We start from the raw sequence: 57,671 nt of genomic DNA, 5'->3' as shown, positions 1-57,671 counted from the left end.
GCATCAGCTCGGGTACCAGGGCGACGGCGTTGCCCGAGCGGACCAGCGCCAGGTGGGTCTGGAGGTCGGCGGTGGAGAAGCGCACGTCCGGCTCGAACCCCGCCACCCGGCAGGTCTGCTCGGCGAAGTGGCGCGACGCGGCGCCGTACGGCTCCATCACCCAGCTCAGCCCGGCCGCGTCGGCCAGCGACGTGACCGGGTCGAACGCGGCGTCGCGGGGGACCGCGAGGCGGATCCGGTCGCGCGTCAGCGGGACCCGGTCGAGGCCGGGGTGGTGGGGTGCCGCGTGGCCGGGGTACTCCTCGGCGACGACCAGGTCGAAGTCGCGGGCCCACGTGCCGCGCAGCGCCGTCTCCGGCTCGTGCTGGGTGAGGGTGACCCGCAGCCGCGGGTGGCGCTCGGCGAGCAGGGTGAGGGTGCGGGGCATGAGCGCGAGCGCCGCCGACTGGAAGACGGCGACGTCGACGGTGCCGATCACGGCCTCCTCGGCCACGGCGAGGTCGGTGCGGGCCTGCTCCAGCTGGTCGAGGATCGTCGCGGTGCGGGCGCTGAGCAACTCCGCCTGCGGGGTAAGCTGCACGCCGCGCCCCGTGCGCTGCAGGAGCGGTACGCCCACCTCGCGCTCGAGCTGGGAGAGCTGCTGGGAGACCGACGAGGGGCTCTGGTGCAGCGCCTCGGCGACCGCGCTCAGGGTGCCGCGCAGCTCGACCTCGCGCAGCAACCGCAGACGGCGTACGTCGAACACCGCTCCTCCTTTAAGTATTTGTGAACGATGAGGTTCATCAAACATCACTTTATCTGACGGCACCTGCGGGCGCAGACTGGTGACGAGGCCGTACGGCACCCGGCCGGGGCCACACCTGCACGGAGGCAGTCCCATGAGCACCACGCCCGTCCACGAGCCCCTCTCCGCGCTGGCCGACGAGGTCGAGGTGCTGGTGCGGCGGTGGCTCGACGTGGCCGCCGAGATCCCCGTGACCGGCTCGGCCGCCCAGCTCGCCGGACTGCTGAAGGACCCCCGCGGTCTCGACTTCACCGTCGGCTTCATCGACGGCGTGATCCGGCCCGAGGACCCCGCCGTGGCAGCGGCCGCGATGGTCGACCTGGCCGCCGACGTCCCCGACTTCCTGCCGCTGCACCTGCGGACGGCCCTCAAGGCCGGGGCCCAGGCGGGCCGACTCGCGCCCGGCGCCGTGGTCCCCGTCGTCCGGGCCGCGCTGCGCCACATGGTCGGTCACCTGCTGGTCGACGCGACCCCCAAGCGGCTCGGGTCCGCGCTCGCCACGCTCAAGGAGCGCGACGTACGGCTCAACCTCAACCTGCTCGGCGAGGCGGTGCTCGGCAGCGCCGAGGCCGACCGGCGCCTGGCCGGCACCCGCGAGCTGCTGGCCCGCGACGACGTCGACTACGTCTCGATCAAGGTGTCCTCGGTCGTCGGGCCGCACTCGCCGTGGGCCTACGACGAGGCCGTCGCCTACGTGGTGGACAAGCTGGAGCCGCTGTACCGGCTCGCCCGGGACGCCGCGACGCCGAAGTTCATCAACCTGGACATGGAGGAGTACCGCGACCTCGACCTGACCATCGACGTCTTCACCCGGGTCCTGGACCAGGAGGAGTTCCGCGGTCTCGAGGCCGGGATCGTGCTCCAGGCGTACCTGCCGGACGCCCTGGCCGCGATGGTCCGCATCCAGGAGTGGGCGGCGGCCCGGGTGGCGGGTGGCGGTGCCCCGGTGAAGGTGCGCGTCGTCAAGGGCGCCAACCTGCCGATGGAGCACGTCGAGGCCGACCTGCACGGTTGGCCGGTGGCGACCTGGTCGACGAAGCAGGAGTCCGACACCCACTACAAGCGGGTCCTGGACTATGCGCTGCGCCCCGAGCACACCGCCCACGTACGGGTCGGGGTGGCCGGGCACAACCTGTTCGACATCGCCTTCGCCTGGCTGCTGGCCAAGCAGCGCGGCGTCGTCGACGACATCGAGTTCGAGATGCTGCTGGGCATGGCCGAGGGCCAGGCCGAGGCCGTGCGCCGGGACGTCGGCGGGCTGCTGCTGTACACGCCGGTGGTGCGGCCCAGCGAGTTCGACGTCGCCATCGCGTACCTGATCCGCCGCCTCGAGGAGGGGGCGAGCACGGACAACTTCATGTCGGCCGTCTTCGAGCTGCACGACGACGCGGCGCTGTTCGAGCGCGAGCGTGCCCGGTTCCGGGCATCCCTGGCCGCGCTCGACAGGGAGGTGCCCGGACCGAACCGCACCCAGGACCGGCGCCAGCCCGTGCCGGACACGGTCCCTGCAGCGTTCGCCAACACCCCCGACACCGACCCGTCGCTTCCGGGCAACCGGGCCTGGGGGCGCGCGATCACCGACCGCATCGCCGGCTCGGTGCTCGGAGAGGACCTGGTCGCCGCCCACACCGTCACCGAGGCGTCGATGCTGGAGGAGACGGTCGCCCGCACAGTCGACTCAGGCTGGGGCGCGCTCAGCGGCGCGGAGCGCGCGGCCGTGCTGCGGCGCGCCGCCGTACGGCTGGAGCAGCGCCGCGGCGAGCTGCTCGAGGTGATGGCCTCCGAGTGCGGCAAGACGCTCGACCAGTCCGACCCGGAGGTCTCCGAGGCGATCGACTTCGCCACCTACTACGCCGATCTCGCCGAGGCTCTCGACGACGTCGACGGCGCCACCGCCCACCCGGTCGGCCTGACCCTGGTCACGCCGCCGTGGAACTTCCCCGTCGCGATCCCGGCCGGCTCCACGCTCGCTGCTCTCGCTGCCGGCTCGCCGGTCGTGGTGAAGCCCGCCCCCCAGGCCGCCCGCTGCGGCTCGCTGATGGTGGAGACGGTGTGGCAGGCGATGGACGAGGCAGGGGTGGGGCGCGACGCGCTGGCCCTGGTGCACGTCGCCGAGAACGACCTCGGACGCAGCCTCGTCGCCGACCCTCGCGTCGACAGGCTGATCCTGACCGGCGCGTTCGAGACCGCCGAGCTGTTCCGTTCCTTCCGCCCCGACGTGGCGCTGCTGGCCGAGACGTCCGGCAAGAACGCCATGGTGATCACGCCCAGCGCCGACCTCGACCTGGCTGCGAAGGACCTCGTCGCCTCCGCTTTCGGGCACGCGGGCCAGAAGTGCTCCGCGGCCAGCCTCGTCATCGTCGTCGGGTCCGTGGCGACCTCGCGGCGGTTCCGTACGCAGCTGGTCGACGCCGTCTCGTCGCTGCACGTCGCCCGGCCGGACGACCCGACCGCCCAGATGGGGCCGGTCATCGAACCGGCCCGGGGCAAGCTGCTGCGGGCGCTCACGACCCTCGCGCCGGGGGAGTCGTGGCTGGTGCAGCCGCGCCAGCTCGACGACAGCGGCACCCTGTGGTCGCCCGGCGTGAAGGAGGGCGTGGCCCGCGGCTCGGAGTACCACCTCACCGAGTACTTCGGCCCCGTCCTCGGCATCATCGAGGCGGCCACGCTCGCGGAGGCGGTCGAGATCCAGAACCAGGTCGACTACGGCCTCACCGCCGGGCTGCACTCCCTGGACCCCGACGAGATCGCGTACTGGTTGGCGCACGTCGAGGCCGGCAACGCGTACGTCAACCGCGGCACGACGGGCGCGATCGTGCGCCGTCAGCCGTTCGGCGGCTGGAAGAAGTCGGCCGTCGGCAACGGCACGAAGGCCGGCGGGCCGCACTACCTCAAGGCCCTGGTCGACTGGACGTCCGCGGAGGCCAGCAGCGAGCACGCCCCCACCACGGTCGGCGCGACCGCGCTGGCCGTCGCCGGCCGGTCGGGTCTCTCCGCCGACGAGCTGTCCCGTCTCGAGCGGTCCGTACGCTCCGACGCGGAGGCGTGGGCCACCGAGTTCGGCGTCGCCTCGGACGTCTCCGGGCTGCGCGCCGAGCGCAACGTCTTCCGGTACGCCACCACGCCGGTGCAGGTCCGCCTCGAGGTCGGCGGGTCGGTCGCGGACCTGCTGCGGGTGCTCGCCGCCGGCGCGCAGGCCGGTGGTGAGGTCGAGGTCTCCACGGCGGTGGTGCTGCCCGAGGCCGTGACGGCGTTCGCGCAGTCGTACGGGATGACGGTGTCGTACGCCGACGCCGAGGCCTGGCGCGCCGAGCTCGGGCGTACTCCGGCCGGTCGGATCCGTCTGCTCGGCGGGTCGGTCGCCGACGTGGTGGCCGCCACGGGCGGACGCCCCGACGTGGCGGTGTGGGCGCAGCCGGTCACCGAGGCTGGGCTCGTCGAGCTGCTGCCGTTCCTGCGCGAGCAGGCGGTGTCGGTGACCGCGCACCGGTTCGGCACGCCGAACCACCTGACCGACGCGTTCCTCTGAGGGACCAGCGGGGCCTCGACCAGCGATGCCGGAACGGGCTGACGGCGAGGCCACCGCGCCCTACGATCCGGTCCAGCGGACCGGGTGGTCCGACGAAACTCGGAGGCGGACGTGCGGCGGTTGATTCTCGGGACCCTGGTCCCAGCGGTGCTGGTGCTGGGCGGCTGCGGGGTGGACGAGCCGCAGGGCGCCAGCTCGGACCCAGGCCCCTGCCCGCACGACGTCGACACCCTGGTCCCGGCGATGAAGGCGGCCTTCGGCGGTCTGGAGACCATGCGCTCGGAGATGGTGCAGGGAGTGGGCGAGGAGACGATGGAGGTCTCGGCGACCGCCGTCTTCCGCGCCGACGGTTCTGACGTGCACCTGACCTACGCGGGAATGGGGGAGGACTGGGAGACGGTCGTCGTGGGTGACCGCGTCTTCCTGAGGCCCTCGGCGGACGAGCCCATGAAGGAGCTCCCCGCGTCGAGCTCCGGGTACACGAGGATGGCCGACCTGGCGGCGGGCATGGCGGACGTGGAGATCCAGTTCCTGGCGTTCGAGGCCGGCCTGGACGAGGTGGAGGCGGTGGGCGAGGAGACGGTCGAGGGTGTCCCCACCTGTCACTACCGGCTCGCGGTGGACACGACGCGCGCCGGTGAGGCGGAGGGCAGCGACACCGAGGGAATGCCCGAGACCCTCCACTACGACATGTACCTCACCGAGGACGACCTCCCGCGGCACGTCACCTCCGAGGTCGCTGGGACGAGCACCGAGATGTCTGTCATCTGGAACGAGCCGGTCGAGGTCACGGTCCCGGCCGGGTCCTGAGCGCGCCCCCGGCGTCTGAGGCGAATCGCGGGACGCGGGGGCGTCCCGACTCCTACGCTCCCGCCAGCGGGCCCGGTAGGCCTCACGATCTCGGAGGTGCACGGTGCGGCGGATGATCCTGGGGGCCCTGGCGCCGGCGGCGTTGCTGCTGGGTGGCTGCGGTGGTGACGAACCGGAGAAGGAGCGCGCCAGCTCCTCCGGGGGTACGGCGTCCGCTCGTGGGTCAGATGCGTGCGGCCACGACGAGGACTCGCTGGTCCCCGCGATGAGGTCGGCGTACGACGAGGCCAGGACCGTCCGCATGGACATGGTGCTGATCGAGGACTACGAGCGGACCGAGATGGAGTCGACCGTCGTCCACACGCCCAAGGGCTCTGACCTGGAGTTCGCCTACCGCGACAGCGAGTCGGGGGTGGTGATCCGGGTCGTCGGCGGGCGGGTGTTCGTGTCCGACGACGCGGATGGTCCGTTCGACGAGATCGACGAGTCCGACGACTTGCACTCCCAGTTCAGGGAGATGATGGCGGTGGTGGACCTGGGGTCCCAGCTCACCCTGTTCGAGAAGTCGCTGGTCGCCGTCGAGGCTGGAGGCGAGGCGGTGATCGGCGGGGTCACGACGTGTCGCTACACCATGACGGTGGACACCGCCCGCGCCGCCAAGGCGGATGGCACCTCCGCCGAGGGACTGCCCGAGACCGTGGACTACGAGGCCTTCGTCGACGCGGACGACCTGCTGCGGCGCCTCACCTTCACGTTGGGCCTGATGAAGTCCGAGACGGGAGTGGTGTGGAACGAACCCGTGAGGATCAAGGTCCCGCGGGGCGCCGACAAGGGCGTACGCAGCAGCTGACCGCGGCTGGTGGCTCAGCCCGGGTGCTTGCGCCCAGCGCTGGTTGAGCCTGTCGAAACCGGCCCGCGGAGGGGGTCTCGACAGGCTCGACCGACGGAAGCCGCTCGACCGACGGGTGTCGGCTCAGCCGAGCGCTGTGATCGCCTCGTGGATCGCCAGCGTGCGCTTGGCGGACTCGACGTGGAGGTTCTCGACCATCTTGTTCTTGTACGTCACGACGCCGCCGGAGGAGGCCTCGAACGCCTCGATCAGGCCGCGGGCGTCCTCGACGGCCGCCTCGGACGGGGCGAACGCCTGGTTGGCGCCGGACACCTGACCGGGGTGGATCAGCGTCTTGCCGTCGAAGCCCATCTGGCGGCCCTGCTCGCACTCGGCGAGGAAGCCGGTCTCGTCCTTGACGTCGTTGAACACGCCGTCGATGACGGCGATGCCGGCGGCGCGGCCGGCGAGCAGGGCGGTGTGCAGGCTCGGCAGGACGGGGGCGCGTCCGGGGACGTGCTCGGCGTACAGCTCCTTGACCAGGTCGTTGGTGCCCAGCACGAACGCGCCGAGGCGGTCGGAGGCCTGGGCGATCTGGAGCGCGGAGAGGATCGCGATGGGCGTCTCGACCATCGCCCACAGCTTGGTGTGCGCGGGGGCGCCGGCCTTCTCCATCGCGGCGACGAGCTGGTGCACCTCGGCGGCGGAGTTGACCTTCGGGACCACGATCGCGGCCGGGCCGGCCTGGGAGGCGGCGACGATGTCGTCGTCGTGCCACTGGGTGCCGATGCCGTTGACGCGGATCGTGACCGTGCGCCGGCCGTACTCGCCGCTGGCGGCCGCCGCTGCTGCGGACTCACGAGCGGCGGGCTTGGCGTCGGGGGCGACCGCATCCTCGAGGTCGAGGATCAGGCCGTCGCAGGCGATCGACTTGGCCTTCTCCAGGGCCCTCTCGTTGGAGGAGGGCATGTAGAGGACGGAGCGCAGGGGGGTGAAGTCAGACATGGGGGTCTCTCTCAGTCGAGCACGATGGCGTCGTAGGCGGACTTGAGCTCGGGGTCGATCGCGGCCAGCTCGTCGGCCAGCGCCACCATCACCTTGCACTGCTTGACCGAGGCGTCGTCCTCCATCTTGCCGTCGAGCATCACCGCACCGGTGCCGTCACCCATCGCAGCGATGACGCGGCGGGCGTGCTTGACGTCCTCGACGGACGGGCTGAAGACCTTGTTGGCGATCTTGATCTGCACCGGGTGCAGCGACCACGCGCCCACGCAGCCGAGCAGGAAGGCGTTGCGGAACTGGTCCTCGCAGGCGACCTCGTCCTTGATGTCGCCGAACGGGCCGTAGTACGGGTAGATCCCGTGCATCGCGCACGCGTCGACCATGCGGGCGATCGTGTAGTGCCACAGGTCCTGCTGGAAGGTCGTGCGCTCGCCGAGGTAGTCGGGCACGCCGTCGGCGCCGCGTACGGGGTCCTGGCGGACCAGGTAGCCGGGGTGGCCGCCACCCACGCGGGTGGTCTTCATGCGGCGGTCGGCCGCGAGGTCGGCCGGGCCGAGCGAGAGGCCCTGCATGCGCGGGGAAGCCGCGCAGATCTCCTCGATGTTGGCCACGCCGCGCGCGGTCTCGAGGATCGCGTGCACGAGGATCGGCTTGGTGATGCCGGCCTTGGCCTCGAGCTGGGCGAGCAGCCGGTCGACGTAGTGGATGTCCTCGGCGCCCTGCACCTTGGGGACCATGATCACGTCGAGCTTGTCGCCGATCGCGGGCACGAGCGTGGTGAGGTCGTCGAGCACCCACGGGCTGTCGAGGGAGTTGATGCGTGTCCAGAACTGGGTCGGCCCGCTCAGAGATCCCAGGTTGGCGACCTCCTGCCCGATCCTCACCAGGCCCTCGCGGGCGATCTCCTTGTTCTCCGCCTTGACGGCGTCCTCGAGGTTGCCGAGGAGGACGTCGACCTTCCCGACCATGTCGGGGACCTTGGCCGCCATCTTGGGGTTGCCGGGGTCGAAGAAGTGGATGGCGCGGCTGGGGCGGGCGGGAACCTCGCGCACCGGGGCGGGGGCGCCGACCGCGAGCGGCGCGAAGAAGTCCTTGGCTGAACGCATGGTGCGAACAGTAACGGCGCACGACTACCGGCGAGTATGAGCCTGCCCACGTTCGGAGGGGTCCCGCAGTCGTACCAGCGGCCGCACCTGCAGCGTGTGGCGGGTAGACTGGCCGTGCGGCGGCCTGCGTCGACGCACTGACCTGACCGACCTGTCCCGGCCCCTCCTCAAGGGTTGTGCCGGGCATGCCGAAGGGCCGCTCTTGCTCCCACTGATCGCCGTCCTCTTCGTCGTGGCGGCGGTCTGCCCGTTTGCTGTACGGCGCCTCGGGCGCAAGGCGTTCGCCGTCATCGCCGTCGCACCTGCCGCGGGCGTCGGCTGGCTGGCCGCGCAGGGTCCGACGGTCGTCGACGGAGGACACCTCTCGTCGGTGCACGCCTGGGTCCCGTCGATCGGTCTCGACCTGGCGTTCCGGATGGGCGTCCTGCAGTGGGTGCTGGCGCTCATCGTGCTCGGCATCGGCGCGATCGTGCTCGGCTACTGCACGTGGTACTTCACCGACGAGTCGCTGGGCGTGCCCCGCTTCGCCGGCACCCTGACCGGCTTCGTGGCCGCGATGCTCGGGCTCGTCCTCTCCGACGATCTGCTCCTGACGTACGTCTTCTGGGAGCTCACCACCGTCTTCTCGTTCCTCCTCGTCGGCCACGACCCCACCCGCCGCGCCGCCCGGCAGGCGGCCATCCAGGCGCTCGTGGTGACGACCCTGGGTGGTCTCGCGATGCTGGTCGGCGCGCTCGTGCTCGGCCACCAGGCCGGCACCCACCGGATCAGCGACATCCTCGACCAGCCGCCCACCGGGGTGGCCGTCACCGTCGCCGTCCACCTGCTCCTGGTCGGCGCGGTGAGCAAGTCCGCGCTGCTCCCGTTCCACTTCTGGCTGCCCGCCGCGATGGCGGCGCCCACGCCCGTCTCGGCGTACCTGCACGCCGCCTCCATGGTGAAGGCCGGCGTCTTCCTGGTGGCCCTGCTGGCCCCCGCCTTCTCCGACGCCCCCGGGTGGCGGCCCGCGCTGCTCGTGCTCGGCACGGCGACGATGCTGCTCGGCGGTTACCGCGCCCTGCGCCAGCACGACCTCAAGCTGCTCCTGGCGTACGGCACCGTCAGCCAGCTGGGCTTCATGATCCTCGTCCTCGGTGTCGGCACCCGCAGCGCCATGCTGGCCGGGCTCGCGGTCGTCGTGGGCCACGCACTGTTCAAGGCGACCCTGTTCCTCGTCGTCGGGCTCATCGACCGCACCACGGGTACTCGCGACCTGCGCCGCCTCAACGGCCTCGTCTACCGGATGCCGCTGGTCGCGGTCGCGGCCACGCTGGCCGCCGCCTCCATGGCCGGCCTGCCGCCGCTGCTGGGGTACGTCGCCAAGGAGAGCGTCCTGGCGGCGCTCGTCGACGTCGCCCGGTACGACGACGGCACCGGCCTGCAGGGCTGGCCCGGCTGGGCGCTCCTCGCCGGGGTCGTGCTCGGCTCGATCCTCACCGTCGCGTACTCCGCCCGCTTCGTGTGGGGCGCGTTCGGCAACCGCAACGTCCCCGAGCCGCTGCCCGTGCGCCGCGTCCCCCGCGGCTTCGCAGCCGGGCCCGTGGTCCTCGGCTTCTCCGGCCTCTTCCTCGGCTTCCTCGGGGGCCCGCTGACCCACCTCCTCGAGCAGGAGGGGGAGGCGTTCCCCGCGGGCGCCCACCACGCCGAGCTGTCGCTGTGGCACGGCCTCGGGCTGCCGCTTGGCCTGACGGTGCTGGTGCTCGTCGTCGGTGCCGCCCTCTTCGTGGTGCGCGAGCCCGTCGCGCAGCTGCAGCAGCGCCTCACCTCCGACTGGAGCCTGGAGCGGGTGTACCGCTTCGGGATGCGCAACCTCGACCGCGTGGCCGTGGAGGTGACCGGTGTCGTCCAGCGCGGTTCGGCGTCGGCGTACCTCAGCTTCATCCTGCTCGTGGTCGTGGTGCTGCCCGGCGGGGCGCTGCTCCTCGGCGACTTCGGCAGCATCGAGGTGAAGCTCTGGGACTCGCCGTGGCAGGCGGTCGCCGGCGGCGTCATCTGCATCGCCGCGGTGATGGCGGTCCGCTCACGGCGCCGGCTGCGCGCGGTGCTGCTGGCCGGAGCCACCGGGTACGGCACCGCGGTCCTCTTCGTCTTCCACGGCGCCCCCGACCTGGCCCTGACCCAGGTCCTGGTCGAGACGCTGGCCCTGGTCGTCTTCGTGCTCGCCCTGCGCCGGCTGCCGGAGTACTTCACCGACCGCCCGCTGACCCGCCGCCGCTACTGGCGGATGGCGCTCGGGTTCGGCGTCGCCGCAGCGGTCGCCGGGTTCCTCGTCGTGGGCGTCGGGTCGGGCACCGCCACCCCGGTCTCGGAGCAGTTCCCGGCGCTCGCCAAGGAGTTCGGCGGCGGCCTCAACGTGGTCAACGTGATCCTCGTCGACACCCGTGCCTGGGACACCCTCGGTGAGATCTCGGTGCTGGTCGCCGCCGCCACCGGGGTCGCGTCGCTGGTCTTCATCGACGCCCGCAGCGCCGGCATCCGCCGCGTCCACGAGATCCCGTACCCGACGGGCGTCGTCAAGCAGCCCACCCAGCCCGGCCGCCGCGCCTGGCTGGCGGCGCCGCGGACGATGTCGCCGGAGAGCCGCTCGATCATCTTCGAGGTCATCACCCGGCTGGTCTTCCACACGGTGATGGTCTTCTCGATCTACCTGCTGCTGGCCGGGCACAACGCCCCCGGCGGCGGCTTCGCCGGCGGCATGGTGGCCGGTCTGGCGCTCGTCATCCGCTACCTCGCGGGTGGCCGGTACGAGCTCGACGAGGCGGCTCCGGTGGACGCCGGTCACGTCATCGGGTGGGGACTCTTCGTCGCGGTGATGGCCGCGCTGCTGCCGATGGCGCTGGGCGCGACCGCCCTGCAGAGCGCCATCGTGGACCTGCACATCCCGGTCCTGGGCGACCTGCACGTGGTCACCTCCGCTCTCTTCGACATCGGCGTCTACCTCGTCGTCGTCGGCCTCGTCCTCGACCTGCTGCGTGCCCTCGGCTCGCAGATCGACCGTCAGATCCAGCGTGAACGGCGGGAGGCGGCCGGGCTACCCGTGCCGACCACCGCCACTGCCACCGGGGAGGTGTCCGCATGACCGAGGTGAACCTGACCCTGGTCCTGGTGGCCGCCGCCCTCATCGGGTGCGGCGTCTACCTGCTCCTCGAGCGCAGCCTCTCGCGCGTGCTGGTCGGTCTGGTGATGATGGGCAACGGCGTCGCCGTCGGCTTCATGGTCTCGGCCGGCCCCGCCGGCAAGGCGCCGATCATGGTCGACGGCGTCGAGCCCTCCGAGATCACCGACCCGCTGCCGCAGGCGATGGTGCTGACCGCGATCGTCATCATGCTCGCGACCACGGCGTTCGTGCTGGCGATGGCGTACCGCTCCTGGCAGCTCAACGGCCACGACGACGTGCAGGACGACCCCGAGGACGCCCTGATCCGCCGCCTGGCCACCCACGACGTCTCCTCCGAGGTGTACGCCGCCTCCGGCGACGACGAGCTCGACGAGGAACAGGCGTCCGACTTTGCCGAGGGCGAGCTCGGCGACCCGGACGAGGAGGACCTCGTCGACGCGGTCCACGACGATCAGGACAAGGAGGGCAGCCGATGACGTGGCTCGTACCGCTGCCGGTCCTGCTGCCGCTGATGGGCGCCGGGCTCTCGCTGATCCTGTCGCACCACCCGAGGGCCCAGCGCAACGTCAGCATGCTCGTCCTGGGTGCGCTGGTCGTGGTCGCCGGGGCGCTGGTCTACCTGGCTGACACGTCCGGCCCCCAGACGGTGTGGATCGGCGGCTGGCCGGAGACGGTCGGGATCGTGCTGGTCGCCGACCGGCTCTCCGCGCTGATGCTGCTGGTCAGTGCCCTGGTGACCACCGCGGTCCTCGGGTACTCGATCGGTCAGGGCATGGTGACCGACGAGGAGTCGGCACCGGTCGCCGTCTACCACCCGACCTTCCTGGTGCTGGTGGCCGGCGTCGCCAACGCGTTCCTCGCCGGCGACCTGTTCAACCTGTTCGTCTCGTTCGAGATGCTGCTGTTCGCCAGCTACGTCCTGCTGACCCTGGGCGGCACCCCGCCGCGGCTGCGCGCCGGCACCATCTACGTCCTGGTCGCGCTGCTCTCCTCCACGCTCTTCCTGATCTCGCTCGCCGTCACGTACGGCGCCACGGGCACGCTCACGATGGCCCACATCGCGCAGCGGGTCGCCGACCTGCCGGACCACGTGGCGCTGCTGATCCAGCTGCTGCTGCTGGTGACGTTCGCGATCAAGGCGGCCATCTTCCCAATGTCGTTCTGGCTGCCGGACTCGTACCCCACCGCTCCGGCGCCCGTCACCGCGGTCTTCGCGGGCCTGCTGACCAAGGTCGGTGTGTACGCGATCCTGCGCGTGCAGACGCTGATCTTCCCCGACTCGCCACTGACCGACCTGCTGCTGGTGGCGGCGCTGCTTACCCTGCTGATCGGCATCCTGGGGGCGATCGCGCAGTCCGACATCAAACGTATGTTGTCGTTCACCCTGGTCAGCCACATCGGCTACCTGGTCCTCGGCATCGCCCTGGCCAACCGGGCAGGTGTCTCGGGCACGATCTTCTACGTCGTGCACCACATCATCGTGCAGACGTCGCTGTTCCTGGTGGTGGGCCTGATCGAGCGCCGCGCCGGGAGCACCTCACTGCTGCGCATCGGTGGCCTGGCCCGGCTGGCGCCGCTGCTGGCGCTGCTGTTCTTCGTACCGGCCATGAACCTCGCCGGCATCCCGCCGCTGTCGGGCTTCATCGGCAAGGTCGGTCTGCTGCAGGCCGCCCAGGACGAGGGGTCCGCGCTGGCCTGGGTCCTCGTCGGCGCCGGCGTCCTCACCAGCCTGCTCACCCTGTACGCGGTGGCGAAGACGTGGGCGACCGCGTTCTGGCGGACCCCCGCGGAGGCGCACGAGGCGTTGGAGGAGCTCGACTCGCTCGGGTCTGACTCGGTGCTCCACCGCGGCCACGTGCACACCCCGGCGGGCGTCGTGATGCCGGTCGAGGCGATCGCGGAGGCGCGGCGGCTCTCCGACGCAGACCTGCCCGACCGCGACTTCCACCAGCTCATCGAGGCCGACGAGGACGTCCGCACCATGCCCGCCGGCATGCTCGTGCCAGCGGCCGGCCTGGTCGTGCTGACCGTGGTCCTGACCATCGTCGCCGGCCCGCTGTTCTCGTACAGCGACCGCGCCGCCGACGACCTCATCGACGGCACGTCGTACACGACCACGGTGCTGGGAGGTGTGGTCGAGTGAGCCCCCAGACCCGGGTACGACGCGACGGATCGGTGCGTCCGGCGCGTTACCGCGCCGTGCAGCCGTGGTCGATCGCCTGGCTGACGCTGGTGTGGGTGACCCTGTGGGGCCACGTCACGCCGATGCTCGTGGTCAGCGGCGTCCTGGTGGCGGTCATCATGTCGATCACGTTCCCGCTCCCGCCGCTGGCGATCGGCGTCCACGTACGTCCGGTGCGGCTCGTCCTGCTGGCCGCCCGGTTCCTGGTGGACGTCATCCGGGCCAGCATCCAGGTCACCGGCGTGGTGCTGCGGCGCCGGCCGGTGCGCAACGCCGTGGTCGCGGTGGACCTGCGCAGCGACTCCGACTTCGTGCTGACCGGCGTGGCGGCGATGCTGTCGCTGGTGCCGGGCTCGGTGGTGGTCGAGGCGCGCCGTTCGACGCACACCCTGTTCCTGCACGTCCTCGACGTCGAGGACCGGGCTGCGGCCGAGGCGTTCCGGGCCGAGGCGCTGGCGGTGGAGGACCGGTTCCTGGCGGCGTTCGTCCCGCGTACGCACGACGAGGTGGCCCCTTGATGACGACGGTGCTGGTGGTCTCCGGGGTGCTGCTCGGCGTGGCCGCGCTCCTGCTGGTCGTGCGGATCACGATCGGCCCCACGATCCTCGACCGGTCGATGGCGCTCGACGTGCTCATGTCGGTGCTGGTCTGCGCGGTGGCGATCGACGCCGTACGCGGCAACGACACCGACGGCCTGCCGATGCTGCTGGTGCTGGCCATGGTCGGCTTCGCCGGGTCGGTCGCGGTGGCGAGGTACGCCAGCCGCGCCGGTGACGTGGAGGCCGAGCTGGACGACATCTCCCGACGGGAGGACGGCTGATGACGATCGGTGACGTGATGGACGTCGTGTCGGCGGTGCTGCTGCTGACCGGCTCCTTCTTCGCCCTGGTGGCCGCGATCGGCGTGGTCCGGCTCCCCGACCTGCTGTCGCGGATGCACGCGGCGACCAAGCCGCAGGTGATCGGCCTGATGCTGGTGGTCCTCGGCCTGGCCGCCCGGCTGCGCAGCTGGGAGGTGCTGGGCTTCCTGCTGCTCATCGTGGCGATGCAGATGGCCACGGCCGTGGTGTCGAGCCACATGATCGGGCGGGCGTCGTACCGCTCCGGCCAGGTCCGCGACGACCTGCTGGTCGTCGACGAGCTCACCGAGCAGGTGGGCGACGCGCCGGAGTCGCTCGGTGCTCCCTGAGCGGGGCCTCTTCGGCCCTGCCGCCCGCCGCTCCCGCCTGCCCTGGCTGGCCGCTGCCCCCCGCCCCCGCCCCGCTGGCCGCCGCCCCCGCCCCGCTGGCCGCCGCCCATGTAACGCGCAGTTATCGCCTCTGGCCGTACGGCATACCACCCGGTCAGAGGCCATAACTGCGCGTTACAACGGGGGAGGGCGACGGGGAGGGGACGGAGGAGGGTGGCCGAGCCGAGCGAACCGTTGCACGATGGCGGGGACCGGAGTTCTCGAGGCCTGGGAGGTACGTCGACGATGAGCGACGAGCGCAACGACCTGTCGTACGCGGCGGGGGAGACGACCACGCCGCTGCTGGAGCAGACGATCGGCGCCAACCTGGACGCGACGGTGGCGGCCCACGGCGATCGCGAGGCGCTGGTGGAGCACGCGACCGGCCGCCGCTGGACGTACCGCGGGCTGGTCGCCGAGATCGACGCGCTCGCCCTCGGCCTGGACGCCGCCGGGGTCGGGAAGGGCGACCGCGTCGGCATCTGGGCGCCCAACCGCGCGGAGTGGATGTTCGTCCAGTACGCCACCGCGAAGATCGGCGCGGTGCTGGTCAACGTCAACCCGGCGTACCGGACCCACGAGCTCGCGTACGTGCTGCAGGACGCCGGCATCTCGGTGCTGGTCTCGGCGCCGGAGTTCAAGACGAGCGACTACCGCGCCATGGTCGCCGAGGTCGCGCCCGACTGCGCCGCGCTGCGCCAGGTCGTCTTCCTGGGCGACCCCGAGTGGGAGGCGCTCGTCGACGCGGGACGCGCCGCGGACCCGGGCCGACTCGCCGAGATTGCAGCGACCCTGAGCCCCACCGACCCGATCAACATCCAGTACACCTCCGGGACGACTGGCTTCCCCAAGGGCGCCACCCTGACCCACCGCAACCTGCTCAACAACGCCTACTTCGTCGGTGAGGGCTGCGGGTACACCGAGCGCGACCGCATCTGCGTGCCGGTGCCGTACTACCACTGCTTCGGCATGGGGATGGGCAACCTCGCGGCCACCTCGCACGCCGCCACCGTCGTCATCCCCGCGCCCGGCTTCGACCCGGCGGCGACGCTCGACGCGGTGCAGGCCGAGCGCTGCACCTCGCTGTACGGGGTGCCGACCATGTTCATCGCCGAGCTGGCGCTGCCGGACTTCGCGTCGTACGACCTCTCCACCCTGCGCACCGGGATCATGGCGGGCTCGCCGTGCCCGGTGGAGGTGATGCGCCGCGTCGTCGACGAGATGGGGATGACGGAGGTGACCATCTGCTACGGGATGACCGAGACGTCGCCGGTCTCCACCCAGACCGGCGCCGACGACGACCTGGAGCGTCGTACGTCCACCGTCGGCCGCGTGCACCCGCACGTCGAGGTCAAGGTCGTCGACCCCCTCACCGGCGAGACGCTGCCGCGCGGCGCGACGGGCGAGTTCTGCACGCGCGGCTACTCGGTGATGCAGGGCTACTGGAACGCGCCGGAGAAGACGGCGGACGTGATCGACGCCGACGGCTGGATGCACACCGGTGACCTCGCCGTGATGGACGCCGACGGGTACCTCAACATCGTCGGCCGCATCAAGGACATGGTGATCCGGGGCGGCGAGAACGTGTACCCGCGCGAGATCGAGGAGTTCCTGTACACCCACCCGGACGTCGTCGACGCTCAGGTGATCGGGGTTCCCGACAAGAAGTACGGCGAGGAGCTGATGGCGTGGGTGAAGCTGCGGCCCGGCGCCGAGCCGCTCACCGCGGAGGGGCTGCGGGCGTACTGCACCGGGAAGCTGGCGCACTACAAGGTGCCGCGGTACGTGAAGGTCGTCGAGGAGTTCCCGATGACCGTGACCGGCAAGATCCGCAAGGTCGAGATGCGGGCCGCCTCGATCGCCGAGCTGGGGCTGGAGGCCGCCGCCGCGACCCGGAACGCCTGACGCGAGGCGAACCCCTTGACACCCGCCGCCCGACACCCGTTAATTGCACTACTTAAGTGGGGTTAACGATCGGACGGTGGTCACGTGCTCGACCCGATGCTCGTGCTGGGCGCGGCCTCCGACCTCGACACGCTCTCGGTCGACCTGCCCGCCGGGTCGAGCGTGGTGATCAAGGTCGTCATCGCGTTCTTCCTGTTCGGCATCGCCCTGGAGGCGAAGCCGTCCGACTTCCTGGGCCACCTCAAGAGGCCGTGGGTGCTCGGGGTCGGGGTCCTCGGACAGTTCCTCGTCCTGCCGGCGCTCACCCTGCTCATGGCACACCTGCTCGACGTGCCCGGGTCGGTCGCCCTCGGCATGCTGCTGGTCGCCTGCCTGCCGGCCGGCAACCTGTCCAACCTGCTGACCCACCGCGCCCGCGGCGACGTGGCGCTGTCGGTCGCGATGACCACAGCCTCCAACCTCGTCGCCCTCGTCGCCACCCCCGCGCTCTTCGCGTTCTGGGCGAGCCGGTACGCCCCGGCGGACGCCCTGCTCGCCCGGATCAGCCTCGACCCGGTCGCGATGGCCGTCGAGATCGGCCTGCTCATCGGCGTCCCCTTCGCCGCAGGCGTGTACGCGGGCCACCGGTGGCCGGTACTGGCGGCCCGCTCGCGCCGCTTCGTGGACGCCGCCGTCCTGGTCCTGCTGCTGCTCGTGGTCGTCGGATCCGCCGCCAGCGGGGCCGTGGAGTTCCTGTCCTGGGTGGACGACCTGATCTGGATCGTGGTCCTGCAGAACGCGATGGTGCTGCTCGTCGGGTGGCTCTTCGCCCGCGGTCTGCGGCTGCCGCCCGCCGGCACCCGCGCGATGGTCCTCGAGCTGGGCATCCGCAACACCGGTCTGGGGATCGTCATCGCCGTCGCCTACTTCGGCGAGGTCGGCGGGGCCGTCCTGGTGATGGCGCTGTGGGCGCTGTGGGACGTGCTCTCCGGACTCCTGCTCGCCACCTTCTGGCGCCGCCGCCCGCTGCCGGTCCCGGTCGAGGAGCCGGCGTGAGGTCGTACGGCTCAGGAGCCGGGGAACGGCGCGATCGCGCCCGTCACCTCACGCGCCCCGCGCGCCACCAGCAGCTCCAGCGCGGCGCGTACGGCCTCGACGCTCTCCGCGCCGACGCCCTCCACGAGGCCCGCCTCGAACTTTGCGTGGAACACGCGTGCCTCCTCCAGCGCCTCGCGACCCAGGTCGGTCGCAGCGACCGCGCGCACCCGCCGGTCGTACGCGCCCACGCGCTCCAGGTAGCCACCCTCAACCATCGGGGCGATCGCCTTGAGGGCGCCGGGGCTGCTCAGCCGCATCCGCTCGGCGAGGTCCTTGAGCGGCACCTGGGCGTCGCCGACGCTGCGGAGCACCCAGCCGGTACGGGCGGTGAAGCCGTCGTACCCGGCCGCGCCCATGTGGCGGGCCAGCTCGTCCACGAAGACGGCGCTCGACATGGTCAGCAGGACGCCGAAGTCCGCCCGCCCGACACCCCCGTCCGGCGCCCCGTCAGTCCGATCCACGCGGGCAGTCTAGGAGGAAAGTGATGAGTACCGCGGAGCAGTGGAGCACGCCTCCCACCATCGGCCGCACCACCGAGGAGTCGACGCCCGGAGCCGTGCGCCGTCCGCACCCGGCCGGACGGCCCAACGTGGTCGTGGTGATGCTCGACGACGTGGGCTTCGCCCAGCTCGGCGCGTTCGGGGCCCAGATCGAGACGCCGAACATCGACGCGCTGGCCGCCGAGGGGCTGCGTTACAACCGGTTCCACACCACCGCGATCTGCTCGCCCAGCCGCGCCTCGCTGCTGACCGGGCGCAACCCGCACGCGGTGGGCGTCGGCTTCCTGGCCGACCTGCCGACGGGCTACCCCGGCTACCGGGCCCGGATCCCGTCGTCCGCCGCCACTCTGGCCCGCGTGCTGAAGGACGAGGGCTGGAACACGATGGCCGTCGGCAAGTGGCACCTCACCCCGCGCGACGACCGCTCGGCGGCAGGCCCGTTCGACACGTGGCCGCTGGCGCTCGGGTTCGAGCGGTACTACGGCTTCCTGCACGGGGACGCCAACCAGTGGACGCCGACGCTCGTACGGGACAACTCGCCGGTCGAGGCGCCCGCGACGCCCGAGGAGGGGTACCACCTCACCGAGGACCTCGTGGACGAGGCGCTGCGGATGGTGAAGGACCAGAAGCACGCGGCACCGGCGAAGCCGTTCTTCCTCTACTTCGCGCCCGGCGTCGGGCACGCGCCGCACCAGGCGCCGCCGGAGTGGATCGAGAAGTACCGCGGCCGCTTCGACGAGGGCTGGGACGTGATGCGCGAGAAGGTCTTCGCCGCCCAGGTCACCGAGGGCGTCGTGCCCGAGGGCACCGCTCTGCCGCCCCGCCCCGACTGGGTGCAGGCCTGGGACGAGCTGAGCGACGACGAACGGCGTCTGTACGCCCGCTTCGCGGAGGCACACGCCGGCTTCCTGTCCCACTTCGACCACCACTTCGGGCGCCTGCTCGACGGCCTGCGCGAGATCGGCGTCGACGACAACACCCTGGTCGTGTTCACCTCCGACAACGGCGCCAGCGCCGAGGGCGGCCGCGTCGGGTCGGTCAACGAGCACCGGTTCGGGTTCGGTGTCGCGGACTCGCTCGAGGACAACCTGGCCGGGATCGACGACATCGGCGGCTTCCGGTCGTACAACCACTACCCGTGGGGCTGGGCGTGGGCGGGGAACACGCCGTTCACGCTGTGGAAGCGGTACACGTGGCTCGGGGGTACGCGCACGCCGCTGATCGTCCGTCCCGCCGGCGGGGCGGGCGACCAGGCCGGCTCGGTGCGCGAGCAGGTCTGCCACCTCGTCGACGTCTTCCCGACGGTGCTGGAGCAGTGCGGCGTGACTGCGCCCGCGGTCGTCGACGGCGTGGAGCAGCAGCGCGTCGACGGCCGCTCCCTGGTCGGTACGTTCGCCGACCCCGCGGCGCCGGCGATCCGTACGACGCAGTACTTCGAGATGCTCGGGTCGCGCTCGATCATCCACGACGGCTGGAAGGCGACCACCGACCACGTCTCGGGCGGCGTGCTGGACGAGGCGATGCTGCCGGGCAGCCGTGACTTCGACACCGACACCTGGCACCTGTTCTCGCTGGCCGACGACTTCGCCGAGCAGCACGACGTGGCCGCCGAGCACCCCGACGTGGTCGCGGAGCTCGAGGCGGAGTGGTGGCGGCAGGCCGAGGCCAACCAGGTGCTGCCGCTGACCGACAGCCTGTACGGCCACATCCCGGGCATGGAGCCGCCGCTGTGGCCGGCCGAGCAGACGCTGGTCGTACGCCCCGGCGCGCGCCCCGTCGCCGACGAGGCGGTGCCGTCGCTGGCGATCGGGACCCAGGTCGTCGCCGACGTCGACGTTCCCGAGGGCGGCGGCGAGGGCGTGCTGGCCGCGATCGGCGACTGGTCGAACGGCTGGGCGCTGACCGTGCTGTCGGGACGGCCGACCTTCCTTCTCAACGTGACCTCGGCGGAGTTCTCCGTACGCTCACCGGAGCCCCTGACGCCCGGCCGGCACCTGGTCGGCTTCCGGTACGACGGAGCGACGGGCGAGGGCGTGCTCAGCGTCGACGGTGAGGACGTCCACCGCGAGCCGCTGCCGCTGGGGTTGGGGGCCAGCGGCATGCAGATCGGCGGCGGCGGGCTTCGGATCGGCCACGACGCCGGTTTCCCCGTCAGCGACGACTACGCGCCGCCGTTCGCCTGGACGGGCGGCCTGCGTACGGTCACCTTCGCGGGGGCCGGGGCGCTCAGCGTTGAGCTGGAGGAGCTGCGGGCGGCCGCTGCGCTGGCGGCGGAGTAGCGGGGGCCGCCTGCCCGCCCAGCCCGCTCGGCCCGCCCGCTCGGCCCGCCCGGGTCCTTTGGTAACGCGCAGTTATCCGTACGAGATGTGCTCAATTGGGCACGGTTCGACCAGATAACTGCGCGTTACCAAGGGCTGGGGCCTGCGCGGGCTTCCTGCCCTGCGCGGGCAGGAAGCCCAGCGGGGGCGGGCAGGTGGTCGCGCGGGCGCCCGAGGCAGTCAGGCCCCGGCCAGCCCCGCCACCTCGGCTGCCTGCACCTCGGCCGGGTCGGCGAACGCCCGCTTCGGCACCAGGAACAGCAGCACCGCGGCGACGAGGGCGGAGACCGAGCAGACGGCCCAGACCGTCATGTACCCCGACAGCGGGGCGTGGTTGGCGGCCGGGTCGCTGATCGACCCCGTCGAGGCGAGCGCGATCGCGAAGACCGACGAGGCGATCGCACCGCCCACGGTCTTGACGCCGTTGGTGAGGCCGGTGGCCAGGCCCGTACGGTCCGGCGGCGCCGCAGCTGCCGCGGCGGCGGGCAGGGCCGCCACCAGGGCCCCCGAGCCGATGCCGACGACGAGCATGTTGACCACGGCGTTGGTCAGGGTGTCGTGCAGCGGCAGCCACAGGCCGTACCCGATCGCGACGAGCAGCAGGGCTCCGGCCAGCGCGGTCCGCATCCCCGCCTTGTTGGCGACCGCGGGGAAGGTGAACGCCCCGATCGCCATGCTGATGACGTACACCCCGATCAGGGTGGAGACGAAGCCCGCGTCGGCGCCCAGCCCGTACCCGACCTCGGCGGGGTCGGTCCGCGCGAACGTCGACAGCGGGATCTGCGCGCCCAGCACCGACATGCCGAAGAGGAACGCCGTCATCTGCACTGGCCACTGGCCCGGGATCCGGAAGATCGACACGTCCACCAGCGGGTCCGGGTGCTTCGACTCGAAGCGTACGAAGACCACCAGCAGCACCACGCCGAGTGCGATCAGCACCCACGGCAGCACCGCGGCCGCACCCTGCAGACGGATCGCGATCAGACCGGCCATCGCCGACCCCAGTGCCGCGGTGACCAGGCCGAACCCGGCCCAGTCGATGCTCCCGGTCGCCTCCGGAGGGGTGTCGCGGATGCCGAACCAGATGAGCCCGATGCAGACCGTGGTCACCACGGCCGGGATCGAGAGCAGCGCCGTCATCGACAGCACGCCCACCAGGGCGCCGGCGGACAGCGCCGCGACGATCACGGAGAGCTCCAGCACGCCCACCAGCACGCCAGCCGCGCGCCGCGTCAGGACACCCTGGCGTCCCGAGTCGGCCGTACGCCGGTAGATCAGCGCCACCTCGATGGGCAGCCAGACCACGTACGCGCCCTGGATCGCCCAGCCGATGAGGAACGTCGTGAAGTTGGGGGAGAAGGCCAGCACCCACGAGCCGATCGCGGTCACCACGGTCGAGAGCAGCAGCACGTTGCGGTGTCCCCACAGGTCGGCCAGCCTGGCCAGGAGCGGGATGCAGAGCGCGGAGACGACGAGCTGGGCCGCCTCGAACCAGTTGACGTCGGCGTCCGCGATCGACAGGTGCCGCGCGATGTCGGTGAAGATCGGCGTGTAGAAGCCCTGGAGGACCCCGGAGGCGAACTCGACGCCGGCGAGGAAGCCGACGATGGCGAGCAGCCCCTTGACGGGGACCCGCGCGGGGGACGACGGGGGAGTGGTCATCGCGGGAGCCTCTCGATCAGGTGCTGGTACCAGGTGGCGCCGTCGACGAGGTCGTCCACGCCGATGCGTTCGTCGAAGGAGTGGATCGCCTCGCGCTGCGACTTGCTCATCCGGAACGGGGCGAAGCGGTACACGTTGTCGGTGATCGCGGTGAAGTGGCGCGAGTCGGTGGCGCCCATGAGCGCGTACGGCGTCGGGACCGCCTCGGGGTAGACGGCGCGGATCGACGACTCGACCAGCTCGAACGCGTCCCCCATCGGTGAGACCGGCGACGGCTCCCCGGCGTCGACCACGTCGATGCGGATCGAGTCGTCCCGGACCACGCGGCGGATGTGGTCGACGACGCCGGCGAGCGTGTCGCCGACCTGGATCCGTACGTTGAGGCCGGCCTTGGCGGTGGAGGCGATCACGTTGTTGGCCGGCGAGCCGGACAGCGTGGTGGTGGCGATCGTCGTACGCGCCATCGCGCCCGCCTCGGAGCCGGCGGCCACCAGGATTCGTGCGACCAGCGGCTTGAGGTGGTCCACGTTGGACACCAGCGGCCGCAGCGCGGCCGGCAGGTGCGGCGCGAGGCGGCGCATCAGCTCCAGCGTCGGGGCGGGCACCTTGGCCGGCATCGGCGCCTTGTCGAGGCGGGTGATGGCGCGCGCCAGCCGGTACGTGGGGCCGTCCGGGGACGGCATCGAGGCGTGCCCGCCGCGGCCCTCGGCGACCAGCTCGATGGCGCTCACGCCCTTCTCGGTCACGCCGACCACGCCGAGGGGGGCCTCCACGCCGGGGAACGCGCCGCCGGCGATCGCGCCGCCCTCGTCGAGGACCAGCCAGGGCCGTACGCCGCGCCCGCGCAGGAAGTCGACGGCCTCGCGCGCGTTGGAGCCCATGACCTCCTCGTCGGCGCCGAAGGAGAGCCAGACGTCCTGGGCAGGCATCTGGTCGGCCTCGAGGACCCGCTCGACGGCCTCGCAGATCCCGACCACGCAGCACTTGTCGTCCAGCGTGCCGCGGCCCCAGAGGTACCCGTCGGCGATGGCGCCGCTGAACGCCTCGTGCTGCCACGTCGAGTCCGGGTCGACCGGCACCACGTCGGTGTGCGCCATCAGCACCACCGGCTTGTCGGAGGCGGCCCCGCGCCAGTGGAACAGCAGCCCGTGCGCGCCGATCCGGTGGCGCTCCAGGTTGGCGTGCAGGAGCGGGAACTGGGTCTCGAGCTCGGCGACCAGGGCGTCGAAGACGGCGGAGTCGATGCGCTCCGCGTCGTAGTAGGAGACCGTGGGCAGCTGGACCAGGGCCTGGAGCGCGCGGACGACGCGCTCGGGGTGGGCGGCGGAACTCATGGGAGGACGGTAGTCGCTCCGACTGACGGCCGCGGCCGGACGGCGTACGGTGCGGCCATGGAGTTCTCCGAGGTCGTCCGCCGCCGCCGCATGATCCGCCGCTACGACCCCGACCGGGCGGTCGACCCGGCAGTCCTCGACCGCATCCTCGACAACGCCCAGCGCGGCCCGAGCGCCGGGTTCAGCCAGGGGCAGGCGTTCCTCGTGCTCGACACCCCCGAGGACGTGGCCCGGTTCTGGGAGTCCACCGGTGCGGCCACCTCGGGCGGCGACAACGCGTGGCTGTCCGGGATGAGGTCGGCCCCCGTGGTCGTGGTCCCGCTGTCGTGCAAGGCGGCCTACCTGGACCGGTACGCCCAGCCCGACAAGGGGTGGACCGACCGGGACGAGGCGCGCTGGCCGGTCCCGTTCTGGGACATCGACACCGGGATGGCGTCGCTGCTGATCCTGCAGACGGTCGTCGACGAGGGGCTCGGCGCCTGCTTCTTCGGGATCCCGCCCGCCGAGGAGGGCGCGTTCCGTGCCGCGTTCGCGATCCCGGACGACCACCAGCCGATCGGCGCGATCACCATCGGGCACCGGCTGGCCGACACGGGCAGCAAGGGATCGCCGTCGCGTCGCGCGCGGGTCACCGGCCGGGTGCACCGCGGGCGCTGGCAGGCCGACGGCCCCGACCAGGGCTGAGCCCGGCAGCGGCGCGCGGGCCGTACGTCAGTCGACGTCGGTGCCCATGATGTCGCGGTCGGGGCGGCCGTCGCCGTCGTTGTCGTCGGCCTCCGGCGAGCTCGTACGACGGTGGCGCCACCACTCCCAGATCATCGGGACCACGGAGAAGGCGACGATCGCGAGGATCAGCTTGTCGATGTCGTGCACGAGCGACGGGAACGCGTTGCCCAGGAAGTAGCCCAGCACCGTGATCGAGACGACCCAGAAGACGGCACCGACGCCGCTCCAGAGGAAGAACCGGTGCCGGTCCATCCGGGTCACGCCGGCGACGACGGTGACGTAGGTCCGCACGAACGGCACGAAGCGGCCGATCACCAGCGCCTTGTTGCCGTGCTTGTCGAAGAACTCGCCGGTCTGGTCGAAGTACTTCTTCTTGAGGATCCGGCCCTCGCGCTCGTACAGCGAGGGCCCGATCTTTCTTCCGATCTCGTAGCCCGCGACGTTGCCCGCGAACCCGGCCGCGGTGAACAGCGCGATGCCGAACAGCAGGTCGATCCAGTCCGGTCCGGGCAGGATGTCGACCTGGTGGCCGGCGAAGAAGAGGCCCATCGCGAACAGCAGCGAGTCGCCGGGCAGGAACGGGAAGAACAGCCCGCACTCGACGAAGATGATGACGAGGCTGAGCCAGAAGAGGGCCTCCCCGAACTTCTCCAGCAGCCACACCGGGTCCATCCAGTCCATGCCGAGCAGCTGGGGCTCGAGCAGGAAGGGCTGAAGGTCGTTCAGGAGACTCACGCGCGCCAGCGTAACGCTCGCCACCTACTCTGCTCCCATGCACGACGAGCGGGCTCCGTACGACCCGATGCCGCACGGCCCGGCCGAGGTCGGGGTCGGGCCCTGGCCCGGTGGTGAGCAGGCGTGGCCCAGCGGTGAGCAGTACGACCCGGAGCTGCTGCGCGAGGGCGACCGGCGCAACGTGGTGGACCGGTACAGGTACTGGTCGATGGAAGCGATCGTGGCCGACCTCGACACCCGTCGGCACTCTTTCCACGTCGCCATCGAGAACTGGCAGCACGACTTCAACATCGGCACGATCGTGCGCACCGCGAACGCCTTCCTGGCCGCGGAGGTGCACATCGTCGGCAACCGCCGCTGGAACCGCCGCGGTGCGATGGTGACCGACCGCTACCAGCACGTGCGCCACCACGTCGACGTGCCGGCGCTGGCGGCGTACCTGCACGCGCTGCCGCCCGAGCAGGGCGGGCCGGTGCGGCTGCTGGGCATCGACAACCTGCCCGGCAGCGCGCACCTGGAGACGATGGAGATGCCCGAGCGGGTCTGCTTCCTCTTCGGCCAGGAGGGTCCGGGGCTCTCCGAGGGGGCACGCGACGTCGTGGACGGCACCTTCTCGATCGCCCAGTTCGGCTCCACCCGCTCGATCAACGCCTCCTCGGCCGCCGCGATCGCGATGCACTCCTGGGTGCGTGAGCACGCCGACCTGTCCGGCGAGGACGCCTGGCGGGGCTGAGGCCGTACGCCGGGGACTGCGTCAGCCCCCGCCCGCGCCTGCCTGGCCTCCGCGCCCTCTCCGTAGTAACGCGCAGTTATCTGTACGACCCCGACGCCATTGACGGCACCTCGTGCACATAACTGCGCGTTACTAGGGGGGCGGGCGCACGCTGAGCCCCCTGGGCCCGTCCCGGCGGTCCGCACCGGTGCTGTGCCCCCGCGCCGGGGCCACTAGGCTGGGGCCGCTGAGCCGTCTGCCCGAGGAGTTCCCATGCCCATCGCCAGTCCCGAGCGCTACGCCGAGATGCTGGACGCCGCGAAGTCCAGGTCCTTCGCGTACCCCGCCATCAACGTCACGTCGTCGCAGACGCTCAACGCAGCCCTTCAGGGCTTCGCCGAGGCCGGTTCCGACGGCATCATCCAGATCTCCACCGGTGGCGCCGAGTACCTCTCGGGCCCGTCGGTGAAGAACATGGTCACCGGTTCGGCCGCGTTCGCCGCGTACGCCGCCGAGGTCGCGAAGAACTACCCGGTCAACATCGCGCTGCACACCGACCACTGCCCCAAGGACAAGCTGGACGGCTTCGTCCGCCCGCTGATCGACCTCTCCGCCGAGCGCGTCAAGCGCGGCGAGAACCCGCTCTTCCAGTCCCACATGTGGGACGGCTCGGCCGTGCCGATGGACGAGAACCTGGTGATCGCCGAGGAGCTGCTCGCCAAGTGCGCCGCGGCCAACATCATCCTCGAGATCGAGATCGGGGTCGTCGGTGGCGAGGAGGACGGCATCGTCGGTGCGATCGACGAGAAGCTGTACACGACTCCCGAGGACGCCCTGGCCACCGCGCGTGCCCTCGGTGTCGGCGAGAAGGGCCGCTACATGACGGCCCTGACCTTCGGCAACGTGCACGGCGTCTACAAGCCGGGCAACGTCAAGCTGCGCCCCGAGATCCTCAAGGCCGCCCAGGCCGCCGTCGCCGGTGAGCTCGGCCTCGGCGCCGACGCCAAGCCGTTCGACCTCGTCTTCCACGGCGGCTCCGGCTCCACCGAGCAGGAGATCTCCGACGCCGTCGACTACGGCGTGGTCAAGATGAACATCGACACCGACACCCAGTACGCCTTCACGCGTCCCGTCGCGACCCACATGTTCACCAACTACGACGGCGTGCTGAAGGTCGACGGCGAGGTCGGCAGCAAGAAGCTGTACGACCCCCGAGCGTGGGGCAAGGCCGCCGAGACCGGCATGGCGGCCCGCATCGTCGAGGCCTGCCAGAACCTCCGCTCCGCCGGCACCACCCTGGGCGCCTGAGCCCAGCCGTACGACACGAAGGCCGTCGCCCGTGGGGTGACGGCCTTCGTCGTGTGTCCGGGCACGCGGAGCACCGTCGTCGCGCCGGTGTCGCCCGTCCTCCGGTCGCGCGGAATGGCGGCCGTGGAGGCCGCAGGGCCTAGGGTTCCCCCCGTGTCCGCGCCCGTCCCCACCGCTGAGACTCCCAGCACCCGGTGGCACTTCATGGACGCGCTGCGGGCGTTCCTGATGCTGGTCGGGATCCCGTACCACTCCGCGCGCTTCTTCCGCGGGGACCTCGCGCTGCTCGATCAGGTGGCCACCTTCTCCAACCTCTGGCGGATGACGACCTTCTTCGTGGTCGCCGGCTTCTTCGCGCTCATGATCGCGCGCCGTCGCGGGCCGGCACCGTGGTTCCGGGGACGGTTGACGCGTCTGGGAGTGCCGCTGGTCTTCTGCGTCCTAGTGCTCAACCCGTGGCAGACGTACATGCTGATCGGGGAGCGCCGGGCCGAACGCCGGCTCACCTCCTCGGCGTGGCCGTGGATCCACCACGCCTGGTTCCTGCTGTACCTGCTGATCTACTGCGCGGTGCTGGCACTGCTGCTGATCCTGGCCGGACGGCTGCTCAACCGGGTCCTGGACGTCTCCTCGCGCGTCGTCCTCGCCTCCCCGACGACCCTGACGCTGGCCGCACTGACCTGCGGGGTCGTCGCGGCCGCCGCGCAGTACCGGTGGGTGCAGGCCGGGTGGGAGGAGGCGACGTACGACGCCCTGACGCCGCTGCTCCCGGTGCACCTGCTGTCGTTCGCCGCCGGGGTCCTGCTCGCCGCCGGGGGAGGCCACCTCGGCCGGATCGCCTCGTTGGCGCGGGGGCCCGTGGTGCTCCTCGCGCTGGGCGGGACCGCCGTGGTGCTGCTCGAGCCGTTGGCGCGCGAGACGGAGGCCGACAAGGCCGTGCACACCGGGGTCGCGACGGCCGCAGGTCTCGCCTGGGCCGCGGTGTGGATGCGGATCTTCGGCCGCTGGTGCACCCGTGACACCACGCTGGTGCGGTGGCTCATCTCGGCGTCGCTGCCGGTCTACCTGGTCCACCACGTCGTCGTCTTCGGGTTCGGTCCAGTCGTGGTCGAGCAGGGCTGGCACCCGTGGACCGGGTTCGGGGTGCTCACCGTCGTGGTCACCGCCGTCGCCTTCGCCGCGTACGAGCTGGCCAACCTCACCACTCCCACGCGGATGCTGCTCTCGGGCGACCGGCGCCGGGGCGTTTCCCTGTACGACGTGCTGCGCGGGAGTCGTCCCGCGCCCGCGCCGACGCGGGTGGATGACGACGCCGCGCCCGTCGGAGCCTGAGCCCGTCGGACCCTGAGCTCGTCGGTCCCTGAGCGCCCGGCCTGGGGGCCGCACCGCGCGGCTACTCCGCGGGACGCGACGCGAAGTGCCGGGGCACCTCGAACAGCAGTGCCACGACGAGTCCGACGCCCAGCGCGACCGGCACCAGCCACAGTGCCTCCGCGAAGGCCTCGGTGAAGGGGCCCGCGAGCTCGGGCGGCATCGCCTGACCGGAGCCGAGACCGGAGTCTCCCGCCCCGGTGCTGGGGAGCCCGTGGGCCCGGAGCCGGGAGTCGAGCAGGAGCGCGACCACCGCCGACCCGAGGACGGCACCGATCTGGCGGGTGGTGTTGTAGACGCCGGCCCCGGCGCCCGCGTGGTGCGGCGGCAGGTTGCGGTTGGCGGTCGCCGACAACGGGCCCCACAGGCAGGCGCCACCCACACCCATGGTGAACATGAGCAGCAGCGCGACCCACACGGCGGTGCCGGGGGTGAGGACGACGACGAGGACCGTCATCGAGACCAGCGCCAGCGCGAACCCCGGGGCGATGACGAGACGGGGGTGGAGCCGGTCGGTGAGTCGGCCCACCTGCCGCGCCATCAGGAACGTCGCGACGGCCATCGGGGCCATCAGCAGGCCGGAGGCCAACGGCCCCCAGCCGCGCACCGACTGGGCGTACAGCATCAGCGGGAAGCCCATCGAGGTGAACGAGAACGACACGGTCGCGATGGCGAGGTTGGCCACCGAGAAGTTGCGGTCCTTGAACAGGTGCAGCGGAAGCAGCGGCTCGGCGGTGTTGCGGGACTGCCACCACACGAAGACGGCGAGCAGGACCAGGCCGGTGCCGATCAGGCGCCACACCGTCACCGGGCCGGCGATGTGCCCCCAGTCGTAGGTGCTGCCCTCCTGGATGCCGAAGACCAGGGAGAACATCCCGGTGCCGAACAGGGCCACGCCGAGCCAGTCGAAGCGGTGCTCGTGGGTGACCAGGTCGGGGACGTTGCGCAGCGTCAGCACGAGGGCGACCGCGCCCACGGGGGCGTTGATGAAGAAGATCCACTCCCAGCCGAGGTGCTCGACCAGGAAGCCGCCCAGCAGCGGCCCGACCAGGGTCGCGACGCCGGCGGCTGCGCCCCACATGGCCATCGCGGGTCCGCGACGGTGGATGGGGAAGATGCGCGTGATGACCGCCATCGTCTGCGGGCTCATCAGCGCGGCGCCCAGCCCCTGCACGGCACGGGCGGCGATGAGCGAGCCGATACCGCCGGCCAACCCGCACCACAGGGAGGCCAGCGTGAACACGACCAGCCCGACCAGGAACAACCGACGGGGACCGTACCTGTCACCGAGCCGGCCAGTGACCAGCAGCGGGACGACGTACGCCAGGAGGTAGGCCGAGGTCACCCAGATGACCTCGCCCACGCCGGCGTCGAGGTCGGCGATGATCGCCGGGGTCGCCACGGTGAGGATCGAGGAGTCGACCATCAGCATGAAGAAGCCCAGGACCAGCGCCCACAGGGCCGGCCACGGGTTCTCCATGGTCTCGTCGAGGTGACCGGGGGGACCGGCCGGGACCGTGGCCCCGTCGGCGGAGCTCACGCGCCGAGCGCGTCGGCAGCCGCGGGGCTGGAGTCACGCAGGAACGTCGCGCAGCGCTCGGCCTCGTCGGCCTCGCCGATGGCCCTGGCGGCCTGCGCGAGCAGCGCCAGCGAGCGGAGGAAGCCACGGTTGGGCTCGTGCTCCCACGGCACCGGGCCGTGGCCCTTCCAGCCGTTGCGGCGCAGCATGTCGAGGGAGCGGTGGTAGCCGACACGGGCGTAGGCGTACACGGTCACGTCGTCGGCGCCCGCGTCGAGCGCCTGCTGAGCCAGCGCGGCCCACGCCGCCGGGGAGGCGGGGTGGTTGCGTACGACCGCTGCCGGGAGCGTGCCGGCGGCGAGCTCGGCGTCGGCGGGGTCGGCGGGCAGGCGGGTGGCCGGGGGCTGGGCCATGAGGTCGACGTGGTTCATGTCGGCCTAACCTGCCACACGGGGGTGACATTCCGGCACCGGGTCAGCTGCGGGAGGCCCGCAGTGCGCGCAGGTCCCCCACGAGCGGGGCCGAGGCCACCGCCAGCAGGCCCAGCGCCAGCGGCACGACGACCGCGAACCCGAACTGCAGGTACCCGGCGGCCCCCAGCACGCCGCCGCCGAAGAAGAGGCCCACCAGCATCGTCAGCATCGCCAGCTTGTGCCGGTCGGCCTCCACGGGCGCGAGACCGTCCCCGCGGTCGCGGTAGAGGAGCTTGCCCAGCTCGATCCCGATGTCCGTGACCATCCCGGTCACGTGCGTCGTACGGATCTGCGCGCGCGAGATCTTGGTGATGACGGCGTTCTGCATGCCCATCGTGAAGCACAGGACGCCGATGAAGACGAACTCGCGCGCACCCCACACGAGCCGGTCGGCGAGCAGGCCGAAGAGCAGCACCAGGAGGGCCTCGAGCACCAGCACGTTGGCGTACCGTCCGCGCAGCTGGTGGCGGCGTCCCCAGTTGAACACCAGCGCGCACGCGGCCGCCCCGGCGATGAACGCGCTCAGCCCGAGCAGCCCGGTGAGGACCACCCGGGTGTCGCCGAGGACGAGGCGGTCGGCGACACCGGCGGTGAGCCCCGTCACGTGCGACGTGTACACGGCGACCGCCATGAAGCCGACGGAGTTCAGCACCCCCGCGCCGAAGGCCAGCAGGCTGGCGAGCTGGAGGTTGCGGCGCGGGGTCCGGTCGGGTCCTGCCACGGTGAGCAGGTAGTGCCGCAGACGCTCCACGCCCGAAGGGTAGCGACGCCGGGCCTCAGCGACCCAGCAGCGTGCGTACCTTGTCGGCGCCCAGCGCCACGACCAGCGTGGGCAGACGCGGGCCGCGGTCGGCGTCGACGAGCAGGTTGTAGAGCAGCGTGAAGAACGCCTTCTGGTCCGCCTTCACCTCGTCGGTGGGCTTGTCCTCCACCGACAGCCCGCGGGCCAGCTTGGGGGCGCCGTAGACGACCGAGGTCACCTCGTCCTGGGTGAACTGCTCGGGCAGGTTGTCGACCAGCAGGTCGAGCCACTGCTGCTCCTGCGCGGTCAGGGCCCCGAGCCGGACCGCGTCCGGGACGTCGCGGACCGTCGTACGGTCCTCGGCGGGGACGAACTCGGCGGTCCACTGCATGGCCTTGGACAGTCGCGGCTCGAGGTCCTCGACGGAGTCGTGCGGGAACCCGACGGAGGAGACGACCTGCGAGATCAGGTCGGCCGAGCCGGCGGTCACGTCGGCCACCGACGACAGCGTCCGGAACGGCACCGGGACCGCGTTGACCGGCAGCGGGCCGGCCGCCACCGCGGCGGCGCGCTCCCAGGCGAGCACGGCGACGTCACGCTTGGCGGGGTCGGAGGCCTTCTTGGTGAGCGCGTCCCACTCGTCGTACAGGCGCACCACCTCGGGGCCGAAGTCGATGTCGAAGGTCTGCTTCGGCGCGCGGCGCACGTACAGCCAGCGCAGGATCTGCGGCTCCAGGACGCGCAGCGCGTCGGTCGCGGTCGGCACGCCGCCCTTGGACGACGACATCTTCTGCATGCCGGCGAACCCGACGAAGCCGTACGCGACGAACGACGGAGCGGTCGCGCCGTAGAAGGTCACGATGTCCTTGCCGACCGTGTACGACGAGCCGGGGGTCGCGTGGTCGGCGCCGCCGGGCTCGAAGTCGACGCCCTCGTACGCCCAGCGCATCGGCCAGTCGATCTTCCAGACCAGCTTGCCCTCGTCCTGCGTGGCCAGGTTGGTCACGTGCGACTCGCCGCACGCCTGGCAGTCGTAGGCCAGGTCGGTGGAGGCGTCGTCGTACGAGGTCAGGGTGACCGTGTCGCGCCCGCAGCCGCGGCAGTACGGCTTGTACGGGAAGCGGGAGAGGTCCTCGGGGCCGTCGGCCGGCGCGTCGGCGAGCACCGCGTCCTCCTCGGCCGTCGACTCCGCACCCTCAGGGGCAGCCTCGGCGCCGTCGGCGGCGGGAGCGGCCTTCTTGGTGCGGTACCGGTCGAGCACGGCGTCCATCTCGCGGCGCTGCGCCACCGCCTGCAGGACCTGCTCACGGTACGTCCCGGCGCGGTACTGCTCGGTCTGGGAGACCTCCACCATCTCCACGCCCATCTCGGCGAGCGCGTCCTGCAGCGGGGCCTTGTAGTGGGCGGCCCACGAGTCGTGGCACTCCCACGGGTCCGGCACGGCGCTCAGCGGCCGGCCGATGTGGGTGCTCCACTCCTCGGGCACACCGGCCGGGACCTTGCGGAACCGGTCGTAGTCGTCCCACGAGTGCAGGTGGCGGACCTCGACGCCGCGGCGGCGCAGCTCGTCGGCCACGAAGTGGACGGTGAGGAACTCGCGCAGGTTGCCCAGGTGGATCGGGCCGCTGGGGGAGGCGCCGGAGGCACACGTCACCGGCTTGCCCTCGCCGGCGTGGCGGACCGCGTCGTCCGCCGCGCGGGTCACCCAGTCGGTCGGGTCGCCCTGCTGTCCACCACGTGCCATCTGCTTGTGTCCCACTCTCGTACGCTCGGTCGGTCGGTCCGGCCAGGGGCCAAGGTTAGTCTCCCCGTCCGGCTGACGGCATTCCTGTTTGGGGGCCGCGGGAAGTCCGGGAGCACGGAACAATGGGTGCCCGTGGAACGCAATCGCTGGTTGACCCTCACCCTCCCTGCCACCTGGGGGGCCTTCATCGCTGCCTGGTTGGCATTCACGCCGACCCTGATGCCGCGCGCCCCGTGGCTGCAGGGCGTGGTGGCGGGGGTGTCGGCCGCGATCGGCTACGGGTTGCTGCTCCTGGTGGCGTGGCTGTGGCGCGAGATCCGGGAGCGCGAGCCGCGGACCCCGCACCGGTACGCCTGGACCGCCCTGTGGGTCGTCGGGCCCGTCGGGTACCTGCTGGCGGTCGTGGTGGGTGCGCGGTCGCAGTGGGGGCTGGCCGACGAGCTCGGCATCGAGCGCGGGGGCTGGTGGGGGGTGCTCCTGGTGACCCCGGTGGTCACCGTCGCCATCTTCACCATCCTGCTGGTCGTGGCGCGCGGGCTGCGTTGGGTGGGTCGTGCCCTGACCGACCTGCTCGACCGGTGGACCTCGCGCCGCGTCGCCCGCGCCGTCTCGCTGCTCGTCGTCGCGCTGGCCGTCATCGGCGTGGCCAGCGGCGTGCTCTGGCGCACCGCGATCAACACCCTGGACCGCAGCTTCGCGCTCGCCGACCGGCTGACCCCCGAGCAGGTGAGCCAGCCGGGCAGCCCGCTGCGCTCGGGCAGCGACGACTCGCTGGTGGCGTGGGACGGCCTCGGCGTCGAGGGCCGCAAGTTCGTCGCGCGGGGACCCGACGCCGCCGAGATCACCGAGGTCACCGGCCTGGCGTCCGAGGAACCGATCCGCGTCTTCGCGGGCATGGACAACGAGGCCGACGTCGAGGAGCGCGCCCGCCTGGCCGTCGACGACCTGGTCCGCGCCGGCGGTCTGGAGCGCTCGGCCATCCTCGTCGCCACCACCACCGGCACCGGATGGGTGGAGCCGAGCTCCGCGGCGAGCTTCGAGTTCCTCACCGCCGGGGACTCCGCGATCGTCTCGATGCAGTACTCCTACCTGCCCTCCCCGCTCTCCTTCCTCGTCGACCAGACGCGTGCGCGCGTCGCCGGCCGCCAGCTCTTCGACGAGGTGTACGCGCGGGTGCTCGAGCTGCCCGAGGACGAGCGCCCGCGCCTGTACGCCTTCGGGGAGTCCCTGGGCTCCTTCGGTGGCGAGACCGCGTTCAGCGGCGAGTTCGACATGGCCAACCGGCTCGACGGCGCCCTGTTCGTGGGGCCGCCGTCGTTCAACCCGCTCTACCGGGAGTTCGTGGACACCCGCGACGAGGGCAGCCGGGAGGTGGAGCCGGTCTACCGCGGCGGCCGTACGGTGCGGTTCGTCAACCGGGTCGGTGGGAGCGAGCCGCCCGGCACCGTGCCGTGGGGCGAGACGCGGGTGCTGTACCTGCAGCACGCCTCGGACCCGATCACCTGGTGGCACCCCGACCTCATCCTGCAGCGCCCGGACTGGCTGGAGGAGGAGCGTGGTCCCGACGTGCCCGAGGCGAGCCGGTGGGTGCCGTTCGTGACCTTCTGGCAGGTCTCGGCCGACATGCTGCTCGGCTTCGACTCACCGCCCGGCACCGGCCACAACTACTCCGGCGACCACGCCCTGGGCTGGGCCCAGGTCCTCGACTCCGAGCTGGATCCGGAGACCGTGGAGTCCGTGCGCCAGGTGGTGCTGGAGCGCCACGCGGAGGACCTGTAGGCCCGGGAGAGGTGCTCAGGCCGGGGGCAGGACCATCCGGTACGCGCCCGCGACGATCCGCCAGCTGCGGCTGCGCTCGGGGCCGTACAGCTCCCCGTCGGCGGAGACGTGGAACTCCTCGCCCGACACCGTCACCTCACGGCCACGCAGGTACAGCACGTCGTCGCGCTCGTGGTGGCGTCCCCGGGCCAGGTCGAGCACGTACCTGGCCTTGGCTCCGAGCGTGACCGAGCGGGAGACCATGACGTCGACCTTGCCGTCCTCGGGGTCGGCCTCCGGCGTCAGCTCGGCGCCCCCGCCCACGTTGGCCCCGTTGCCGATCGCGACCATCAGGACCGGCCTGCTGAACGGGTTGACCTCGGTCCCGTCGACCTCGACCCGCAGTCGCAGGGAGGGCGGGGAGAAGGCCGAGGTGAGCGTGCCGATCGGGTAGCCGAGCTTGCCGAGGTTGACCTTGCCGACGCCGATGGAGCCGAGCCGGTCCTTCCAGCGCTGGCCGCGCCGGCTGGCCAGCGCGCCCATCCCGACGTGCACGTTGTTGACCACGACCGAGCCGGTCTCGTCGACGATCAGGTCGACGGGGCGGGGTTCGCCGTCGAGGACGAGGCGGGCGGCCTCGACCGTGTCGAGCGGGATCTGGGCCGTACGGGCGAAGTCGTTGCCGGTGCCCAGCGGCAGCAGGGCGAGGACCTTGTCGCCGAGCTCGTTGCGCCGGTGCAGGGCGGCCACCACGGCGTGCAGGCTGCCGTCGCCGCCGGCCACGACGATGCGTCGCGAGGCGGCGCGCTGCAGGACGCCGTCGAGCTCGCCGGCGTTGGACGTGGCGGCGACCTCGACGTCGCAGCGCTCGCGCAGAACCTCCAGCGCGAGCTCGAGCGTCTCCTCGTCGGAGGTGCCGGCGGAGGCGTTGGTGATCACCAGAAGGGGGTCCACGACGTGGAATCCTAGACCCCGGAACGAGGTACGCCCTCTGGTAACGTGACGGCGCAAGAGCTCCGGTGCCTTGTGCCGGAGCTGTTTCGTTTTCGAGGGCCCCACGGCCCGTTCGTGAGGAGGGCTGAGATGCCCGCAATCGTCGTGCTCGGCGCCCAGTGGGGCGACGAGGGCAAGGGCAAGGCCACCGACCTGCTCGCCACCACCGACTCCATCGACTACGTCGTGCGCACGTCCGGCGGTCACAACGCCGGCCACACGATCGTGGTCAACGGCGAGAAGTACGCGACGCACCTGCTGCCCAGCGGCATCCTCACCCCCGGTGCCACCTCGGTCATCGCCAACGGCGTCGTCGTCTCGCCCGAGGCGCTCTTCCGCGAGCTCGACGGCCTCATCGAGCGCGGCGTGGAGGTGGCCGACCTCAAGGTGTCGGCCAACGCCCACGTGATCGCCAGCTACCACGCGACCATCGACAAGGTCTCCGAGCGCTTCCTGGGCAAGAACCAGATCGGCACCACCGGTCGCGGCATCGGCCCGGCGTACGCGGACAAGGTCAACCGGGTCGGCGTCCGCATCGCCGACCTGTTCGACGAGAAGATCCTGCGCCAGAAGATCGAGGCCGCGCTGGACGTCCGCAACCACCTGCTGACCAAGGTCTACAACCGTCGCGCCATCGAGGTCGACGCGGTGGTCGAGGAGCTGACCCAGTACGCGGACCGGCTGCGCCCGATGGTCTGCGACACCTCGCTGCTGCTCAACCAGGCGCTCGACGCCGGCCGTACGGTGCTCTTCGAGGGCGCCCAGGCGACCATGCTCGACGTCGACCACGGGACGTACCCGTTCGTCACCTCGTCCAACCCGGTCGCCGGCGGCGTCTGCGTGGGCGCCGGTGTCGGCCCCACCCGCATCGACCGCGTGATCGGCGTCATCAAGGCGTACACGACCCGCGTCGGCTCGGGCCCGTTCCCGACCGAGCTGTTCGACCAGGACGGCATCGACCTGCAGCGCATCGGCGGCGAGATCGGCGTCTCCACCGGCCGCACCCGCCGCTGCGGCTGGTACGACGCGGTCGTCGCGCGGTACGCCTCGCGCGTCAACGGCCTGACGGAGTTCTTCCTGACCAAGCTCGACGTGCTCGACAACTGGGACGAGATCCCGGTCTGCGTGGCGTACGAGATCGACGGCCAGCGCGTCGACGAGATGCCGATGACGCAGACCGAGTTCCACCACGCCAAGCCGGTCTACGAGGTCTTCCCCGGGTGGAAGACCGACATCTCGGGCTGCCGCTCCTTCGACGAGCTGCCCGCCAACGCCCAGTCGTACGTCAAGGCGCTGGAGGAGATGTCGGGCGCCAAGATCTGGGGCGTCGGTGTCGGGCCCGGCCGTGAGCAGACCGTGGTGGTCCACCCCTCCTGAGCCCGGGCGGTGGTACCCGCCTGTGGCCCGCCTTCCGCGCCCCTGTCCCGGCAACGCGCAGGTCTCTTGGTAACGCAGCTCTCCAAGTAACGCGCAGTTATCCGTACGAGGTGCACCGCATTGCCGTGCGCTGGTGCACATAACTGCGCGTTACTAAGGGCTGGGGTGGCTGCTCCCTTGCCAGACAGGTGAGGGCCACGCCACTCTGGCCCGCATGACCAGACACCTGTCCGGCAAGACCGTCGTCGTCACCGGGGGAGCGCGCGGCATCGGCGCCGCCACCGCCCAGCTCCTGGCCGCGGCCGGTGCCGACGTCGTGATCGGTGACCGCGAGGCTGACGCGCTGGCCGCGACGGCGGCACGCCTCGGCGTACGGCACCACGCCCTCGACGTGACCGACCCGGACCAATGGGCGGCGTTCGCGGCGTACGCGGGTGAGGTCGACGTCCTGGTCAACAACGCCGGGATCATGCCGGTGGGCCCGTTCCTGGCCGAGGACCACGACGTCACCCGCCGCATGTTCGAGGTCAACACGTACGGCCCCATGCACGGGGTGCGCGCGTTCGCGCCCGCCATGGTGGCGCGCGGCAGCGGCCACGTCGTCAACGTCGCCTCCGCGGTCGGCCGGGTCGCGCTGGCGGGTGGCGCGAGCTACAGCGCCTCCAAGCACGCGGTCGTCGGGTTCAGCGAGGCGCTGCGTGAGGAACTCGCCCCGCACGGCGTCGACGTCTCCATGGTGCTGCCGGTCATCGTCAAGACCGACCTCGCCGTCGGCGTCGCCCCGACGCGAGGGGTGCCCCAGCAGACCCCCGAGGCGGTGGCCCAGGTGATCGTCGACGTCATCGGCCGTCCCGTCCCCGAGGCGTGGGCCCCGCGCTGGGTGCAGCCGATCGCGAAGGTCTCCTCCGTGCTGCCGCGCAAGGTCTCGGCACTCGCCTCGCGGGCGCTCAAGGCCGACAGCGTGCTGAGCGCCGCGGATCCCGCCGCACGAGCGGCGTACGAGGAGACCGTCCGACGCGACTAGACTCGTCGCACGTGAAGACCCTCGTGATCGGTACCGGTGGACGCGAGCACGCCCTCGCGCTGGCTCTCTCCCGGGATCCGGAGGTCACCGAGGTCCACGCCGCCCCCGGCAACCCGGGCATCGGCGCGTTCGCCACGCTGCACCCGGTCGACATCATGGACGGCGCCGACGTCGCCGCTCTGGCGACCTCGATCGGCGCCGACCTCGTCGTCGTCGGGCCCGAGGCGCCGCTGGTGGCCGGTGTCGCCGAGACGGTCCGCGCAGCCGGGGTCGCCGTCTTCGGACCCGACACGGCCGCCGCCCAGCTCGAGGGTTCCAAGGCCTTCTCCAAGGAGGTCATGGCCGCCGCCGGCGTGCCGACCGCGGGCTCCCGGACCTGCTCCACCACCGAGGAGTACGAGGCCGCCCTGGACGCGTTCGGCGCCCCGTACGTGGTCAAGGACGACGCGCTGGCGGCCGGCAAGGGCGTCGTGGTCACCCTCGACCGCGCCGAGGCGCTGGCGCACGCGCAGGCCTGCGGCCGCGTGGTGGTGGAGGAGTTCCTCGACGGCCCCGAGGTGTCGCTCTTCGCGGTCTGCGACGGCACCACCGCGTACCCCCTCCAGCCCGCCCAGGACTTCAAGCGCATCCACGACGGCGGCAAGGGCCCCAACACCGGCGGCATGGGGTCGTACTCCCCGCTGCCCTGGGCGCCCGCCGACCTGCCGGCGAACGTCATGGAGTCCGTCGTCCAGCCGACCCTCGACGAGATGGCGCGCCGCGGCACCCCGTACGTCGGCTGCCTCTACGTCGGCCTCTCGCTCACCGCGGACGGTCCCAAGGTGATCGAGTTCAACGCCCGCTTCGGCGACCCCGACATCCAGCCCGTGCTGGCCGTGCTCACCTCCGGTCTGGGCGGGCTGCTGCACGCCGCCGCCACCGGACGGCTCTCCGAGGTCGACGCGCCCACCTTCTCCGACGGCGCCGCGGTGACGGTCGTCCTGGCGTCGGCCGGCTACCCCGAGTCGTCGTCCAAGGGTGACGTCATCACCGGCGTCGGTGCCGCCAACGGGGTGGCCGACGTCGACGTCATCCACGCCGGGACCGCGCTGGTGGACGACCCCGAGGGCCATCAGCTGGTCACCGCCGGGGGCCGGGTCCTGGCCGTCCGAGCAACCGGGTACGACGTTGCCGACGCCCGCGCCCGGGCGTACGCCGCGGCCGACCTGATCACCTTCGAGGGCCTGCAGCGGCGCTCGGACATCGCCGCCGAGCCGCTCGGCGTCGTCGAGGGCGCCTCCCTCACCCAGAACTGACTCCCACCCCTCCCGCCGCAGCACCCACCGAAGGATCCCGCCATGACCGTGCCCAACGTGCTGGCCACCCGCTACGCCGCCGCCGACCTCGCCGCGATCTGGTCGCCCGAGCACAAGATCGTCCTCGAGCGGCAGCTGTGGATCGCGGTGATGAAGGCGCAGAAGGACCTTGGCATCGAGATCCCCGACGGCGTCATCGAGGCGTACGAGGCCGTCGTCGACCAGGTCGACCTGGCCTCCATCGCCGCCCGTGAGCGGGTCACCCGCCACGACGTGAAGGCGCGCATCGAGGAGTTCTGCGCGCTGGCCGGTCACGAGCACATCCACAAGGGGATGACCAGCCGCGACCTGACCGAGAACGTCGAGCAGCTGCAGGTGCTCTCCAGCCTCGCCCTCGTGCGCGACCGCGCCGTCGCGACCCTGGCCCGCCTCGCGCGCCTGGCTGCCGAGCACGAGGCGACCGTGATGGCCGGCCGTTCGCACAACGTGGCCGCGCAGGCGACCACGCTCGGCAAGCGGTTCGCGACGGTGGCCGACGAGATGCTGGTGGGTCTGCAGCGCGTCGAGGAGCTGATCGCCCGCTACCCGCTGCGCGGCATCAAGGGCCCGGTCGGCACCGCCCAGGACATGCTCGACCTGCTCGACGGCGACGCCGACAAGCTTGCCGACCTCGAGGGCCGCGTGGCCGCCCACCTCGGCTTCGACAACGTGCTCACCTCGGTCGGCCAGGTGTACCCGCGCTCGCTCGACTTCGACGTGCTCTCCGCGCTGGTGCAGCTCACGGCCGGCCCCTCCAACCTGGCCACCACGATCCGCCTGATGGCCGGCATCGAGCTGGTCACCGAGGGCTTCAAGGAGGGCCAGGTCGGCTCGTCCGCGATGCCGCACAAGATGAACACCCGCTCGTGCGAGCGCGTCAACGGCCTCGCCGTCATCACCCGCGGCTACCTGTCGATGGTGGGCGAGCTCGCGGGCGACCAGTGGAACGAGGGCGACGTCTCCTGCTCCGTGGTCCGCCGCGTCGCGCTGCCGGACGCGTTCTTCGCCGTCGACGGTCTCTTCCAGACGTTCCTGACGGTGCTGGAGGAGTTCGGCGCGTTCCCGGCCGTCATCCAGCGCGAGCTCGACCGCTACCTGCCGTTCCTGGCCACCACCAAGGTGCTGATGAGCGCGGTGCGAAACGGTGTCGGTCGCGAGGCCGCGCACGAGGCGATCAAGGAGGCCGCCGTCGGCACCGCGCTGGCGATGCGCGCCGGCCAGGTCGAGAACGACGTCTTCGCCAAGCTGGCCGCCGACGAGCGCCTCGGGCTGACCCGCGACCAGATCGACGCGCTGGTGGCCGACCCGATCGAGTTCACCGGTGCCGCCGTCGCGCAGGTCCAGGCGGTCGTACGCCAGGTCGAGGCCGTGGCGGCACGCCACCCGCAGGCGGCCGCGTACGTCCCCGGCGACATCCTCTGACGCATCGCCCAGACGTGTGACGGCCCGGACCCCCGCGCGGGGGTCCGGGCCGTCACACGTCGGCGGCGCTCAGTGGCGCCGGGTCAGGGCCGTCGGCAGGGTCGAGTGCCACTGCGCGGCGGGGGACCGCAGCGGTGACCCGGTGAGGTACGGGCTGGGGCTGGGCGGCAGCGCCTTGACCCCCCGGGGCAGCTTGATCCCCTTCAGGTAGCCGATCTCGAGGTCGCCACGCCGTGAGACGGCGACCCAGACGATGGCGCGGCGCTTGACCCGCACCACCTTGGAGCTCCCCGCCGGGACACGGACGGTGCCGTCCGGGTTCCGCTTGGCGAGGTGCCCCCACTGGAACGTGAACGGGTAGCGGTTCCGGTTGACGACCTTGATCCGGCCCGGACGGTTCTTCAGCTTCTTGACGACCACCTTCATGGCGGGTCGCACGGGCGCGGCCGTGACGGTGACGGTCAGCGTGGCGGGTACGAGGGTCTCGAAGTCGCACGCGTAGTAGGTGAACTCGAAGATCCCCGTGGTCCCCGGTGCGGCCGACACGAAGACGGACGACTCACCGTTGATGGCCACGATCTGGGTGGGGTCGGGGCTGTCGCTGATCCGGCAGACGGCGAGCCGGTCGCCGTCGGGGTCGGAGTCGTTGGCCAGGACGTCGACGTCCACGTAGTCGCCGGCGACGACCGTGACCCTGTCGGGAAGGGCGACGGGCGGGCTGCCCGCGGCGTGCGCGGGCACGACGGTCGCGGTGGCGAGGAGTGCAGTGACGGCGACTGTGCTGCCGAGCAGGCGCGCGAGGGTGGATCGGGGTCCGGGCATGGGGCAGAGGGTACGGCCGCCGCAGCCCTCCGGTCCGGCGAACGCGGGTTCCCGCGGTGCCCTCGGTGTTTGAGGTCGCTGGGTGTCGGGTAGAAAGAATCCTTCGGACATTTTCTCAACGCACAGGAGGGGCCCCGGATGACGGGGCCATGCACGAATGGGCGACCAGACCGCACGACACGACCGGGCGCACCGGGACCTCCCGTACCGCAAGCGCCATCCCGCACTCGACTACCTGCCGATCGACGAGGCGGCACAGCAGGGGCGCTTCGATCCCGTCGTCTTTGGGGTGACCGCCGGCCTCGTGCTGGCGTTCATCGCGTGGGGCGCCCTCGACACCGACGGCCTGGCTTCGTGGACCGGTGACGCGCTGAACTGGGTCATCGCCAACACGGGGTGGCTCTTCGTCCTCGTGTCGAGCGGTTTCGTGGTGTTCGTGCTGTGGCTGGCGCTGGGCCGCTTCGGCACGATCCCGCTGGGCCGCGACGACGAGGAACCCGAGTTCCGCACGTCCTCCTGGGTGGCGATGATGTTCAGCGCCGGCATGGGCATCGGGCTGATGTTCTGGGGCGCCGCGGAGCCGCTGGGCTACTACAACGCGCCGATCCCGGGCACGGACCCCGACCACGCAGCCGAGATCGGCATGGCGCAGACGCTGTTCCACTGGACGCTGCACCCCTGGGCGATCTACTGCGTCGTCGGCCTGGCCGTCGCGTACGGGATGTACCGCAAGGGCCGCGTGCAGCTGATCAGTGCGGTCTTCCGGCCACTGCTGGGACGCGCGGTCGACGGCCCGGTCGGCAAGGTGATCGACATGCTCGCGATCTTCGCGACGCTCTTCGGCTCCGCCGCCTCGCTGGGTCTCGGCGCGCTGCAGATCGCCGAGGGGTACCGGATCGTCAGCGGCGCCGGGGCGGTCACCAACGCCTTCCTGGTGGTCCTGATCGCCGCCCTGACCGTCTGCTTCATCATCTCCGCCGTCTCGGGCGTCGCCCGCGGCATCCAGTACCTGTCGAACATCAACATGGTGCTGGCGCTCGTGCTGGCGGCGTTCGTCTTCCTGGTCGGACCGACCGTCTTCATCCTCAACATGGTGCCGACGTCGCTGGGCACGTACCTGCAGGAGCTGGGCACGATGGCCGGCCGTACGGGCGCTGAGGGCACCGAGGTGGCCGACTGGCTGGGCAGCTGGACGGTCTTCTACTGGGCGTGGTGGGTCAGCTGGACCCCGTTCGTGGGCATGTTCATCGCGCGCATCTCCCGCGGTCGTACGATCCGCCAGTTCGTCACCGGGGTGCTCCTGGTGCCGTCCGTGGTGAGCCTGCTCTGGTTCGCGATCTTCGGCGGCGCGGCGATCTTCGAGTCGTCGGGCGGTGCCGACCTGGGGGCGAACTCCACCCAGCAGCTCTTCGGCCTGCTCGACCAGTACCCGCTCGCGACCCTCACGAGCGTCCTCGTCATGGTCCTGGTCGCGATCTTCTTCGTCTCCGGCGCCGACGCGGCCTCCATCGTGATGGGGTCGCTGTCGGAGCGCGGCGCGATGGAGCCGAAGCGGCTCAACGTGGTCTTCTGGGGTGCGCTGACCGGGGCCGTGGCCGCGGTGATGCTGGTGATCGGCAACAGCGGCCCGAAGTCCGACGACGCCGGCAACGCCGCGCTCCAGGGGCTGCAGAACATCACGATCGTGGCGGCGCTGCCGTTCGTGCTGGTGATGATCGGCATCTGCGTGGCTCTCGTCCGGGACCTGCGCAACGACCCGCTGATGGTGCGCCGGGCGTACATGGTCGACCGCGTCGAGGCGGCGGTCGTGCAGGGCGTCACCGACCACGGGGACGAGTTCGCGCTGGCGATCGTCCACGACCACACCGGTACGACGTTGCCCGTCGTCACGGACGCCCGCGCGGCGACCGCCGCCGAGGCCGAGGCGGTCGCGACCGAGCCTGCGCCGGGTGCTGAGGCCGGGGCCGCGTCCGGGGACGGGGACGTGGCCGGCGACCCGGAGGTGGTCCCGCCGTCAGCCCCCGTGTGGCGGGCCGAGGACGGGTCGGAGAGTGAGCGTACGGAGGGCAGCCCCCGCGTTTGATGGGGGAAGTTTTACCTGTTGTGGGCGTTGCAACCCCCACAACGTGACGAAGTCCCCGCTCAGGCGGGGACTTCGTCATGATGTGGGGAACTCCGACAGGAGCCGCCCAAGCGCCCGGAGGACCTGACCTCAGGCCTCGGGCGCCACGTCCAGCACGACGTCGAACTCCAGCAGGTTCGCGCCGGTGGCCACGGGCTTGCCGTGGTTCCCGGCGTGGGCCGCGCGGGCGTCCCCGTCGCGCCAGGCGGCGAAGGACTCCTCGTCGGCCCAGTGGGTGACGACGAAGTAGCGGGTCTCGCCGGCGGTGGGGCGCAGCAGCTGGAACCCGAGGAAGCCGGGGGAGGAGCTGACCGATCCCGCGTTGGCCGCGAAGCGGCGCTCGAGCTCGGCGCCGGCCTGCGGCGGTACGTCGATGGCGTTGATCTTCACGATGGACATGCGTCCAGCGTAGGGAGCCGTCACGTACGTCGGCGAGGGGTCGTGGGGAAAGTGCGCACGCTCACGCCACCCGTCCACTCCCTCAAGATTGGCTCAAGAACACCGCAAGACGCGACGAGGTGTGGTGCGCGGTTCCTACCGTTGCCTCATCACCGGTCCCGTGGGGGGTCTCCGGTTGAGGGCTCCTTCGCCGCTCTGGCGAGGGGGCCCTCCCTCTTTTCGGCGACCTCCTCGTGCGAGGAGGTCGCCAGGGAGGGGTCAGCAGCCCGCGGTGCCCTTGATCACGTAGCCGCCGCCGTAGTAGCTGCCGATGTGGTTGCCCCACACGTTGAGGTCCACGGTCAGGCCGGCGCCGGTGCCGATCGCGGCCGCCGGGCCGCGGCCGCCGTTGTCGAGGTTGCCGCCCCACGCGTGCACGGTGCCGTCGGACTTGAGCACCATGTACGTGCCGTCGGAGGAGTACGTCTTGGTGATCCCGGTCAGTGCGGCGCCCGAGGTGATGTTGCCCGTACGGATCAGCTGCGGCGTCCACCAGGTGTTGTTGCCGAAGAACTCGGTGACCTGGCCGGCGGCGTCGATCCACAGGCCGCCGACGTACGGGCGGTCGGCCTTGTAGCCCCACATGGAGAACGAGGCGACGTCGCTGGCGCGCAGCTTCCAGGTCGTGCCGTCGCCGAACGCGGCGGCGAGGCTCCACAGCTCGCCGGTGCTGGTGAGCAGCATCGTGCCGGAGTCGCTGGTGACCATCTGGACCACGGAGCCTGTGATGGGCGGGGTGGTGGTCACGATGTCGGAGACCACGCCGGAGTTGTTGACCGACCAGGTGACCACGGACGAGCCGACGACGGCGGCCCCGCCGGCGCGGATCGTGCTGGTCGCGGTGCGGTGCGAGTACGTGCTCAGCTGCGAGGCGCCCGCGGTGCCGCTGACCAGGGTGGCGGCCACGGTCGTGCCGGAGGTCGCGTTGATCCAGCGGTAGACGCCGGAGGTGGTCAGCACGTAGCTGACGCCGTCCTCCGCGCGCACGTCCAGCACGGTGCCGCTGACCCCGTTGACCTTGGCCACGACGGGGGCGCCGCTGCCGGAGTTGTACCAGGAGTAGACGGACGCACCGGTGGTGCCGGCCGTGACGCCGCCGCTGGTGTTGTTGCCAGCGAGGATCGAGGTCCAGGTGTCGACGAGGGCCAGCCCGGTCAGGGGGCTCCCCGAGTACGCCAGGGTGGCCGGGGTGGCGGCGGTGCCGTTGGTGCCGGCGCCCCAGTAGCGGACCGTCCCGGCGTCGGTCAGCACGGCCGCCGTTGCGCCGCTGCTGTACCCGTTGGCTGCGGACTGGTCGCCGTAGATCGCGCCGGCCACCGCGTCGGTGATGCCGACGGCGGTCGTGGTGAACCCGGCGGTGGCGCTCGCGCTGGCGACCTGGCGGTTGAGCTGGACGACCGAGCCGGGGGCCGGGACGACGGTCACCGTCTGGCTGGCGGTCTCGCCGCGCCAGGTGGCGCTGATGCTGTACGTGCCGGCCGCACCCGTCGCGGAGAAGGCGGGGACCGTCACCGTGCCGGTGCCGTCGGTGGTGACCACGGCCGTACGGCTGCCGCCGGTGAAGACCAGACCCACCGGCAGGGTGATGGTGACGGCCTCGCCGGCGGGAGCGGGCATGCCGTCGACCTGGGCGCCGAACTGGAGACCGGTCTCGGCGCTCTGGCAGCGCTCGATGACCGGGGGCGTGCCCGGGTCGAGCGGGGTGATCGTGTACTCCGGGTCGGAGGCGGCGAACGCGGGCGCCCCCGAGACGAGGGTGACGGCCGGGACGGTCCAGACGGCGGCCTGGACGACCTTGCGTCGGTCGAGAGCGGGCGTGCGGGCAGGCTGGTTCGAGGTGTGCCCGGACATGGGTCCCCTTGGCGACGGTGTGCTGACGCGCCGGAGCACTCTTCAGACGGCCCCCACGGCCAAGCCCCCACGGCGAAGAACCCACGCTATGCCGGGTGCACTTGAATGTGCAATTACTCGCGGGTAACGTCCGGTCGCCGCCGGGTGGCCGTCCGCCACGCGCCCGCGCGGGGTGGCGGACGCCTGCCGCCGACTACCCTTGGCCCGTGCCCGAGATCGTGCTCCCGCCCGCCCCCGCCATCGAGGGGACCACCCACCTGCACACCGGCAAGGTGCGCGACCTCTACCGCATCGAGGTCGGCGAGCACGCGGGCAAGCTGCTGATGGTGGCCAGCGACCGCCTCTCCGCGTACGACTTCCTGCTGCAGCCCGACATCCCGGGCAAGGGGGAGATCCTCACCCGGATGTCCCTGTGGTGGTTCGACCAGCTGTCCGACCTGGTGCCCAACCACGTGGTCTCCACCGACGTCCCGGCGGCCGTGGCCGGCCGCGCCGTGATCTGCGAGCCGCTCGACATGTTCCCCGTCGAGTGCGTCGCCCGCGGCTACCTCACCGGGTCCGGGCTGACCGACTACCGCGCCAGCGGCGCCGTGTGCGGCAACCCGCTCCCGGACGGGCTGGAGGACGGCTCCCGCCTGCCGGCGCCGATCTTCACCCCCGCGACGAAGGCCGCCGTCGGGGACCACGACGAGAACGTCGACTTCGCCGCCGTCGTCTCGACCATCGGGGAGGCCGACGCGGTGACGCTCCGCGACCTCACCCTCGCGGTGTACTCCCGCGCGGAGCAGATCGCCCGCGAGCGCGGGATCGTCCTGGCCGACACCAAGTTCGAGTTCGGCCGTCGCGCGGACGGCACCGTCGTGCTCGGCGACGAGGTCCTCACGCCCGACTCCTCGCGCTTCTGGCCGGCCGACGAGTGGCAGCCCGGCCGCGCGCAGGCGTCGTACGACAAGCAGATCGTGCGCGACTGGCTCACCTCGCCCGCCTCCGGCTGGGACAAGGCGTCCGAGGCCCAGCCCCCGACGCTGCCCGACGAGGTCGTGGAACGGACCCGCAGCCGTTACGTCGAGGCGTACGAGCTGCTCACGGGCGAGACGTTCTGAGGCCATGACCCACCCGCCCGGCCCCGGTGGGGCGAGCCGTCCCGCGACCGCGGCGTTCTGCGGCGCCTGCGGCCAGCCCGGGGCCGGGATGCAGTACTGCACCCGCTGCGGCGCCTCCCTCCTGCTCGGCCCGGCGCCCACCCAGTTCCCGGTGCCGCCCGTCCAGCACCCGGCCCAGTACCCGCCGCCGGCTCCCTTCCAGGCGCCGGCCCGGCCTCCGGGCGGCCGCGGCGGCTCCGCCCTCCCGTGGATCGTCGGCGTGCTGTCCCTGGCCGTGATCGCGCTGGCCGCCACCGGCATCTGGCTGCGCACCGGCGGTGACGACGGCAACCCCTCGGGCCAGGGCGCCACCTCCGAGCCGACGCAGCCGGCCTCTCCCGGGTCCACGGACGAGCCGGTCGACGACCCGCTCGACCTGGGCCGTGGCCTGGTCAACCAGGACTGCACCGGCGAGTTCGTGGTGATGCTGGCCAGCTCTGGCGACCCGTCCGCGTACGCCTCCACGCTCGCGCCGGCCCTCGAGGCGGCCCCGGACGCCGCCTACCTGGTGACCGACGAGTCGTGCGGCTCGTTCAACCAGTCCGTGGACGGCAACCGGATCTACGCCGCCTACGAGGGCCCCTTCGACTCGCGTGCCGCCGCGTGCGCCGCCCGGTCGGCGTCGACCTTCCGCGGGGCGTACGTCCGCGAGCTCGACGCGTCGGTCACCGAGCGGGACGTCTGCGGCTGCGAGACCTCGGCCGGTGAGCCGGTGCTGAGCCGCCACGACCCCGCTGGCGAGGTGGCCCGTCAGTACGCCGTCACCGACGTCCAGGTGCTGCTCAAGAGGGCCGGGACCAAGGGCTCGGGTGTCCTCAACGGCACCTTCGACAAGGCCCTGCACCAGCTGGTGCGGCGGTTCCAGAAGGAGAACGGTCTCGAGGCCGACGGCGTCGTCGGCACGGACACCTGGACGGCGTTGCGCGCGTACTGCTGAGGCCTCCTGGCCTCAGGGCGCGGACCGTTGCATCCCGCTCAATGCCTGAAATCGGCAGACATGACGGGCTCTGTCTCTAGGATCCGTCACATGGCCTCCCCTTCTGCCTACGTACCGCCGACCCTGCTGAAGGAGGTGGACCTGGCCCTGGTCCACGCCCTGCAGGTGGACGCGCGGGCCCCGTGGGCGCGCATCGCGGACGTCGTCGGGGTGGACGCCGCCACGGTGGCACGTCGGTGGGCGGCGATCAGCGGCGAGGGGCTGGCCTGGTTCACGGTCTGGCCGACGCCGGAACGGCACGCGCCCCGCACCGACGCAGCGCTCGTACTGGTGCGCGGCCCGGTGGCCGACGACGACCTCGCCACGTGGTGCGCGACCCCGTGGGTGCACAGCGTCGAGCGCACCTCGGCGGGCGTCGTGGCGATCGCCCTGGGCCACGGGGGCCTCGCGGACTTCGACGAGCGTATCCGGCAGCTGTTCCAGGGGCCGGGGCTCGACCTCGACGTCGAGTACGCCGCCGCGGTGCCCCGCGAGGACTCGGCCTGGTGGCTGGGGGTGCTCTCGGCGCGACAGGTGCGCGACCTGACCGTACGTCCGCAGGCCGCCGGGCGGCCGCCGCAGGAGGACGTGGTGGCCGAGGTCGTCGCGCTGCTGACCCAGGACCCCCGGATGTCCTGGGGGCACGTCGCCACCGGGTTGGGTGTCTCGGAGGCCACTGCCCGACGCACCGTGGAGAGGGTCCTGGCGCACGGGCTGGTGCGGGTCGGCTGCGACGTGGCGATGCCCAGCGTGGGGCTCGGCCGGGGAGTGGTCGTACGTGCGCGGGCCGCGGACCCGACCGAGGCGACGGCGGTCGTCCTCTCCTCGCCGCAGGTGCACCGCGCGCTGCACCTGCTCGGCCCGGCGCCGGTGACCGTGAGCTGTCGCCTGTCCTGGCTCGCCGACCTGCCCGCCCTCGAACGGAGCTGGGGCGGCGCGGTGGAGGTCCTGGACCGGTGGACGGTGACGCGGGTCCTCAAGCGCAACGGTCACCTGCTCGCCGTGGACGGCCGGTCCACCGGGCGCGTCGACGTCGAGTGGTGACCCGGGCGCCTCGTGGTGGTGCCGGAGGTGCCCGACGCGATCCCTCCCAGTTTGTGACCGCGTCGGACACCCCCAGACAACTGGGACGGGGCCGGCATCCAGGGGGTGGGGGTGAGGCGCCGGCCGCACTACCCATGGAAAGAGGTTAAAGAGACAAGCAGGATCCCCGCCGACCTGAGCGATCTCGTACGAAGTGGCCCCCGCTGTGCGCGGTTCCGGCGTCACCGGGGCGCAGATGCCATGGTTTGGTCAGTCCGCCGGCGGGGCCGTCTGGAGTGGGGGACTAGATTGCCGCCATGACGAATCTCTCCGGACTTCTCACCGACTCCGCCCAGCGTTTCGGAGACCGCACCGCCATCGTGCTGGGGGACACGCGGCTGACGTACGCGCAGGTGGACCAGTTCGCCAACATGTGCGCCAACCTGCTCGTCCAGCGCGGCATCGGTCCCGGGGACAAGGTGGCGCTCAGCTGTCCCAACCTCCCGTACTTCTCGATCGTCTACTACGGGATCCTCAAGGCCGGTGCCACCGTGGTGCCGCTCAACATCCTGCTGAAGGGCCGCGAGGTCGCGTACCACCTCGCGGACTCCGACGCGAAGGCGTACTTCTGCTTCGAGGGCACCCCCGAGCTGCCGATCGGTCAGGCCGGACACGAGGGCTTCACCGCCACCGAGGGCTGTGAGCACTTCTTCGTCATCACCGCCGACCTCGCGGCCGCCTCCCCGATCGAGGGCACCGAGACGATGGCCCAGGCGATGGGCGCGCACCCGGCGACGTTCACCGACGTCGAGGTCGCCGACGACGACACCGCCGTCATCCTGTACACCTCCGGCACCACCGGACAGCCCAAGGGCGCCGAGCTCACCCACGCCAACATGCGCTCCAACGCGCTGACCTGCGCGGAGATGTTCGAGACCGACGTCGACAACCCGGACTCGGCGCTGTGCGTGCTGCCGCTGTTCCACTCCTTCGGCCAGACGGTCGTGCAGAACATGACGTTCGCGACCGGTGGCACCGTCGTGATGCTGCCGCGCTTCGAGGCCGAGCCGGCGCTGAAGCTCTTCGAGAAGGAGCAGATCACGCTCTTCGCGGGCGTGCCGACGATGTTCTGGGGACTCCTCGGCGCCCTCGACGACGCCGGTGTCGACGTCAAGGCGCTCGCGGAGCGTCTGCGGGTCGCCATCTCCGGCGGCGCCGCGCTGCCGGTCGAGGTGCACAAGGAGTTCGAGCGCCGCATGGGCGTGGTGATCCTCGAGGGGTACGGCCTCTCGGAGACGTCGCCGGTCGCCTCCTTCTCCGTCTTCGGCGAGCCCGCGCGCGTCGGCTCCATCGGTGTGCCGCTGGCGGGCGTGGAGATGAAGCTGATCAAGGACGACTGGACCGACGCGGCACCCGGCGAGGTCGGCGAGATCGCGATCAAGGGCCCCAACGTGATGAAGGGCTACCTGGGTCGTCCCGACGCGACGGCCGAGGCGATCCGCGACGGCTGGTTCCGCTCCGGTGACCTCGCGCGCACCGACGAGGACGGCTGGTACTACATCGTCGACCGGTCCAAGGACATGATCATCCGCGGCGGCTTCAACGTGTACCCGCGCGAGATCGAGGAGCTCTTCCTCACCCACCCGGCGGTCTCCCTGGTCGCCGTGATCGGGGTCCCGCACCCCAGCCACGGCGAGGAGATCAAGGCCGTCGTGATCCCCGCGGCCGGCACCACGACCACCGCCGAGGAGCTGCAGGCGTGGGGCAAGGAGCAGCTGGCTGCGTACAAGTACCCGCGCGTCGTGGAGTTCGTGGAGTCCATCCCCATGACCGCCACCGGCAAGATCCTCAAGCGCGAGCTGTCCTGAGGTCGTCGTCCGGGGCCCGTGTGCGCGCTGCGTACGCTGGCTCCGGACGACGCGCACGGCGTCGCCACGACCCCCGACCCGGCCCCGTGCCGCGGCCAGGGAGAGGAGCACCATGAAGTACGTCGGTCTGGCCCTGGGCATCGTGATGCTGCTCGGCGGCGGTCTGGTGACGCTGCAGGCCAACGGCGTGCTGGACGGCCCCTTCTCCGACGGCGGCAGCTGGGGCATCATCGGCGCCCTCGTCGCCGGGCTCGGTGTCGCTCTCGTCCTCACCGTGGTGCGCCCGGCCAACCGCTGACGCTCCCCCTCGGGCACTGGCTGTGGTTTGGGCCACACGCCCGCAGGGAACGAGTCCGTCCGGACAGTGCAGCTCGGGCGGCCGGTCGTACGGCCCACGCCCCTTCACGGACTCGGGGTCTGGCGATGGAGATGAGGACGGTTCCGCAGGAGCTGGTGGCGCTCGCCGCCGCCTGTGACGACGGCGCGGTGGCCTTGGAGGACGCGCAGATCCGGGCGGAGGAGTCGCTCGCCCTGCGCGGCACGCCGGCGGGCAACAGCCCCGGCGCGACGTCGTACGCGACGCTGCAGCAGCGGGCGCTGGAGTCGGCCGAGGGCGTCCTCGACCGGTTCGCGAGCGTGCTGACCACCGACATGGACGACCTGCACGAGACGGCGTTCGACTTCTCCACCACCGACGAGGTCGCCGCGGCCGGCTTCGCGGCGACCACGGGAGCCCTGTGATGGTGGCCGTGCGCGGGCCGTGGGAGCTGCGTGCCGACGTCGCCGCCCTCGACCGGGCCTCGCTGGGCTGGGAGCGGTTGGGCTCCTCGCTGAGCGCCGCCGGCAAGGACGTCGACGACGCCTCCACCGTCGCGCTCAAGCAGTGGACGGGTGCCAGCGCCCAGTCGTACGACACCCACCGCAGGAGCCTCGGGGCCGACGTCACCTCCGCCGCGGCCCAGGCCCGCAACGCGTCCTCGTCGCTGCGCAACGCCGCCGCTCAGGTGCGGGGTGCGCAGCAGGACCTCGACGGTTCGTGGGCCACTGTCGCCCACGTCCCGGTCTCGAGCGCGACCGAGTCGAGCGTGGTCTTCGCGCCGCGGGACGAGGCTGAGGAGGCGCTGGTGCGTACGGCCTCGACCCGCGCCACCGAGATCCGCTCCGCGCTGGACGCCGGACTCGCCAAGGACGGCGCGACGCTCAGCGCGGCGATCGCGGCCTGGGACCAGATCGCCGCAAGGTGGGCGTCGGTGGCCGACGGCTCCCGCAGCGCCTTCACCGTGCCCTCCGGTTCGCAGGGCGCACCCGGCGTCATCACCGTGGGCAACCTGACGGTCGTGACCGGCACCGACGGCGACGACACCATCACGGTGACCGTCGACGCGGCCGGCAACCGCGTCGTCACCGTCAACGGGGTGGCCCACACGATCCCGGCCGGCCAGGAGCTCGTGGTCCGCGGCGGACGGGGCAGCGACACTGTCACCGTGCCGACCGGCAACTCCGTCCACCTCACCCTGTCCGGTGGTGACGGGCTCGACCGGATCCACGGGGGCGACGGCGACGAGCGCATCCTGGGCGGCCGCGGCGACGACGAGATCGACGCCGGGGCAGGCGACGACCGGGTCCGTGGGGACGCCGGCCACGACTACCTCAACGGTCAGCGCGGCAACGACGAGCTGTTCGGCGGGGACGGGCGCGACACGCTCTACGGCCTCGAGGGCAACGACGCCCTCGTGGGCGGCGCCGAGCAGGACTACCTCGAGGGTGGCACGGGCAACGACGTGCTCTCCGGGGGCGCCGGCAACGACATCGGCTCCGGCGGCGACGGGGACGACCGGATCAACGGCGGTGCCGGGGACGATGTCTCGTACGCCGGTCGGGGTGCCGACTCCACCAGCGGTGGCAGCGGCACCGACACCGCCCACGACGAGGCGGCCGACGCCTCCTCGGGCGTCGAGCGGGCGGTCACGGTCGAGGTCGGGGACGGTGTCGGCGGCATCCGGATCGAGGGCAGCCCCGACTTCGTGCAGCGCGTCGAGGCCGACCTGCAGATGCTCGCCGCCAGCCCGCGCGGCCAGGAGATGATCGAGAACCTGCAGGGCCACGTGGCGACCGGGCCGGACACCCTGACGATCCGCGAGTACCACAACCCCGCGGACCCGGACAACAGCACCGCGTCGACCGACGGGACCAACTCGGTCATCAACTACAACACCCGGCTCGACAACTTCGGCGGGGCGCCGCCGGTGGTGGTCGTCTACCACGAGCTGGCCCACGTGTACGACTACATGAACGGCACGTTCGACTCGACGCCGTACGCGGGCAGCGACACCAACGACACCGGGATCCGGCAGGGGGAGCGGCAGGCGACCGGCCTGCCCATCGACCACGACCACCGTCCCGGCACGCCCGAGGTGATCGACCCCGACCACGACTACGGCCTCACCGAGAACGGTCTGCGCGACGAGCTGGGGCTCCCCAACCGCGACCACTACCGCTTCTGAGGGCGTACGGAGTCCGCCGGTGACGCGGTGGCGCGCAAGGTCACCGTTGACCCGTAGACTTCGGGCGTGCCGAAGTTCGTAGTGGACGTCATGCCCAAGCCCGAGATCCTCGACCCGCAGGGCAAGGCCGTGCTCGGGGCGCTGCCCCGGCTCGGGTTCTCCTCCGTGGTCGACGTGCGTCAGGGCAAGCGGTTCGAGCTCGAGGTCGAGGGCGAGGTGACTCCCGAGCTCCTCGCCGAGGTCGAGAAGATCGCCGAGACCCTGCTCTCGAACCCGGTCATCGAGGACTTCACGGTCCACGTCGAGGGCTCTGGCTCCGACGCGAGCGCGAAGCACCGCGCCTGATGCGCGTCGGGGTCGTCACCTTCCCGGGGACGCTCGACGACGTCGACGCGCGCCGTGCGGTGCGCATCGGCGGCAACGAGGCCGTGGCGCTGTGGCACGGCGACCACGACCTCCAGGGCGTCGACGCGGTCGTGCTGCCGGGCGGTTTCTCGTACGGCGACTACCTGCGCTGCGGTGCGATCTCGCGCTTCGCGCCGGTGATGACCGAGGTCATCGAGGCGGCCGGCAAGGGCATGCCCGTGCTGGGCATCTGCAACGGCTTCCAGATCCTCTGCGAGTCGCACCTGCTGCCGGGCGCGCTGATCCGCAACGACCACCGCAAGTTCGTCTGCCGCGACCAGCTGCTGCGCATCGAGAACAACGGCACCGCCTGGACCTCCTCGTACGCCGAGGGCCAGGAGATCCGCGTCGTCCTCAAGAACGGCGAGGGCAACTTCGTCGCCGACACCGAGACGCTCGACCGGCTCGAGGGTGAGGGCCGTGTCGTCGCCCGCTACCTCGAGGTCAACCCCAACGGCTCCGCGCGCGACATCGCCGGCATCACCAACGAGGCGGGCAACGTGGTCGGCCTCATGCCGCACCCCGAGCACGCCGTCGAGGACCTCACCGGTCCCGGCACCGACGGGCTGGGCTTCTTCACCAGCCTCGCCGAGCGCGTCTTCGCCTGACCGACCCTCCAGAGTCACGAGAACTTCATGAGTCCTGTTCGTCTGTTCCGTCTCGTCGCACGCGCCGAGGCGGTGACCTGGGCGCTCCTGCTGCTCGGGATGTTCCTCAAGTACGTCACCGGCACCACCGAGGTCGGTGTCACCATCGCCGGCCCCATCCACGGCGCCGTCTTCCTGGCGTACTGCGTGGTGACGACCTTCGTCGCCGTCGACCAGCGCTGGGGCTTCCGCCGCTGGCTGGGCGGCGTGCTCACCTCCGTGCCGCCGTTCCTGACGGTCTGGTTCGAGTCGTACGCCGAGAAGCGCGGCCTCGTCACCGACACCTGGCGCCTCGGCTCCGAGCCGGCCTCCGGCCCGCTCGAGCAGGCCGCCGCCCTCGTCATCCGCAAGCCGTGGCAGGGTGCCGCGGTCGGCGTGGTCCTCGTGGGGGTGCTCTTCGCCGGCGCCCTGGTGGTCGGTCCGCCGGTCTGAGGTCCGGCCGGTTGGCCCGTCGACCCCAACTGGGCCCCTCTCCCAGCGACCCCAAGTTGGGTCAATCGCCCCACTTTGGGGTCACTCGGAGAGGCGGCAGCTGGGTTGGGGTCACCCGGAGAGGTTTCGGGACCCTGGTGCCCTCTCCCACCGACCCCAACTGGGCCCCTCTCCCAGCGACCCCAAGTTGGGTCAATCGCCCCACTTTGGGGTCACTCGGAGAGGTGGCCGCTGGTCGGGACGCCGCCCGGCGTACGCCTCAGCGCACCCCGCGCCCCAGCGTGCTCCAGGTCTGCGCCGTACCCACGCCGCCGGCCACCAGCTTGTTCCGCTTCTGGTACGCGACGACCGCAGCCTCGGTGGCGGCGTCGAAGACGCCCGTACGCGGCAGCTTCACGGCGCCGGTCGCGTTGAGCGCGCGCTGCAGGCGGTAGACGGTCTGACCGGTCGAGCCGCGCTTGATGACGTCGTTGCCGGTACCGGCCAGCAGCGACACCCAGTGCTGGTTGGTGAAGGTGGTCGTGGCGGCGAAGCCGCGGGAGGCCTGCCAGGCCATGACGGCCTTCTGCGTCCGCAGGTTGTACCCGCCGGTGATCCGCCCGGTGTGGTGGCCGGTCTCGCGCAGCAGGCACTGCAGAGCCTTGACCTGGCCGGCGCGCTTGGTGCCGGGGGCGAGGGTGCTGTACGTGGCGAAGCCGACCTTCACGCCGTCGCACAGCCGCGCGCCGCCGCCGGTGGAGCCGGTGCCGAGGTCGAGGTAGTTGCTGTCGATGTTGATCGTGACGCCGCCCCACTTCTCGTTGTGGCCGCCGCGGTACTGCTTCATCCGGCCGCCGGGGTTCCAGCCGTCGTCGGAGATGTACGAGGTGGAGGTGTTGGCGACGCCGTCCCAGCGCGCGATCCAGATGCGGTCGGGGAGGTTGTACACGCCCGGGCTCTTGCGGCGGGCGTCGTCGAGCATCTTGATGCCGGAGCTGGCCGAGGAGTAGAAGCCGGCGACGTACCCGAGCGCCTTGGCGCGCGTCACCCACGCGTGGGTGAACCGGAGCGCGGACTCGCGGCAGTGGGTCTTCGACATGTCGAAGCCCTCGAGGTCGTACCAGATGGTGCTGCCCTGCCCGATGCCGAGCGCGGCCGCGTCGGCCACGTTCTTGCTGGCCTCCTGGCGCCCCATCTTGCGCGCCTTGGCGTAGTTGTTCGCCGGGTCGGGGGAGATCGAGAAGTCGTCGGAGTAGCGGGGGAACCGTGACAGGCAGGACGCCTGCGGGCCCAGCGCGATCGGCAGCAGTCGCCAGCCGGCGGCGACCTGGTTCTGCACCCACGTGGTGGTCAGGTTCGGCTGGTTGCGGCAGGCGCGGGAGTCGCCGGAGATGTAGATGCCGACCGCCGTGAACGGGGAGTGTGCCCGCCACGCGTCCATCGCCGACTGGGTGGGCGTGAGGCACTGGTCGAAGCCGTACCCGGTGAAGTTGCCCGGGGTCGCTGCCACGATCTGCGCGGCGCTCGCCTTCCGCGCCGCCTTGACCGGCGCGAGTGCGTCGTCGTCCCCGCCGGACGGCAGCCCGAGTGCGCTGACCACCCCGACCGCGGCGACGAGTGCCGTTCCGGCGGCCAGGGTACGCAGCGCGGTGCGCCGCAGGTGGGCGCGCAGGGGACGTCGGGGAAGGTCACGCATGGGTGGCTCCAGCGGGCGAAGAGTACGGGGAAGGGGCGCCCAGCCCGGGGGCGCCGAAGCACTCTAATCACACAAGTCACACGCGTAACAGGGCCTTGGTTGAACTACAGATTTGTAATTCTCGCGGTACGGCCGGAGTTGCGCCGGACGTCGCTGGCTGGCCCCGCGCAGGCGTCATACAAACGCTCCCGGCGTACGCCCTGCGTCAGGCGGAACCGCACCAATAGGTCGCGTTGTGCATGACGCGGGCAGGCCCGGGGAGGCGTACGCATGACGCAGGCCGCCCCGGGGAGGCGTACGTATGACGCAGGCCAGCCGGGGAGGCGTACGCATGACGCACCCCGGCGCGTGCCTCACTCCGTGCTGAAGTCCCGCCCCACCTCGTCGACCAGCGGGTTGCCCTTGGCCTCCTCCTCGTCGAGGAGGTCCTCGAAGGCCAGCGCCAGGTCGTCCTTGTGCTCCTCGACCAGCGCGGTCAGGTGCCCCTGGAAGAGCGACGCGTTGGGGGAGAGGCCGGCGAAGACCGCCTCCCAGGTGTCCTCGCCGTCCTTGATCTTGCCGACGAGCTCCTTCATCTGGGAGCCGAGCTCGCCGGAGGAAGCCTGGTCCTCCAGCGCCTTGCGCTCGTCGTCGGTGAGCAGCGGACGGGAGTTCATCTCGTCGAGCGTCTCCTGCAGGTCTGCCTGGAGGACCTGCAGGTCCGCGGCGGCCGACTGGAACGCCGCGAGGAGCTCGGCCTCGCTGCCGGGCAGGGGGGTGGCGGGCTGCTCGTTCACGCGGTCGCCATCCCGGTGCCTCCGAAGACCGGCGTACGCACGGAGTCGGGCGAGCTGATCACGGTCGCCGCGGTGCCGGTGCCGGTGGGGGCGTCGGGCGTCGACTCGGGCAGCTTGCCGGTGTCGAAGAAGGTCTTGATCATCTCGATGTACTGGCCGAGGGTCTTGAGCAGGCTGATGAACTGCTTGATGACCTTGAAGGCCTTCATGATCGCCTGGAACGCCTGGAAGATCGCCTGCACCACGCGCGCCCAGCCGACGCCGGGGATGCTCATCGTGGCCAGGGCCGAGGAGACGGCCTGCACGGCCGACGTGATCCACCCCACCACC

At 71.7% G+C, this 57,671-nt stretch carries 49 protein-coding genes and 1 pseudogene (1 of these 50 running past the window's edge); 32 read left to right on the top strand and 18 right to left on the bottom strand.

Annotated features, from left to right (window positions below; translation table 11 throughout):
• On the bottom strand, positions 1–880 hold the 5' portion of the coding sequence (locus ACI379_RS02540; RefSeq protein WP_439790489.1) for a LysR family transcriptional regulator. The gene continues 155 nt to the left of window position 1, outside the view; only the first 880 of its 1,035 coding nucleotides appear in the window; the start codon lies at positions 878–880; its stop codon lies beyond the left edge, outside the window.
• On the opposite strand from ACI379_RS02540, the gene ACI379_RS02535 reads away from it, so the two are divergent.
• The 3 genes from ACI379_RS02535 to ACI379_RS02525 all read left to right on the top strand — a co-directional run bounded on the left by ACI379_RS02535 (position 879) and on the right by ACI379_RS02525 (position 5,973).
• Positions 879–4,313: a bifunctional proline dehydrogenase/L-glutamate gamma-semialdehyde dehydrogenase gene (locus tag ACI379_RS02535; protein ID WP_439790488.1), complete on the top strand. Its 3,435-nt coding sequence runs from the start codon at positions 879–881 to the stop codon at positions 4,311–4,313. The genes ACI379_RS02540 and ACI379_RS02535 overlap by 2 nt on opposite strands.
• A 111-nt stretch (positions 4,314–4,424) precedes the next feature.
• Positions 4,425–5,123, top strand: a complete 699-nt coding sequence (locus ACI379_RS02530) for a hypothetical protein (RefSeq protein ID WP_439790487.1) — start codon at positions 4,425–4,427, stop codon at positions 5,121–5,123.
• Between the two features lie 112 nt (positions 5,124–5,235).
• Positions 5,236–5,973, top strand: coding sequence for a hypothetical protein (locus ACI379_RS02525; RefSeq protein ID WP_439790486.1), 738 nt, complete (start codon positions 5,236–5,238; stop codon positions 5,971–5,973).
• A 123-nt stretch (positions 5,974–6,096) separates the two neighbouring features.
• Here ACI379_RS02525 and ACI379_RS02520 read toward each other — a convergent pair whose 3' ends face one another.
• Both ACI379_RS02520 and ACI379_RS02515 read right to left on the bottom strand, forming a co-directional pair.
• Positions 6,097–6,957 (bottom strand): HpcH/HpaI aldolase/citrate lyase family protein, encoded by an 861-nt coding sequence (locus ACI379_RS02520; protein WP_439790485.1) that lies wholly within the window; start codon positions 6,955–6,957, stop codon positions 6,097–6,099.
• Between the two features lie 11 nt (positions 6,958–6,968).
• Positions 6,969–8,060, bottom strand: a complete 1,092-nt coding sequence (locus ACI379_RS02515; RefSeq protein ID WP_439790484.1) for an HpcH/HpaI aldolase/citrate lyase family protein — start codon at positions 8,058–8,060, stop codon at positions 6,969–6,971.
• A gap of 202 nt (positions 8,061–8,262) precedes the next feature.
• Between ACI379_RS02515 and ACI379_RS02510 the strand changes: the two genes are divergently transcribed.
• The 8 genes from ACI379_RS02510 (at position 8,263) to ACI379_RS02475 (ending at position 17,566) form a co-directional block, all read left to right on the top strand.
• Positions 8,263–11,178: a Na+/H+ antiporter subunit A gene (locus ACI379_RS02510; RefSeq protein ID WP_439790483.1), complete on the top strand. Its 2,916-nt coding sequence runs from the start codon at positions 8,263–8,265 to the stop codon at positions 11,176–11,178.
• Entirely contained in the window at positions 11,175–11,693 is a 519-nt protein-coding gene (locus ACI379_RS02505) for a Na(+)/H(+) antiporter subunit C (protein WP_439790482.1), read from the top strand. The genes ACI379_RS02510 and ACI379_RS02505 overlap by 4 nt, the downstream gene beginning before the upstream one ends.
• Entirely contained in the window at positions 11,690–13,360 is a 1,671-nt protein-coding gene (locus tag ACI379_RS02500) for a Na+/H+ antiporter subunit D (protein WP_439790481.1), read from the top strand. The genes ACI379_RS02505 and ACI379_RS02500 overlap by 4 nt, the downstream gene beginning before the upstream one ends.
• Positions 13,357–13,917 carry a Na+/H+ antiporter subunit E gene (locus ACI379_RS02495; protein ID WP_439790480.1) on the top strand — a complete coding sequence of 187 codons (561 nt, stop codon included), beginning with the start codon at positions 13,357–13,359 and terminating at the stop codon, positions 13,915–13,917. Before ACI379_RS02500 ends, ACI379_RS02495 begins: the two co-directional genes overlap by 4 nt.
• The gene (locus tag ACI379_RS02490; protein ID WP_439790479.1) at positions 13,917–14,219 is read left to right on the top strand and encodes a monovalent cation/H+ antiporter complex subunit F; all 303 of its coding nucleotides are present in this window, start codon (positions 13,917–13,919) and stop codon (positions 14,217–14,219) included. Before ACI379_RS02495 ends, ACI379_RS02490 begins: the two co-directional genes overlap by 1 nt.
• Complete coding sequence (gene mnhG / locus ACI379_RS02485) at positions 14,219–14,587, top strand: monovalent cation/H(+) antiporter subunit G (protein ID WP_439790478.1); 369 nt, start codon at positions 14,219–14,221, stop codon at positions 14,585–14,587. The genes ACI379_RS02490 and mnhG overlap by 1 nt, the downstream gene beginning before the upstream one ends.
• 285 nt (positions 14,588–14,872) lie before the next feature.
• Complete coding sequence (locus ACI379_RS02480; protein ID WP_439790477.1) at positions 14,873–16,531, top strand: AMP-binding protein; 1,659 nt, start codon at positions 14,873–14,875, stop codon at positions 16,529–16,531.
• A gap of 84 nt (positions 16,532–16,615) precedes the next feature.
• Positions 16,616–17,566 carry a bile acid:sodium symporter family protein gene (locus tag ACI379_RS02475; RefSeq protein ID WP_439790476.1) on the top strand — a complete coding sequence of 317 codons (951 nt, stop codon included), beginning with the start codon at positions 16,616–16,618 and terminating at the stop codon, positions 17,564–17,566.
• Between the two features lie 11 nt (positions 17,567–17,577).
• Here the strand turns inward: ACI379_RS02475 and ACI379_RS02470 are convergent, their stop codons facing one another.
• On the bottom strand, positions 17,578–18,069 hold the full coding sequence (locus ACI379_RS02470; RefSeq protein ID WP_439790475.1) for a MarR family winged helix-turn-helix transcriptional regulator: 492 nt from the start codon (positions 18,067–18,069) through the stop codon (positions 17,578–17,580).
• A 23-nt stretch (positions 18,070–18,092) separates the two neighbouring features.
• Here ACI379_RS02470 and ACI379_RS02465 point away from each other — a divergent pair, with 23 nt between their 5' ends.
• Positions 18,093–20,387, top strand: a complete 2,295-nt coding sequence (locus ACI379_RS02465; RefSeq protein WP_439790474.1) for an arylsulfatase — start codon at positions 18,093–18,095, stop codon at positions 20,385–20,387.
• A gap of 219 nt (positions 20,388–20,606) precedes the next feature.
• Here the strand turns inward: ACI379_RS02465 and ACI379_RS02460 are convergent, their stop codons facing one another.
• On the bottom strand, positions 20,607–22,088 hold the full coding sequence (locus ACI379_RS02460; protein WP_439790473.1) for an MFS transporter: 1,482 nt from the start codon (positions 22,086–22,088) through the stop codon (positions 20,607–20,609).
• On the bottom strand, positions 22,085–23,422 hold the full coding sequence (locus tag ACI379_RS02455) for a M20/M25/M40 family metallo-hydrolase (RefSeq protein ID WP_439790472.1): 1,338 nt from the start codon (positions 23,420–23,422) through the stop codon (positions 22,085–22,087). Before ACI379_RS02455 ends, ACI379_RS02460 begins: the two co-directional genes overlap by 4 nt.
• 57 nt (positions 23,423–23,479) lie before the next feature.
• Between ACI379_RS02455 and ACI379_RS02450 the strand changes: the two genes are divergently transcribed.
• Positions 23,480–24,106: a nitroreductase family protein gene (locus ACI379_RS02450; RefSeq protein WP_439790471.1), complete on the top strand. Its 627-nt coding sequence runs from the start codon at positions 23,480–23,482 to the stop codon at positions 24,104–24,106.
• A 27-nt stretch (positions 24,107–24,133) separates the two neighbouring features.
• On the opposite strand, the gene ACI379_RS02445 is transcribed toward ACI379_RS02450, so the two are convergent.
• Entirely contained in the window at positions 24,134–24,883 is a 750-nt protein-coding gene (locus ACI379_RS02445; RefSeq protein WP_439790470.1) for a DedA family protein, read from the bottom strand.
• Between the two features lie 37 nt (positions 24,884–24,920).
• Between ACI379_RS02445 and ACI379_RS02440 the strand changes: the two genes are divergently transcribed.
• The 3 genes from ACI379_RS02440 (at position 24,921) to ACI379_RS02430 (ending at position 28,235) form a co-directional block, all read left to right on the top strand.
• Entirely contained in the window at positions 24,921–25,616 is a 696-nt protein-coding gene (locus ACI379_RS02440) for a TrmH family RNA methyltransferase (RefSeq protein ID WP_439790469.1), read from the top strand.
• A 252-nt stretch (positions 25,617–25,868) separates the two neighbouring features.
• Positions 25,869–26,903 carry a class II fructose-bisphosphate aldolase gene (fbaA, locus tag ACI379_RS02435; RefSeq protein WP_439790468.1) on the top strand — a complete coding sequence of 345 codons (1,035 nt, stop codon included), beginning with the start codon at positions 25,869–25,871 and terminating at the stop codon, positions 26,901–26,903.
• 153 nt (positions 26,904–27,056) lie between these two features.
• Positions 27,057–28,235, top strand: coding sequence for an acyltransferase family protein (locus tag ACI379_RS02430; protein WP_439790467.1), 1,179 nt, complete (start codon positions 27,057–27,059; stop codon positions 28,233–28,235).
• A gap of 61 nt (positions 28,236–28,296) precedes the next feature.
• On the opposite strand, the gene ACI379_RS02425 is transcribed toward ACI379_RS02430, so the two are convergent.
• From ACI379_RS02425 to lysS, 4 genes are read right to left on the bottom strand one after another with little or no spacing between them, the layout of a single operon-like run.
• Complete coding sequence (locus ACI379_RS02425; protein WP_439790466.1) at positions 28,297–29,814, bottom strand: DHA2 family efflux MFS transporter permease subunit; 1,518 nt, start codon at positions 29,812–29,814, stop codon at positions 28,297–28,299.
• Complete coding sequence (locus tag ACI379_RS02420) at positions 29,811–30,224, bottom strand: DUF3151 domain-containing protein (RefSeq protein WP_439790465.1); 414 nt, start codon at positions 30,222–30,224, stop codon at positions 29,811–29,813. Before ACI379_RS02420 ends, ACI379_RS02425 begins: the two co-directional genes overlap by 4 nt.
• Positions 30,225–30,267: 43 nt before the next feature.
• A complete protein-coding gene (locus tag ACI379_RS02415; RefSeq protein WP_439790464.1) occupies positions 30,268–31,017 on the bottom strand; it encodes a YoaK family protein in 750 nt (249 codons plus the stop codon).
• Between the two features lie 25 nt (positions 31,018–31,042).
• The gene (gene lysS / locus ACI379_RS02410; protein ID WP_439790463.1) at positions 31,043–32,767 is read right to left on the bottom strand and encodes a lysine--tRNA ligase; all 1,725 of its coding nucleotides are present in this window, start codon (positions 32,765–32,767) and stop codon (positions 31,043–31,045) included.
• 117 nt (positions 32,768–32,884) lie between these two features.
• On the opposite strand from lysS, the gene ACI379_RS02405 reads away from it, so the two are divergent.
• The gene (locus ACI379_RS02405; protein WP_439790462.1) at positions 32,885–34,531 is read left to right on the top strand and encodes an alpha/beta hydrolase; all 1,647 of its coding nucleotides are present in this window, start codon (positions 32,885–32,887) and stop codon (positions 34,529–34,531) included.
• Positions 34,532–34,546: 15 nt separating this feature from the next.
• Here ACI379_RS02405 and ACI379_RS02400 read toward each other — a convergent pair whose 3' ends face one another.
• Positions 34,547–35,464, bottom strand: a complete 918-nt coding sequence (locus ACI379_RS02400) for a diacylglycerol/lipid kinase family protein (RefSeq protein ID WP_439790461.1) — start codon at positions 35,462–35,464, stop codon at positions 34,547–34,549.
• Positions 35,465–35,593: 129 nt separating this feature from the next.
• On the opposite strand from ACI379_RS02400, the gene ACI379_RS02395 reads away from it, so the two are divergent.
• The 4 genes from ACI379_RS02395 to purB all read left to right on the top strand — a co-directional run bounded on the left by ACI379_RS02395 (position 35,594) and on the right by purB (position 40,660).
• Positions 35,594–36,880, top strand: a complete 1,287-nt coding sequence (locus ACI379_RS02395; RefSeq protein WP_439790460.1) for an adenylosuccinate synthase — start codon at positions 35,594–35,596, stop codon at positions 36,878–36,880.
• Between the two features lie 214 nt (positions 36,881–37,094).
• Positions 37,095–37,904 (top strand): SDR family NAD(P)-dependent oxidoreductase, encoded by an 810-nt coding sequence (locus ACI379_RS02390; RefSeq protein WP_439790459.1) that lies wholly within the window; start codon positions 37,095–37,097, stop codon positions 37,902–37,904.
• A gap of 11 nt (positions 37,905–37,915) precedes the next feature.
• Positions 37,916–39,199: a phosphoribosylamine--glycine ligase gene (gene purD, locus ACI379_RS02385; protein ID WP_439790458.1), complete on the top strand. Its 1,284-nt coding sequence runs from the start codon at positions 37,916–37,918 to the stop codon at positions 39,197–39,199.
• 42 nt (positions 39,200–39,241) lie between these two features.
• Positions 39,242–40,660: an adenylosuccinate lyase gene (gene purB, locus ACI379_RS02380; RefSeq protein WP_439790457.1), complete on the top strand. Its 1,419-nt coding sequence runs from the start codon at positions 39,242–39,244 to the stop codon at positions 40,658–40,660.
• A 69-nt stretch (positions 40,661–40,729) separates the two neighbouring features.
• Here purB and ACI379_RS02375 read toward each other — a convergent pair whose 3' ends face one another.
• The gene (locus ACI379_RS02375) at positions 40,730–41,482 is read right to left on the bottom strand and encodes an Ig-like domain-containing protein (protein ID WP_439790456.1); all 753 of its coding nucleotides are present in this window, start codon (positions 41,480–41,482) and stop codon (positions 40,730–40,732) included.
• A gap of 157 nt (positions 41,483–41,639) precedes the next feature.
• Here ACI379_RS02375 and ACI379_RS02370 point away from each other — a divergent pair, with 157 nt between their 5' ends.
• Positions 41,640–43,565, top strand: a complete 1,926-nt coding sequence (locus ACI379_RS02370; RefSeq protein ID WP_439790455.1) for a BCCT family transporter — start codon at positions 41,640–41,642, stop codon at positions 43,563–43,565.
• Positions 43,566–43,694: 129 nt separating this feature from the next.
• Here ACI379_RS02370 and ACI379_RS02365 read toward each other — a convergent pair whose 3' ends face one another.
• Both ACI379_RS02365 and ACI379_RS02360 read right to left on the bottom strand, forming a co-directional pair.
• Positions 43,695–44,003, bottom strand: coding sequence for an antibiotic biosynthesis monooxygenase family protein (locus tag ACI379_RS02365; protein ID WP_439790454.1), 309 nt, complete (start codon positions 44,001–44,003; stop codon positions 43,695–43,697).
• 258 nt (positions 44,004–44,261) lie between these two features.
• Positions 44,262–45,893, bottom strand: coding sequence for a hypothetical protein (locus ACI379_RS02360; protein ID WP_439790453.1), 1,632 nt, complete (start codon positions 45,891–45,893; stop codon positions 44,262–44,264).
• Between the two features lie 239 nt (positions 45,894–46,132).
• On the opposite strand from ACI379_RS02360, the pseudogene ACI379_RS02355 reads away from it, so the two are divergent.
• From ACI379_RS02355 to ACI379_RS02310, 10 genes and pseudogenes are all read left to right on the top strand, one after another.
• Positions 46,133–46,984: pseudogene (locus ACI379_RS02355) on the top strand (phosphoribosylaminoimidazolesuccinocarboxamide synthase); the annotation flags it as partial.
• Between the two features lie 16 nt (positions 46,985–47,000).
• Positions 47,001–47,972, top strand: coding sequence for a peptidoglycan-binding domain-containing protein (locus ACI379_RS02350; protein ID WP_439790452.1), 972 nt, complete (start codon positions 47,001–47,003; stop codon positions 47,970–47,972).
• 90 nt (positions 47,973–48,062) lie between these two features.
• Positions 48,063–49,055: an AsnC family transcriptional regulator gene (locus ACI379_RS02345; protein WP_439790451.1), complete on the top strand. Its 993-nt coding sequence runs from the start codon at positions 48,063–48,065 to the stop codon at positions 49,053–49,055.
• 296 nt (positions 49,056–49,351) lie between these two features.
• Complete coding sequence (locus ACI379_RS02340; protein ID WP_439790450.1) at positions 49,352–50,902, top strand: long-chain-fatty-acid--CoA ligase; 1,551 nt, start codon at positions 49,352–49,354, stop codon at positions 50,900–50,902.
• Positions 50,903–51,014: 112 nt separating this feature from the next.
• Entirely contained in the window at positions 51,015–51,200 is a 186-nt protein-coding gene (locus tag ACI379_RS02335) for a hypothetical protein (protein ID WP_439790449.1), read from the top strand.
• 131 nt (positions 51,201–51,331) lie between these two features.
• Positions 51,332–51,643, top strand: a complete 312-nt coding sequence (locus tag ACI379_RS02330) for a hypothetical protein (protein ID WP_439790448.1) — start codon at positions 51,332–51,334, stop codon at positions 51,641–51,643.
• On the top strand, positions 51,643–53,406 hold the full coding sequence (locus ACI379_RS02325; protein WP_439790447.1) for a M91 family zinc metallopeptidase: 1,764 nt from the start codon (positions 51,643–51,645) through the stop codon (positions 53,404–53,406). Before ACI379_RS02330 ends, ACI379_RS02325 begins: the two co-directional genes overlap by 1 nt.
• 66 nt (positions 53,407–53,472) lie before the next feature.
• A complete protein-coding gene (gene purS / locus ACI379_RS02320; protein WP_439790446.1) occupies positions 53,473–53,751 on the top strand; it encodes a phosphoribosylformylglycinamidine synthase subunit PurS in 279 nt (92 codons plus the stop codon).
• A complete protein-coding gene (gene purQ, locus ACI379_RS02315) occupies positions 53,751–54,419 on the top strand; it encodes a phosphoribosylformylglycinamidine synthase subunit PurQ (protein ID WP_439790445.1) in 669 nt (222 codons plus the stop codon). The genes purS and purQ overlap by 1 nt, the downstream gene beginning before the upstream one ends.
• Positions 54,420–54,446: 27 nt before the next feature.
• A complete protein-coding gene (locus ACI379_RS02310) occupies positions 54,447–54,890 on the top strand; it encodes a DUF3817 domain-containing protein (protein ID WP_439790444.1) in 444 nt (147 codons plus the stop codon).
• A gap of 259 nt (positions 54,891–55,149) precedes the next feature.
• Here the strand turns inward: ACI379_RS02310 and ACI379_RS02305 are convergent, their stop codons facing one another.
• The 3 genes from ACI379_RS02305 to ACI379_RS02295 form a co-directional block, all read right to left on the bottom strand.
• Positions 55,150–56,565, bottom strand: coding sequence for a glycoside hydrolase domain-containing protein (locus ACI379_RS02305; protein WP_439790443.1), 1,416 nt, complete (start codon positions 56,563–56,565; stop codon positions 55,150–55,152).
• Positions 56,566–56,918: 353 nt separating this feature from the next.
• Positions 56,919–57,341 carry a hypothetical protein gene (locus tag ACI379_RS02300; RefSeq protein ID WP_439790442.1) on the bottom strand — a complete coding sequence of 141 codons (423 nt, stop codon included), beginning with the start codon at positions 57,339–57,341 and terminating at the stop codon, positions 56,919–56,921.
• A partial coding sequence (locus ACI379_RS02295) for a hypothetical protein (protein WP_439790441.1) occupies positions 57,338–57,671 on the bottom strand: 334 nt, incomplete at its 5' end. The genes ACI379_RS02295 and ACI379_RS02300, both read right to left, overlap by 4 nt.

Origin of the sequence: Nocardioides sp. (genome assembly GCF_051876515.1) — a bacterium.
Lineage (GTDB): Bacteria > Actinomycetota > Actinomycetes > Propionibacteriales > Nocardioidaceae > Nocardioides.
The sequence above is the reverse complement of the archived record's forward strand: the minus strand, read 5'-3'. Positions and strand labels throughout refer to the sequence as shown.

Bases quoted from the DNA above. Each gene is read 5' to 3' on its own strand.
- ACI379_RS02505 (WP_439790482.1), top strand. From the start codon at position 11,175: ATGACCGAGGTGAACCTGACCCTGGTCCTGGTGGCCGCCGCCCTCATC.
- ACI379_RS02365 (WP_439790454.1), bottom strand. From the start codon at position 44,003: ATGTCCATCGTGAAGATCAACGCCATCGACGTACCGCCGCAGGCCGGC.
- ACI379_RS02525 (WP_439790486.1), top strand. From the start codon at position 5,236: ATGATCCTGGGGGCCCTGGCGCCGGCGGCGTTGCTGCTGGGTGGCTGC.
- ACI379_RS02360 (WP_439790453.1), bottom strand. From the start codon at position 45,893: ATGTCCGGGCACACCTCGAACCAGCCTGCCCGCACGCCCGCTCTCGAC.
- ACI379_RS02535 (WP_439790488.1), top strand. From the start codon at position 879: ATGAGCACCACGCCCGTCCACGAGCCCCTCTCCGCGCTGGCCGACGAG.
- ACI379_RS02370 (WP_439790455.1), top strand. From the start codon at position 41,640: ATGGGCGACCAGACCGCACGACACGACCGGGCGCACCGGGACCTCCCG.
- ACI379_RS02350 (WP_439790452.1), top strand. From the start codon at position 47,001: ATGACCCACCCGCCCGGCCCCGGTGGGGCGAGCCGTCCCGCGACCGCG.
- ACI379_RS02345 (WP_439790451.1), top strand. From the start codon at position 48,063: ATGGCCTCCCCTTCTGCCTACGTACCGCCGACCCTGCTGAAGGAGGTG.
- ACI379_RS02395 (WP_439790460.1), top strand. From the start codon at position 35,594: ATGCCCGCAATCGTCGTGCTCGGCGCCCAGTGGGGCGACGAGGGCAAG.
- ACI379_RS02520 (WP_439790485.1), bottom strand. From the start codon at position 6,957: ATGTCTGACTTCACCCCCCTGCGCTCCGTCCTCTACATGCCCTCCTCC.
- fbaA (WP_439790468.1), top strand. From the start codon at position 25,869: ATGCCCATCGCCAGTCCCGAGCGCTACGCCGAGATGCTGGACGCCGCG.
- ACI379_RS02440 (WP_439790469.1), top strand. From the start codon at position 24,921: ATGCACGACGAGCGGGCTCCGTACGACCCGATGCCGCACGGCCCGGCC.
- ACI379_RS02455 (WP_439790472.1), bottom strand. From the start codon at position 23,422: ATGAGTTCCGCCGCCCACCCCGAGCGCGTCGTCCGCGCGCTCCAGGCC.
- ACI379_RS02460 (WP_439790473.1), bottom strand. From the start codon at position 22,088: ATGACCACTCCCCCGTCGTCCCCCGCGCGGGTCCCCGTCAAGGGGCTG.
- ACI379_RS02450 (WP_439790471.1), top strand. From the start codon at position 23,480: ATGGAGTTCTCCGAGGTCGTCCGCCGCCGCCGCATGATCCGCCGCTAC.
- ACI379_RS02340 (WP_439790450.1), top strand. From the start codon at position 49,352: ATGACGAATCTCTCCGGACTTCTCACCGACTCCGCCCAGCGTTTCGGA.
- ACI379_RS02515 (WP_439790484.1), bottom strand. From the start codon at position 8,060: ATGCGTTCAGCCAAGGACTTCTTCGCGCCGCTCGCGGTCGGCGCCCCC.
- ACI379_RS02420 (WP_439790465.1), bottom strand. From the start codon at position 30,224: ATGAACCACGTCGACCTCATGGCCCAGCCCCCGGCCACCCGCCTGCCC.
- purQ (WP_439790445.1), top strand. From the start codon at position 53,751: ATGCGCGTCGGGGTCGTCACCTTCCCGGGGACGCTCGACGACGTCGAC.
- ACI379_RS02305 (WP_439790443.1), bottom strand. From the start codon at position 56,565: ATGCGTGACCTTCCCCGACGTCCCCTGCGCGCCCACCTGCGGCGCACC.
- ACI379_RS02480 (WP_439790477.1), top strand. From the start codon at position 14,873: ATGAGCGACGAGCGCAACGACCTGTCGTACGCGGCGGGGGAGACGACC.
- ACI379_RS02375 (WP_439790456.1), bottom strand. From the start codon at position 41,482: ATGCCCGGACCCCGATCCACCCTCGCGCGCCTGCTCGGCAGCACAGTC.
- ACI379_RS02390 (WP_439790459.1), top strand. From the start codon at position 37,095: ATGACCAGACACCTGTCCGGCAAGACCGTCGTCGTCACCGGGGGAGCG.
- mnhG (WP_439790478.1), top strand. From the start codon at position 14,219: ATGACGATCGGTGACGTGATGGACGTCGTGTCGGCGGTGCTGCTGCTG.
- ACI379_RS02325 (WP_439790447.1), top strand. From the start codon at position 51,643: ATGGTGGCCGTGCGCGGGCCGTGGGAGCTGCGTGCCGACGTCGCCGCC.
- ACI379_RS02500 (WP_439790481.1), top strand. From the start codon at position 11,690: ATGACGTGGCTCGTACCGCTGCCGGTCCTGCTGCCGCTGATGGGCGCC.
- purB (WP_439790457.1), top strand. From the start codon at position 39,242: ATGACCGTGCCCAACGTGCTGGCCACCCGCTACGCCGCCGCCGACCTC.
- ACI379_RS02330 (WP_439790448.1), top strand. From the start codon at position 51,332: ATGAGGACGGTTCCGCAGGAGCTGGTGGCGCTCGCCGCCGCCTGTGAC.
- ACI379_RS02465 (WP_439790474.1), top strand. From the start codon at position 18,093: ATGAGTACCGCGGAGCAGTGGAGCACGCCTCCCACCATCGGCCGCACC.
- ACI379_RS02310 (WP_439790444.1), top strand. From the start codon at position 54,447: ATGAGTCCTGTTCGTCTGTTCCGTCTCGTCGCACGCGCCGAGGCGGTG.
- ACI379_RS02335 (WP_439790449.1), top strand. From the start codon at position 51,015: ATGAAGTACGTCGGTCTGGCCCTGGGCATCGTGATGCTGCTCGGCGGC.
- ACI379_RS02490 (WP_439790479.1), top strand. From the start codon at position 13,917: ATGACGACGGTGCTGGTGGTCTCCGGGGTGCTGCTCGGCGTGGCCGCG.